Consider the following 55,006-nt stretch of genomic DNA (forward strand, 5'->3'; position numbering starts at 1 on the left):
TCGGGGATGCGGGCGAAGAACTGCGCCCCCTTCAGCGGGTCATAGCCCGCGTCCCAGGTGATGATCGTGCCAAGCCGGTCGGCTTGCAGCTCGTAATCCTTGGAATAGGCCCGGCTGCCGACGGTGGCGCCAATGTCCTGCGCATGCGAGATCTGCGTCGCATCCGCGCCCGAGGCGGCGGCGAGCACCCCGAGGATCATCGCCCCCGCCGCAGCATCCTCGCTTTTCGACTGCAGGTGGCCGAGGATGTGATGCGCCGCCTCGTGCCCCATGACGAAGGCGAGCTCGTCGGCATTGCGGGCCTCGGCGATCAGCGCAAGGTTGAAGGCGACGACCGGATGCCCCGCCTTGTCCACCGTCTGGAAGGCATTGGGCGAGCGGTCGGGCCGGTCGTCGACCATGATGCGATAGTCGCAATCGCGGCTGCCACGGGTGCGGGCGCGGCATTCCGCCTCGATCCGCGGCTCCATCGCCTCGGCCACGGCGATGAAATTCGAGGCCGCCTCGCGCGCGGTCAGCCGCGGCGGCGCCGGCGCCGCGATCGCGGCAACCGGGGCCGGGCGTGTCGCGACCGGCTGCGGCGCCTCGCAGGCCGCCAATGTCAGGATCGCGAGAAGCGCCGCCAGCGGACGGCCAAGGGAATGCAGCATGATCAGGGCCCGACAGGCGCGCCCCGCGGCACGCCAACCGCCTCACATTAGCCATCACCGCGGCCGGCGCAAAGCCCATGCGGCGCCATCACCGAAATGTTTGCCCTTCCCCGCCGCGGTCCGGCGCGCTAGCATGGCGCCATGTTCACCATCGAGCACGAATTCGACGCCACCGTGATCACCCTCGTCGACGAGGGCGACGATCCGCGCGACTACCTGCAGGAAGACATCACCATCCAGTCCTTCGAGGATTGCGTGGTGCTCGAGCAGGTCGACGACCAGACCGAGGCCGTGCATCGCATCGTCTTCTCGCATGCCCAGCTGCGCGAGCTTGCCGCGGCGCTGAACCTGCCCGAAGGCGTCTACCGGCTGCGCGCAACCGAGAAGACCGAGAAAAAGTGAGGGGGCGCTGCCCCCTCTTTCGCTGACGCGAAATTCACCCCCGGGATATTTGCGGCAATTGGAAGCAAGAGGCGCCCTCCCTTCCAATCGCAGCCAAATATCCCGGGGGTGAGGCCGCAGGCCGAGGGGGCAGCGCCCCCTTCGTCTCAGTCGAGCCGGAACACCTTGTCGCGCGCGGTCTGCCCGCGCACGAGGGTGAGCCGGGTCTTGGCGACGCCCAGCGCCTTTGCCAGCAGCTTTGCCACCGCCGCATTCGCCTTGCCGTCCTCGGGCACGACGGTGACATAGGCGCGCAGGCCGTCTTCCGCCACGACGATCGCGTTGCGCGAGGCCTTGGGCGTCACCCGCAGGGCGATTTCGGTGCCGGGCACGGCAAGATGGGCAAGATCGGTCATCCCCCTTCCTAACCGTCCCCGGGCGCATGGAAAAGTCCGTCGCGGCGTTGCAATCGGCATTTTCCGCGCCGATATGGGGAGGCAGCAGAAGGAGATCCGCGATGGACATCGCCCCGGGCACCGTCAATCCCGCCACGCGCAACGAGGAGGCGCTGCGCTTCCTGCTCACCCGCCGCTCGCGGCCGCCGAAGACGCTGGCGGGCCCGGCGCCCGACCGCGCCGCGCTGACCGAGATCCTGACCGCCGGGCTGCGCGTGCCCGATCACGGCAAGCTCGAGCCCTGGCGGCTGATCGTGCTCGAACGCCCTGCGCTCGAGCGGCTCGCCGCCGCCGCCGGCGCCTATGCCGAGGCCCATGCGATCCCCGAACGCGACGCCGCGAAGGGCGTCGGACAATTCGCGCAAAGCCCGCTGTGCATAGCGATCGTCGCCGTGCCCCGCCCGACCGACAAGGTCCCCGCCATCGAGCAGACGCTGTCGGTCGGCGCCCTGGGCGTCAGCCTGGTGAATGCCGCGCTTGCCGCGGGCTGGGGCGCAGGCTGGCTCACCGGCTGGGTCGCGCATGATCCGGGCTTTGCCGGCCCCGCCCTGGACCTTGCGCCCGGCGAATGGGTCGCGGGCTATGTCCATATCGGCACCGAGACGGTGGCCCCGCCCGAGCGCCCGCGCCCCGACCTTGCCACCACCGTCACCTGGGTTTCCGCATGATCGTTTCCGTCTTTCTGCGGGGCTGGGAGGATCTGCTCCGCCCCGGCGCCCTGAAGATCGTGGGCCTGGGCGTGTTGCTCTCGCTCGGCCTCTTCGTCGCGCTCTATTTCGCGCTCCTTTGGGTGATGGGCTGGGTGCTGCCCGACACGCTCGCCCTGCCCTGGATCGGCACCGTCACCTGGCTGCGCACCGCCGCCGACTGGGCGACGCTCGGGCTGATGATGCTGGCCTCGACGTTCCTGATGGTGCCGGTCGCCTCGGCCTTCACCGGCTTCTTCCTCGAGGATGTGGCCGAACTGGTGGAAAAGGAGCATTACCCGAACCTGCCCGAGGTGCGGAAGCTGAGCTTCCTCGAGGGGCTGGGCGATACCGTGCGCTTCTTCGGCGTGATCGTCGTCGCCAACCTGCTGGCGCTGATGATCTATCCCTTCGTCATCCCCTTCGCGCCGCTGCTGTTCTTCGGGATGAACGGCTATCTGCTCGGGCGCGAGTATTTCCAGATGGCCGCGCTGCGGCGGATGGACCGCGGTGCGGCCCGCGCGCTTTACGAGCGCAACCGCGCCACCGTCTGGGCGACCGGCGCGCTGATGGCGCTGCCACTGTCGATCCCGGTCCTGAACCTCGTGGTGCCGGTGGTCGGCGCCGCGGCCTTCACCCACCTCTTCCACCGCCTCGCGCGGCGCTGAGCGCCGCCGCCTCTGACCGCTGCGCCGTGGCATCTGCTGCGACGCGGCGTCAGCCGGCAACACATTCCGAAATTCGCAGATGATTGATGCAAATCAAGGCCGGCCGACCGCGGCCATGGCACCTGCACGCCAGAACGTGAACAGGAGATCCCCATGAGCTACAAGGTGAAAATCGACGACATGCGCGGCGAGCTGCGGGTGATGAGCAAGCTGATCCCGGACGCGATGCAGGGCTTCGGCACGCTGTCGAAGGCGGTGAAGGACAGTGGCGAGCTCGATCTCAAGACCAAGGAATTCGTCGCCCTCGGCATGGCCGTCGTGCTGCGCTGCGAGCCCTGCATCATGTTCCACACCGAGGCGCTGATGAAAGCCGGCGCCACCCGCGAGGAGCTGGGCGACGTGCTGGCGATGGCGATCCAGATGGGCGGCGGCCCGGGTGTGATGTATGCCGGCCATGCGCTTGGTTGCTGGGACGAGCTCGCCGCCAAGGCCTGAGCCCCCCGCCCCGGAAAACTCGATGGGCCCGCGACGGAAGTTGCGGGCCTTCGCGTTTCTCCATCAAGCGATTGATGAAAGGACGCAGATCATGCACCGCCTTCTCTCCCTCTCCGCCGCCCTCGCGCTCCTCGCCGGCGCCGCACAGGCCCAGACCATCCTCCCCGGGGACCAGTTCATGACCCAGTGGGATCTTGACGGGAGCGGCCAGGTCACCCGCGCCGAGGCGCGCGAGCAGCGTGGCAATATCTTCGACATGTTCGACACCGACGGCAACGGCCGCTACTCGGAGGACGAGATCAGGGGCATCGACGAACACAAGCTTGCCCAGCTCGAGGCCGGCATGGGGCCCGGCCATCAGATGCCCGCCGGCATGACCCCGCCCGCCGGCCGTGGCCCCGGCAAGGGGCCCGGCAATGGCCAGGGCATGGGCCCGGGCCTGACCCGCCCGGCCGAGGACGGGTTGCGGATGTTAGACGCGAATCAGGACGGCACCGTCACCCGCGATGAATTCGTCGCCGGCACCGATGGCTGGTTCGCAATGCGCGACCGCAACCGCGACGGCGTGCTGACCACAGCCGACTTCGGCCGCGGCAACTGAGCACCGTCGCGCGAAAATCCGCTGCCCCCGCCCGGCTGCCCCCGTGACAGCCGGGCGTTTTTGCGCGATTCTGTCAAAAAACAACGGAGGCGCAGATGGGGCAGTATCTTGCGTGGATGATGATGGGCGTGTCGGCCGTGGCGCTGACCGCCTGTGGTGGCGGGCGCGACAGCGGCCCGAGCCGGGGCCGGCTGATGGCACCCGACAAGCTGAATGCCGCGGCGTTCAGTGCCTCGGGCCTGCCGTCGCGCTTCGGCGACACGGCGCCGCATGAATGGGACGGGCTGGTGCCGGCGCTTTACTCGGTGCATGGCATCGACGCGGCGCGCTATCAGGGGGTGATCGACTGGTCGACCGCGCGCAATGCCGGCGTCAGCTTCGCCTGGCTGAAGGCGACCGAGGGCGGGGATCACATCGACCCGGGGTTCGTCACGAATGCGCCCGGCGCGCGTTCGGCCGGCGTGCCGGTCGGCGCCTATCACTTCTACTACTTCTGCCGCACTCCGGAAGAGCAGGCGAAGTGGTTCATGCAGAACGTGCCGCATGTGCCGGGCGACCTGCCGCCGGTGCTCGACATCGAGTGGAATCACCAGTCCTCGTGCAAGCGCAAGCCCGACCCGCTGACCGTGCGCAGCGAGATGGCGCGCTTCGTCAACCTCCTGGGCGATCATTACGGCACGCTGCCGGTGATCTATACCACCCCCGACTTCTATGCCGACAACGACCTCGGCCAGATGCACGGCGCCGAGTTCTGGCTGCGCACCGTGGCGGCCCACCCGTCCGAGCGCTATCCGGGCGAGGACTGGTCGTTCTGGCAATACACCGGCACCGGCGTGGTGCCGGGCGTGGGCGGCAATGTCGACATCAACGCTTTCGGTGGCTCGCCCGAAAGCTGGTCGCGCTGGCTGTCCGCCCGCCGGCAGTCCTGAGGGAACGAGAAAGGGGGCGCTGCCCCCTCGGCCTTCGGCCTCACCCCCGGGATATTTGAGGCAATTGGAAGCAGGAAACCTCTCGTCTTCCAATCGCTCCAAATATCCCGGGGGTGAATTTTGCCGTCAGGCAAAAGAGGGGGCAGCGCCCCCTCCCTGTTTCAGCCATCGACGCGGATGCGGCTATTCGACGGGTCGTGCGGGCTGTCCTCGGCCACCACGGCATCCCATTCGGCGAGGCGCATCTTCACCTTCAGCCTCGTGCCCGGTTCAGCCAGATCGGGGCGGACATAGCCCATGCCGATCGACGTGCCGAAGGCCACCGAATAACCGCCCGAGGTCAGGCGCCCGACCTTCTCGCCGTCGAGCAGGATCGCCTCCTTGCCCCAGGGATCGGCATCCTCCGGCCCGTCGATCAGCAGCGTCACGCATTTCGCGCGGATGCCGGTATCGAGCATCGCCGCCTTGCCGTGGAACTCCTTCTCGAGATCGACAAAGCGGTCGAGACCGGCCTCGAGCGGCGTCGCGTCGCGGCCAAGCTCGGTGCCGAAGGCGCGATAGCTCTTTTCCTGGCGCAGCCAGTTCTGAGCCCGCGCGCCGACAAGCTTCAGCCCGTGCTTCTCGCCCGCCTCGAGCAGCAGGTTCCACAGGTAGCGGCTCATCTCGATCGGGTGGTGGAGTTCCCAGCCAAGCTCGCCGGTATAGGCCACGCGCACCGCGCGCACCGGGCACATGCCGAGCTCGATGTTGCGCCAGCTGAGCCAGGGGAAGCGCTTGTTCGACAGCACCGTCTCGGGAACCGCGTCCTTCACCACCTCGTTCAGGATCGCCCGCGCAGTCGGGCCGGCGATCGCGAAGACGCCCCATTGCGTGGTGACGTCGTGGATGTCGAGGTGACCGCCGCCGGCCGCCATGAAGTCTTCGGCCGATTTCATCAGGAAGTCGGCGTCATAGGCGGTCCAGGCCCCGGCCGAGACGAGATAGTATTCGTTCTCCGCGAGCCGCACGATAGTATATTCGGTGCGGGTGGTGCCGGCCTCGGTCAGCGCATAGGTCAGGTTGATGCGGCCAACCTTCGGCAGCTTGTTGCAGGTGAAGGCGTCGAGGAAGGCGGTGGCGCCCGGGCCGCGCACGAGGTGCTTGGTGAAGGCGGTGGCGTCGATCAGGCCGGCAGTCTCGCGCAGCGCCGCGGCCTCGGCCTTGGCATATTGCCACCAGCCGCCGCGACGGAAGCTGCGGCTGTCATGGTCGAAGCTTGCCGGCGCGTCGAGCGGGCCATAGTAGTTCGGCCGCTCCCAGCCGTTCACCTGGCCGAACTGCGCGCCAAGCGCCTTCTGCGCGTCATAGTTCGGCGCGGTGCGCAGCGGCCGGCAGGCCGTGCGTTCCTCGTCGGGGTGGTGCAGGATGAAGACGTGCTCGTAGCATTCCTCGTTCTTGCGCGCCGCATATTCGGTGGTCATCCAGCTGCCGTAGCGCTTCGGATCGAGGCTGGCCATGTCGATCTCGGCCTCGCCCTGGGTCATCAGCTGGGCCAGGTAATGGCCGGTGCCGCCCGCCGCGGTGATGCCGAAGCTGAAGCCCTCGGCCAGCCACATGTTGCGCAGCCCCGGCGCCGGGCCGACCAGCGGGTTGCCGTCGGGGGTGTAGCAGATCGGGCCGTTGAAATCGTCCTTGAGCCCCACCGTCTCGGAGGACGGCAGGCGGTGGATGAAGGACATATATTCGTTCTCGATCCGCTCGAGGTCGAGCTGGAACAGGTCGGCGCGGAAGCTGTCCGGCACGTCATAGAGGAAGCGCGCGGGGGCGTTGCGCTCGTAGGGGCCGAGGATCCAGCCGCCGCGTTCCTCGCGCACATACCACAGCGCGTCGGAATCGCGCAGCACCGGGTGTTCGGGGTTGCCCGCAGCGCGCCAGGCGACCAGCGCCGGGTCGGGCTCGGTCACCACATACTGGTGCTCGACCGGGATCGCCGGGATCTTGATGCCCAGAAGCCGGGCGGTGCGCTGCGCGTGGTTGCCGGTCGCGGTCACCACATGCTCGGCGCGCACCTCGACGAGTTCGCCCGAGCCGACCAGCATGCCGCCCTTCTCGACCATCTTCTCGAGCGTGACGATCCATTCGTCGCCGGTCCAGAAATAGCTGTTCACCTGCAGCTTGCGGTTGATCTCGACGCCGCGCTGGCGCGCGCCCTTGGCCATCGCCTGGGTCACGTCGGCGGGGTTGATGTAGCCGTCCTGCGGGTGGAAGAGCGCGCCCACGAGGTCGTCGCAGCGCATCAGCGGCCAGCGCTCCTTCATCTCCTTCGGGCTGAGGAACTCGTGATAGACGCCCGCGGTCTCGGCGACCGAGGAGTAGAGCATGTATTCGTCCATGCGCTCCTGGGTCTGCGCCATGCGCAGGTTGCCGACGATGGCGAAGCCCGCGTTCAGCCCGGTTTCCGCCTCGAGCGTCTTGTAGAAGTCGACCGAGTACTTGTGGATATGGGTGGTGGCGTAGCTCATGTTGAAGAGCGGCAGCAGGCCCGCAGCGTGCCAGGTCGAGCCCGAGGTGAGCTCGTCGCGTTCGACAAGCATCGTCTCCCAGCCGGCCTTCGCCAGATGATAGGCAATCGACACGCCGACGGCGCCACCGCCGACGACCAAAGCTTTGACATGGGTTTTCATGGGCGATTCCTTAGAGGTCCTGCCCTCAGTTCTGACAGTTTGACGCAGGCTCGGGGCGTTCCACCCGACGCTTGCGGGCGAAAAGCGACATGCACGACGGACGCAGCCGCGCCGTCCCGTCCCGGACGGACGGAATGAAGAAGGCCCGGAACTTCGCCCCGGGCCTTCCTGCGTGTCAGACCATGCCCGGCACCACCAGATCCGGCGGCCGGTGCCCGTCGGCAAAGGTCTTGATGTTGATGATCACCTTCTCGCCCATCTCGGCGCGGCCCTCGACCGTGGCCGAGCCCATATGCGGCAACAGCACCACGTTCGGCAGGTTGCGCAGCTCGGGGTTGAACTCGGCGCCATATTCGAACACGTCGAGCCCGGCGCCGGCAATCTCGCCCGCCCTCAGCCCGCGAACGAGCGCATTCTCGTCGATCACCTCGCCGCGCGAGGTATTCACCACCACCGCCGTCGGTTTCAGCATCTTCAGCCGGCGCGCGTTCAGCAGGTGGAAGGTCGAGGGCGTGTGCGGGCAGTTGACCGAGATCACATCCATCCGCGCCACCATCTGGTCGAGGCTTTCCCACCAGGTCGCCTCGAGCGGCGCCTCGATCTCGGGGCGCAGCCGGCGGCGGTTGTGGTAGTGGATCTGCATGCCGAAGGCGCGGGCGCGCTTCGCCACTGCCTGACCGATCCGCCCCATGCCGAGGATGCCAAGCCGCTTGCCGCCGATCCGGCCGCCAAGGAAGGCATTCGGCGCCCAGCCCTTCCAGCTCGCGGTCTGCATCGCCTGAAAGCCCTCGGGCAGGCGCCGGGTGACCGAGAGGATCAGCGCCATCACCACATCGGCGGTGTCCTCGGTCACCACGCCCGGGGTGTTCGAGACGAGGACGCCGCGCTGGCGCGCCGAGCTCACGTCGATATGATCGACACCGGCGCCGTAATTGGCGATCAGCTTCAGCTTCTGGCCGGCGCTGGCGCGGGCCAGCATGTTGGCGTCGATCGTGTCGCTGAGGGTCGGGACGAGGACATCGGCGCGCATCATCGCCGCGACCAGCTCCTCGCGGGTCATCGGCGCATCGCTCTCGCGCAGCTCGACGTCGAACAACTCCTTCATCCGGGTCTCGACGACCTCGGGCAACCGTCGCGTCACGACAACAGTCAGTCGCGGTGCGGGCATGACTGGACTCTCCTCTCTTCCAAACGCCTCTGCTTGGGTGCAAAGTGGCCTTCAACGGGGCAAGGCACAAGGCCCCGGCAGAGCAGATATGGCATAAAAGTGGATGTTAGCGCAATTTTATTGCGCGGCCGTTGCGTCAGGACCGATGCGGCGGGGCGTCCCGGGTGGGCAGGACGATGCGGGCAGGCAAGAGCACGATGATGGCGCTGGTTCTGGCGCTGGCGCTGACCGGCGCAGCACTGGCACAGGAGGAGGAAGACGATTCTCCCCCGCCCTCGGATCTCGATGTTTCGCTTGCCGTTGCGGCGCAGAATGGGCGCGGGCCGGTGACCAACCTGCCGCTGCCGCGCTATGTCTCGCTGAAGGGCTCGGAGGGCAACGCGCGCCGCGGCCCCTCGCTCAGCCACCGCATCGACTGGGTGTTCAAGCATGCCGGCATGCCGCTGCGCATCACCGCCGAATTCGGCCACTGGCGCCGGGTCGAGGACCGCGACGGGGCCGGGGGCTGGGTGCATTACGCGATGCTGTCGGGGGTGCGCACGGTGATCGTCGAGGAGGACATGACCCAGCTCCATGCCCGCGGCGACGAGAAATCCGCGGTGGTGGCCCTTGCCGAAACCGGCGCCATCGCCAAGCTTGGCGACTGCACGATCGATTGGTGCGAGATCAGTGCCGGCGATGCCGACGGCTGGGTGCCAAAGACCAAGATCTGGGGCGTCGACCCCAAGGAAATCCGTGACTAGCCCGCCCTGACGCGATACGGACGGGGCCCGAAAACGACTCAGGACCGGTGCCATGTCCTATAGTGAAGATCAGCAACGCCTGAACCTCTCGGCCGGGCTTGCCTCGGTCGGTGTCGCGGCCGCACTCGTCGTGCTCAAGCTCTGGGCGCTGTGGGCGACGGGGGCGCTGTCGATCGCCGCCTCGCTTGCCGACAGCGCGATGGACCTGCTGATCTCGCTCGCCGGGCTTGGCGCCATCGTCTATGCCGCCCGCCCTGCCGACGAGGACCACGCCTTCGGCCATACCTCGGTCGAGGATCTGACCTCGCTCGGTCAGGCGATCTTCGTCTTCGGCTCGGGCTGCGCGATCCTGTGGGCGGCCGGCCACCGGCTGGTGACGCCCGAGCCGCACGCGCTCGCCGCCGAGGGCGCGGGCATCGCGGTGATGTCGGTCTCGGCGGTGGTCACGCTCTTCCTCGTCGGCTGGCAGGCGCGCGTCGCGAAACGCACCGGCAACAAGGTCGTCGCCGCCGACATGCTGCATTACGTGGGCGACCTGATGCCGACGCTCGGCGCAATCCTCGCGCTGATCCTGTCGGCGCAGTTCGGCTGGTCGCGCGTCGACAGCGTGGTGGCGATCCTCGCTGCGCTGATCATGCTGCGCGGCGCGGCGAAGATCGGCGTCGAGGGCTGGCACGCGCTGATGGACCGCTCGGCCCCGCACGAGGTGGTCGAGAGCATCGCCGAGATCGCGCAGATCTGGCCCGGCGTGCGCGGCTTCCACGACCTGAAGACCCGCACCGCCGGGGCGAAGCTCTTCGTGCAGCTGCATATCGAGCTTGACCCCGAGCAGTCGCTGATGGCCGCACACGAGATCGCCGCCAGCCTGAAGCGCGCGATCATCGAGGCCTATCCGCAGGCCGACGTGATCATCCACATGGACCCCTGGCTGCGCGACAAGCGGCGCTGAGAGGGGCAGGCCCCGGGGGGCGCGGCCCCCCGAGGTATTTCAGTCAAGATCAAAGGGAACGCGGCGCTCAGGCCACGTCCAGAAGCCCGCGCCCCTTCAGCAATGCCTCGACCCCGGGCATCTTGCCGCGGAAATCAAGCCATTCCTCATCGGCCGGGCGCGAGCCGCCCTTCGACAGGATGCAGGCCTCGAGCCGCTTCGCGGTCTCCGGATCGAAGGGATTGCCGGTCTCTTCGAAGGCGGCGAAGGCATCGGCGTCCATCACCTCGGACCACATGTAGCTGTAATAGCCCGAGGAATAGCCGTCGCCCGAGAACACATGGCTGAAATGCGGCGTCGCGTGGCGCATCCGGATCGCATGCGGCAGGCCGATCGCGGCCAGCACCTCGGCCTGTTTCGCCATCGGATCGGCCGGGGCGGCGCCGTCATGGAACTCGAGATCGACGAGCGCCGAGGCGATGTATTCGACGGTCGAGAAGCCCTGATCGTAGGTGCCCGCCGCCAGCAGCTTGTCGCGCAGCGCCTTCGGCATCGGTGCGCCCGTCTGCCAGTGGCGCGCGTGTTTCTCGAGCACCTCGGGCACGTCGAGCCAATGCTCGTTCAGCTGGCTCGGCAGCTCGACGAAATCGCGCGCCACCGAGGTGCCCGAGACGAACTGATAGGTCACGTCGCTGAGCATCTGGTGCAGCGCATGGCCGAATTCGTGGAACAGCGTGCGGGCGTCGTCATGGCTCAGCAGCGCCGGCGACCCCTTGGTGAAGTTGCACACGTTGACGACGATCGGATGGGTCTCGCCGCCCAGCTTCTTCTGGCTGCGCATCGCCGAGCACCAGGCGCCCGAGCGCTTCGAGCCGCGGGCGAAATAGTCGCCGAGGAAGACCGCCACATGCCGGCCCGCGCGCGTCACCTCCCAGCCCCGCACGTCGGGGTGGTAGAACGGGCCGTCGAGTTCGCGGAACTCGAGCCCGAAGAGGCGGTGCGCACAGTCGAAGACCGCGCCGATCATCGCCTCGAGCGAGAGATAGGGTTTCAGCGCGGCCTCATCGAAGTCATGCTCGGCGACGCGGCGCTTTTCCGAGTAATAGCGCCAGTCCCAAGGCTCGAACGTGCCGTTGAGACCGTCGGCATGCATCATCCGGGTGAGGATCTCGGCATCGGCCTCGGCGCGCGCCTTCGCCGGTGCCCAGACCCGCATCAGCAGGTCGCGGACATGCTCGGGGGTCTTTGCCATCTCGGGCTCGAGCTTGTAGGCGGCAAAGCTCGGATAGCCCAGAAGCTTCGCCCGCTCCTCGCGCAGCGCGAGAATCTCGGCCGCGTTCGCGCGGTTGTCGGTCGGCCCGCCATTCGCGCCGCGCGCGGTCCAGGCCTCATAGGCGAGCTCGCGCAGCTCGCGGCGCGGGCTGAACTGCAGGAAGGGCACGATCAGCGAGCGGTTGAGGGTGAGCACCGGCCCCCCGGCGCCGCGCTCGCGCCCGGCCTCGCGCGCCGCCTCGACGACGAACGCGGGCAGACCCTCGAGGTCTTCCTCGGCGAGCGGGCGGAACCAGTCGCGCTCGTCGGCGAGCAGGTTCTGCGAGAAAGCGGTCGAGAGCACCGCAAGGCGCTCCTTCACCGCACTCATCCGCGCCGCCGCCGCGCCCTCGAGCGCCGCACCCGAGCGGATGAACATCTTGTAATAGAGCTCGAGCACCCGTGCCTGCTCGGCCGTCAGGTCAAGCGCCGCGCGCCCCTGCCACAGCGCCGCGACGCGGGCGAACAGCGGCCGGTTCATCGTCACCTCGGAGGCGAAGGCCGCCATCTTCGGCGCCAGATCGCGCATCAGCGCCTCGCGCGCGGGCGTGCTGTCGGCGCCGGCGAGGTTGTAGAACACCCCCGCCACCCGGTCGAGCAGCCCCTCGGCCAGCTCCATCGCCTCGATCGTGTTGGCAAAGCTCGGCGCCTCGGCGGTCTCGGCGATCGCCGCGATATGCGCGCGCGCCTCGGTCAGCGCCGCCTCGAAGGCTGGGGCGAAATCCGCGTCGCGGATCTCGGCGAAGGGGGGAAGCTCGAACGGGCCGGTCCAGCCGGCCAGAAGCGGATTGGTCATCGCATGTCTCCTTTGCGCTCAAGCTAGGCGTGCGGGGCGCCAAGGAAAAGGGCCGGAGCGGGGCGCTGCCCCGCACCCCGGAGTATTTTTGCCAAGAAAAAGCCTCCGGGCTTTTCCTGGCCCAAATACTCCCGCCGGAGGCGCCTGTCAGCGCGCGGGGCCGCGCCGGCGCAGCCGGGTCTCGAGCCGGCGCAGGGCCAGAGACAGGGTCACCGTCATCGCGAGATAGAGCAGCGCCACCATGTTGTAGGTCTCGAGATAGCGGAAATTCCCCGAGGCCGCGACCTTGCCGAGTTGGGTGATATCGGCCACGCCCAGCACCGAGACGAGCGAGCTGTCCTTGACCATGGCGACGAAGTCATTGCCGAACGGCGGCAGGATGGTGCGCAGGGCCTGCGGCCAGACGATCAGGCGAAAGCGCAGCCAGGGGCCAAGGCCGAGCGCCGAAGCCGCCTCGATCTGGCCCTCGGCGACCGAGAGGATGCCGGCGCGGAAGATCTCGGCGAGAAAGGCGGCATAGGCGAGGATCAGCGCGAAGACCGCACGCGCGATCAGCGGCACGGCCCGGGTCTGCACCTCGGGCAGGCCAAGCGCGTTCCAGCCCGCGAGGACGAGCGGCACCAGCGCGAAGGCGACGTAGAGGAGCAGCACGACGATCGGCACGCCGCGCATCACCTCGACATAAAGCCGCGCCGCCTGCCGCAGCCAGAGGTGGCGCGAGAGCGAGGCGACCGCGAGCGCGAGGCCAAGCGCCATCGCGCCGAGAAAGGCCGTGACGGTGACCGCAATGGTGATGCCGATGCCGCGCGACAGCGTGGCGAGGATGCGCGCATAGACCGGATCGCGCGCCACCATCACCGCGACGGCAAGGCCCGCGGCGGCGAGCACCACGAGCCACCAGGGAAAGTCACGGCCCTCGTCGCGTCTCATTCCCCGAGCTTGGTGTCGACGAACCACTTCTTCGTCAGCTTCGCGAAGGTGCCGTCCGATTTCATCTCCTTGATCGCGGCGTCGACCGGGGCGACCAGCGTGGAGCCCTTCGGGAAGATGAAGCCGAAATCCTCGGACCCGAGCCGGCCGCCGACGATCTTCAGCGCACCGTTCGAGGCAGCGGCATAGGCTTCGCCCGCGGCGCTGTCGGTCAGCACGAGATCGACATCGCCCGCCTTCAGCGCCTCGAGCCCGGCGCCGAAGGTCTCGAACATCTTGATGCGCGGGTTCGCCTCGTTGCCGTCGAGCACCTCGTAGACCCCGACATAGAAGGGCGTGGTGCCGGGCTGCGCCGCCATCAGCAGCTTCGGATCGGCGGCAAAGCCTTTCGCGTCGGAAAAGCGGGTCTCGTCGCCGCGCACCAGCATGATCATCTCGGACCGCATGTAGGGGGTCGAGAAATCGACCGATTCCCTGCGGTCGTCGCGGATGGTGATGCCGTCCATGCCGATGTCGAACTGGCCCGAGGAAATTGCCGGGATCATCGCGTCCCAGCTCGAGTGCTGATAGTCGACCTGCATGTTCAGCCGCCGGGCGATCTCGTTCATCGCGTCATATTCCCAGCCGACGGCGACGCCCTCCTTGTCGAGGAATTGCAGCGGCGGGTAGGTGTTCTCCGTGACCACCGTGACGGACCGGCCGCCAAGGTCGGGCAGCTCGGCGAAGGCCGGTGCCGCAGCAAGCAGGATGGCGAGGAGAAAAGGGACTTTCATTGCGACGATGCTCCGCGGGACAATACTGCGGCCAAGGCTATGCCCGGCCCCCTAAGGTGTCCAGCGGCGCCCCGTGCCCGGCCCCGCAAACCGGACAGTCGTTGCGCCGTTTCACCACGATCTGCCGGCTTTCGCCCCAGAGCGCATCGTGGATGAGCAGCCGCCCGCGCAGGCCCTGCCCGGCACCGGTGATTTCCTTGATCGCCTCGCTGGCCATCATCGCGCCGATCACGCCCGGCAAGGCGCCGACCACCCCCGCCTCGGCGCAGCTGGGGGCAAGCCCCGCAGCCGGGATCACCGGAAAGACGCAGGCGAGGCAGGGCGCGTCATGGGCCGGGTCGAACAGGCTCAGCTGCCCTTCCCATTGCGCGATCGCGCCCGAAAGGAGCGGCTTGCCCGCCGCGACGCAGGCCCGGTTGACGAGATGGCGGGTGTCGAAATTGTCGGAGCCGTCGAGGATCAGGTCATACTCCGCGATCAGCGTGCTGGCCTCGGCCTCGGTCAGGCGCAGGGCATGGGGGCGCACCTCGATGTCGGGGTTCAGCGCCAGCATCGCGTCACGCGCCGAGGCGACCTTGGGCCGGCCGATGTCGGCGGTGCGGTGGATCACCTGGCGCTGCAGGTTCGAGAGCGACACGGTGTCGTCATCGACCACGCCGATCGTGCCCACCCCTGCCGCCGCCAGATACAGAAGCACCGGCGCGCCAAGCCCGCCCGCGCCGATCACCAGCACCTTCGCCGCCTTCAGCCGGCGCTGCCCGGTGCCGCCCACTTCGCGCAGGAAGATGTGGCGGGCATAGCGCTCGAGCTCTTCGGGGCTCAGCGTGCCGGGCTTCGGCTCGGCGGCCTGCGGCGGCGCCGGTGCGGGTTCCGGCAGCGGCTGCGCATGGGCGCGCAACCAGCGCAGCCCGGTGCGATAGCTCAGCACGACCGCGGCCACCGCCCCAAGGCCGAGCCAGCCCGCGAGCGAGCCGCCGACCGCGCCGCGCAGCGGGTGCCCTTCGGCGAAGATCAGATAGGCCAACACGAAGCCTGCCCAGAGTGCCGCCAGCACGGTCAGGATCAGCCGCCCCGGCACCCGCAGCACGAGGCCGAGCGCGATCACGCCCGCAAGCAGCACAAGGCCGGTCATCACTGCCTGCCGGTCGAGCCGAAGCCACCCGCGCCGCGTTCGGTCTCGCTCAGCGCCTCGGCGAACTCGTAGCGCGCCTGCACCACCGGGGCGATCACCGCCTGGGCGATACGCTCGCCGTGGTGGAGCGTATAGGGCTCACGGCCGAGGTTGATCAGCAGCACGCCAAGCGGGCCGCGATAGTCGCTGTCGATGGTGCCGGGCGTGTTCGGCAGGCTGATCCCATGCTTGAGCGCCAGCCCCGAGCGCGGGCGGATCTGCATCTCGAACCCCTCGGGGATCTCGACCAAGAGCCCGGTGGGCACCACGGCGCGCTGCAGCGGATAGAGGGTGAAGCCGTGCATCCGGTCGTCGGGCTTCAGGTTGGCCCGGATATCGGCTCCGGCCGAGCCCGGGGTCTCGTAGCGCGGCAGGGCGATCTCGGGATCGGCCCAGTCCTCGCGCATCACCTTGATGATCGGCGTCACCTGTCGTTCCTTCCCTGTCTCAGCCGGCATTCAGCGCGGCGGCAATGCGGGCGGCCAGACGCCGGGCGACGGCATCCTTGCCCATCCGCTCCCAGCTTTCGGCGCCCGCGGCGTCGATGATCGTCACCGCGTTCTCGCTGCCGCCCATGATCCCGGTGGCGGGGCTGACGTCATTCGCCACGATCCAGTCACAGCCCTTGCGGGCGCGCTTCTCGGTGGCGTGGCGCAGCACGTCATGGGTCTCGGCGGCAAAGCCCACGACCAGGCGCGGCCGCCCCTCGCTGCGGCGCGAGATCGTGGCGAGAATGTCGGGGTTCTCGGCGAAGTCGAGCGCCGGGGCGCGGCCGGTGCCGTCCTTCTTCATCTTCTGCCCGCTTTCGTTCGCCACCCGCCAGTCGGCGACGGCGGCGGCAAAGACCGCTGCCTCGGCGGGCAGCGCGGTCTCGACGGCGGCCAGCATCTCGCGCGCGGTCTCGACCCGCACCACCTCGACGCCCGCGGGCGGCGGCACGGTGGCGGGCCCGGTGACGAAGGTCACCCGCGCGCCAAGGTCGCGCAGCGCCGCGGCGAGCGCCGTGCCCTGCGCCCCCGAGGAGCGGTTGGCGATGTAGCGCACCGGGTCGATCGGCTCGTGCGTCGGGCCCGAGGTGACAAGGATGTGCCGCCCCGAAAGCGGCCCCGTGGTCAGCGCCTGGTCGATCGCCGCGACGATCGTGGCGGGCTCGACCATCCGGCCCGGGCCGAACTCGCCACAGGCCATGTCGCCCTCGGTCGGGCCGGCGAAAAGCACGCCATCGGCCCTGAGCGTCGCGATATTGCGCTGCGTCGCGGGGTGGTCCCACATCCGCACGTTCATCGCCGGCGCGATCAGCACCCGCTTGTCGGTGGCCAGAAGCAGCGTCGAGGCCAGGTCATTCGCAAGGCCTGCCGCCATCTTCGCCATCAGATCCGCCGTCGCCGGCACCACCACGACCAGATCGGCCGCACGGCTGAGCTGGATATGGCCGATCTCGGCCTCGTGCGTCAGATCGAAGAGGTCGGTGTGCGCCGCCTCGCCCGCCAGCGTCGAGACGGTGAGCGGGGTGACGAACTGCGCCCCGGCCGCGGTCAGCACCGGCGTCACCGCCGCCCCCTGCCCGCGCAACAGCCGGATCAGTTCGGGCACCTTGAAGGCCGCGATGCCGCCGCCGATGATCAGAAGTATCCGCTTGCCTGCGAGCATCGTCCCCTCCGCCTTTCGCACAGCTTTAGGCGCGCCGCCGCGGGGGCGCAACTATTGGAAGGCCTTGCACGGGTCTTCGCGGGCGGCGGGCGGGGTGACGATCCAGACATCGAAGGGCTGCGCTCCCTCGGCCGGCGCCTCGATCTGGCCAAGCGCGAGAAGCGTCACCCCGGGCGCGGCCTTGCGGATCAGCGCGGGCACAGCGCGGTCGGTGCGGGCATGCCCCGATCCGGTGATCAGCGCCACCGGCCCGCCGGTCTCGGCCAGCGCGCGCAGCGTCGTCTCGGCAAAGGCGCCATCGCGCAGCCGCTGCGCCGCGACCATGCCGGGCAGGATCTCGGCCGGCAGGGCATTGCAATGATCGGCCTGCGTCTCGGCCTCGAGCTCGGCTTGCAGCGCCGCCGGATAGGGCTGATCGAGGCCGAAGCGCGCCGCCTGCGGGAAGATCGTCGCCAGCGGCTCGGTCATCGCGCGCCGCACCTCCGCGCGCGGCAGCGCCGCGCCATAGATCTTCGCCGCGGGCGCCGCTTCGAAGATCGGCGCATAGAGCGCGAAATCGGGCCAGCCGGCCGCGTCCCAGCCAAGCGCCTTGCCCAGTGCCACAGGATCGGCGCGCAATTCGGGCGTGACCTTCGCCGCCTGTTCGGGGCTCAGCATCTCGAACACCAGCGCGGCGGGTTTCAGCGCCGCCACCGCGGCCGCCTGAGTGCGGTGGTGCAGGGCATTGTCATGCACCTCGCCCAGCACCGCGACCTGCGGCGGATCGGCGGTAATGCGGGCGACGAGCGCGTCGGCGGGAATCTCTTCGGCCGCGGCGGGCGCCGCGAGAAGGGCGAGGCAAAGGGCAAGTGTCTTCATGCGAAGAAACTTGCAACCTCCGGCCCGTGACCTTCAAGGCTTTTCCGCATCTTGCCGAAGGCCTGCGCCTCGAGCTGGCGGATTCTCTCCTTCGAGAGGCCCAGCTCGGCACCCAGACTTTCGAGCGTGCGCGGTTCGTCGATCAGCCGCCGCTCGGTGACGATGTAGCGTTCGCGCGGCGTCAGCCGCCCCATCGCCTCGTCGAGCCAGCCGCGCATCAGCGCGCCGTCGTGGCTTTCGGTCACCGCCTCTTCCGGGCTGGCGCCGTCATCCTCGAGCGTGTCGACCCATTCGCGCCCGTCCTCGTCGCCCGACTGCATCGCGTTGAGCGAAAAGTCCGAGCCCGAAAGCCGGCCCTCCATCATCTCGACATCGGCAAGCGGCACGCCGATCACCGCCGCCACCCGCTCGCGCAGCCGCGCGCCGTCAAGGCTGACGCCCTCGGCATCGGCCTCGCGCTCGATCTGCGCCTGCACACGCTTCATGTTGAAGAACAGCGACTTTTGCGAGCTGGTCGAGCCGGTGCGCACCATCGACCAGTTGCGCATGACGAATTCCTGGATCGAAGCCTTGATCCACCACACCGCATAGGTCGAGAAGCGCACGCCGCGCTCGGGGTCGAACTTGTCGGCCGCCTTCATCAGCCCGAGCGAGGCTTCCTGGATCAGGTCGTTCATCGGCGCGCCATAGCGCCGGAATTTCGACGCCATCGAGATCGCAAGCCGCATATAGGCGGTGACAAGGCGATGCAGCGCCTGCTCGTCGCGCCGGTCACGCCAGGCGCGGGCAAGCTCCGCCTCGGTCTCCGCGTCGAGATACTCCGCGCGCATCGCCCGCCGCGGCAGCGTTTCGTCTGTCATTCCATCGAGTGCCATGGCCAGTCTCCCGGGTCTCCCACCCAACTGTCGGCGTGCTCTGCCCCACCACTATGCCCGATCGGCGGCTTGATGTCTTGCCCGGCGAAAGGGTTCTCACAAAAAAGTTTAGTCTTTCATGCAGGATTTCCGGGCGTCGTTTTCGACACTCCGGCGGCCGGATGCGAAGTGCTGCCGTTATCGTTAACATTTCAGCAACCACGGTGCGCCAGGCTGGGACGATCTGGCGGAGGGGGCGATGGTCGCAAAGACCTACACCGTGGCGTTCGAGGGGGTCGAGGCGCGACTCGTCGAGGTGCAATGTGCGCTGGCCGCGGGCATGCCCGCCTTCTCGATCGTCGGTCTGCCCGACAAGGCGGTGAGCGAGGCCCGCGAGCGGGTGCGCGCGGCGCTCGCGGCATTGTCGATCGCCCTGCCGATGCGGCGGATCACGGTGAACCTGTCGCCCGCCGATCTGCCGAAGGAGGGCTCGCATTTCGACCTGCCGATCGCGCTTGGCCTGCTCGCTGCGATCGGCGTCGTGCCACCCGAGGAGGTCGAGGGGCTGGTCTCGCTGGGCGAGCTGTCGCTCGACGGGCGCGTGGTGGCGGTGAGCGGGGCGCTGCCCGCGGCGATGGCCGCGGCCGAGGAGGACCGCGCCCTCCTCTGCCCCGCCGCCTGCGGCGCCGAGGCCGCCTGGGTCGCCGCAACCCCGGTCTTTGCCGCGGCCACGCTGAATGACGCGATCCGCCACCTGACGACGCAGGCGCCGCTCGCCCCCGCCCGCCCGGGCGAGGTCACCGCCGCCACCACCACGCGCGATCTGCGCGACGTGAAGGGCCAGGAACGGGCAAAGCGCGCGCTCGAGATCGCCGCGGCGGGGCGGCATCACCTGATGATGGTCGGCCCGCCCGGCGCCGGCAAGTCGATGCTCGCCGCGCGCCTGCCCGGCATCCTGCCCGAGCTGACCCCCGTCGAAGCGCTCGAAACCTCGATGATCCACTCGGTCTCGGGGCTGCTCGGCGACGGCGGCATCTCGCGCAGCCGCCCGTTCCGCGAACCGCACCACACCGCCTCGATGGCAGCGATGATCGGCGGCGGCCGCGGCGCCCGGCCGGGCGAGGTCAGCCTTGCCCATAACGGCGTGCTGTTCATGGACGAATTCCCGGAATTCCCGCGCGCCGTGCTCGAAACCCTGCGCCAGCCGGTCGAGACCGGCGAGGTGGTGGTGGCCCGCGCCAACGCCCATGTGCGCTATCCCTGCCGCTTCCTGCTGGTCGCCGCTGCAAACCCCTGCCGCTGCGGCCATCTGGGCGATGCGGCCCGCGCCTGTGCCCGCGCGCCCGGCTGCGGCGCCGACTATCTCGGCCGGATCTCGGGGCCGCTGATGGACCGCTTCGATCTGCGCATCGAGGTGCCGGCGGTCGACTGGCGTGCGCTCGAGCTGCCCGCCGCAGGCGAGGGCTCGGCCGAGGTCGCGGCGCGCGTGGCGGCCGCCCGCGCGGTGCAGACGCGCCGCTTTGCCGAGGTGCCCGGGGTGCGGGTGAATGCCGAGGCCGAGGGCGCTCTGCTCGAAGAGATCGCCGCCCCCGATGCCGAAGGCCGCGCGCTTCTGGGCCGCGTCGCCGAGCGCTTCGGGCTGACCGCCCGCGGCTATCACCGGGTGCTGCGCAGCGCGCGCACGATCGCCGACCTCGACGGGGCAGACCGGGTCCGCCTGCCGCATCTGGCGGAAGCGGTCAGCTATCGCCTCACTGCCGGTCCGGCAGGCTGAGCATCTGCCGCGCCGCCCGCGCCGCATCGCTCAGCGCCGCGCGCGCCTCGGGCACCCAGCCGTCGAAGAAATGCCATACATGCAGCGCATCGGGCCAGCTCTGCACCGTGACCTCGGCGCCGAAGCCACGCAGCCGCTCGGCCATGCGCAGACTGTCGTCCCGCAGGATCTCGCTTTGCGAACAGTGCAGCAGCACCGGCGGACAGCCCGGGAAGGCCGCGAACAGCGGCGAGGCATCGGGGTCGTCGGCAGCATGAGCGCCAAGGTACAGCCGCGCCACCTCGTCGAGCCGCTCGGCCGGCAGCATCGGGTCGGTCGCCGCATTCTCGCGGATCGAGGCCCCCGAACCGGTCAGGTCGGTCCAGGGCGAAAAGGCGATCAGCCCGGCCGGCGGCGTGCCCCGTGCACACAGCCGCGCGAGCAGCGCGAGCGCCAGCCCGCCGCCCGCGCTGTCGCCCGAGAGCACGATCTGCCCCGGCGCATAGCCGCGCGCCATCAGCTCGTCCCAGACCGCAAGCGAATCGGTCAGCGCGGCCGGGTGCGGGTGCTCGGGCGCAAGGCGATGGTCGGGCAGGATCACCTCGAGCCCGGCCAGCCGCGCGAACCGCGCCATCATCGCCAGATGCGTGCGCGGCCCGCCCGCGACATGGGCGCCCCCATGCAGATGCAGCACAAGCGCGCCGCGCGCGGCCGGACCGGAGCGCACCGACAGCGCCGGCCGCCCGCCCAGCACCAGCGGCAGCGCGGCGACGAAGGGCGGCATGCGGAAGGCCAGCACCGCGCCCCGCTCCATCGCGCCGCGCGCCAGATCCGGGTCGATCACCCGCGCCATCTGCGGCTTCGCCAGCAGCCCCGCCAGGCGCCCGAGCAGCCGCAGCCGCAGACTCACCGCGTCGCCCGCTTCGCCTCGATCACCTGCCAGATCTTCTCGGCGATATTCGTGCCCTCGAAGCGCTCCAGCTCCAGGATGCCGGTGGGCGAGGTGACGTTGATCTCGGTCAGCCAGTCGCCGATCACGTCGATGCCGACGAAGACCTGGCCCTTCTCGCGCAGCACCGGGCCGATGCGGGCGCAGATCTCGAGATCGCGTTCGGTCAGGCCGACCTTCTCGGGCCGCCCGCCGACATGCATGTTCGAACGCGTCTCGCCCTCGGCCGGCACGCGGTTGATCGCACCGACGGGCTCGCCGTCGACCAAGATGATGCGCTTGTCGCCCTGCACCACGGCGGGCACGTATTTCTGCACGATCAGCGGCTCGCGGCTGATGCCGGTGAACAGCTCGTGCAGCGAGGCGAGATTGCGGTCGTTCGGATCGAGCCGGAACACGCCGGCGCCGCCGTTGCCGTAAAGCGGCTTCAGGATCACGTCGCCATGGCGCGCCTTGAATTCGCGGATCGTGGCAAGGTCGCGCGCGATCAGCGTCGGCGGCGTCAGATCCGGGAAGTTCAGCACCAGAAGCTTCTCGGGCGAGTTGCGCACCCAGAACGGGTCGTTGACGACCAGCGTCGCCGGGTGAATGCGCTCGAGGATATGGGTCGTGGTGATATAGCCCATGTCGAAGGGCGGATCCTGACGCAGCCAGACCACGTCGAAATCGGCGAGATCGACCTCGGCCTCGGCACCAAGGGTGAAGTAGTTTCCCTTCTCGCGCCGCACGGTCAGCGGCCAGCCGCGGGCAAGCACCCTGCCCTCGCGGTAGATCAGCTTGTCGGGCGTGTAGTAGAACAGCTCATGCCCCCGCGCCTGCGCCTCTTCGGCCAGCCGGAAGGTGCTGTCGGCGTCGATGTTGATCGCGCCGATCGGGTCCATCTGGATCGCAACTTTCAAGGCCATGTCGCCCCCTTTCGTTGCGCCCTTGATGCCCCGGCCTTGGCCGCGATGCAATCGGCTCAGTCGAAGTGATAGGCGTTCTCGAGAATCTCGATCCGCCCCTGCGCATCGACCAGCGCCACATCGAAGCGCCGGTCGAGATTGGCGCAATCGGGAGCGCCTGCGACGAACTCGTCGGCCGAGACGAAGATCCGGCGCATCTGCCGCCGGGTCAGCCGCTCGGCCGCCCAGGCATGGGTCTGCGCCCGCTTCACCTCGATGAAGATCACCGTGCCGCCCTCGCGCGCGATCAGGTCGATCTCGCCGCCATAGTGGCCACGCCAGCGCTGCGCGGCGATGTGCCGCCCCGCCTGCCGGTAATGGTCGGCGACCTGATGCTCGGCCGCAAGGCCGGCATGGTAGGACATCGCTCCGCTCATCTGCCCTTCTCCAGCTCCAGCGCGGCCTGATAGACCTCCCGCCGGGGCAGCCCCAGCAGGCCGGCCACTTCGGCCGCCGCATCCTTGACACTCATGCGCGCGAGACGTTCCCGCAACGCGGCTTCCACCTCCTCCGCGCCGACGACACGCTCGGCGGCGCGATCGACGAGGACAACGATTTCCCCCTTCACCGGCGCCGCGGAAAATTCCTCGGCGAGGGTGGCGAGCGTGCCGCGCCGCACCTCCTCGAATCGCTTGGTGAGTTCGCGGCAGACCACGGCAGCGCGATCTGCTCCGTATTCTGTCACCAGATCCCCTAACATTTCCCCAACGCGTTTCGGCGATTCGTAGAAAACCAGCGTCGCCGGCACGGCGGCGAAGTCGCGCAGCCACTTGCGGCGGGCGGAACCGCCGCTCGGCGGGAAGCCGGCGAAAAGGAACCGGTCGGTCGGCAGCCCGGAGACGGTGAGCGCCGCCAGCACCGCCGAGGGCCCGGGGGCGGCATAGACCGGATATCCCGCCTCGATCGCGGCGCGGCCGAGGTGATAGCCCGGATCCGAGACGAGCGGCGTGCCCGCCTCCGAGGCATAGGCGACCGACAGCCCCTCGCCGAGCGCCCGCAACAGCCGCGCCCGCGCGCCCTCGCCGCTGTGGTCGTGGTAGGCAAGGACCACCCGGCCGGCGAGCGGCACGCCGTGGATCTCCATCAGGTGGCGCAGGGTGCGGGTGTCCTCGGCGGCCAGCACGTCGGCCTCACGCAGGATATCGAGGGCGCGCAGGGTGATGTCGCGCGCCGCCCCGATCGGCGTCGCGATGAAGTGCAGCCCCGGCACAAGCGCCCGTCCGCCGGAAACACGTTCCCGCGCCGGCAGGCTTTCGCCGCCTTCCTCTTCCAGATCCATCGCCGGCACCTTTCGTCGCTGCTGCAAAGTTTACTTCACGGGGCGAAACGCTTAGGGTTCGACCGTGGTCCCCCTGCCGTTGGAACAGAGGTCGTTCATGTTTGCGAAATTGCGTAGCCCCCGCAACCCCGTGCTGAAATTCGGCGCGATGCTCTCGGCGCTCTGGCTTGCCGCCTGCACCCCCGGCACCGAGGGCGGCGCGGGCCCGCGGCTGAGCTCGGGCGAGGCGGTGCCGGTGGCGCTGCTGGTGCCCGGCGGCTCGGGCGCGACGGGCGACGAGACGCTGGCGAAATCGCTGCGTCAGGCCGCCGAGCTCGCGATCTCCGACCTCGACGGGGTGAAGATCGACCTGCGCGTCTACAACACAGGCGGCAGCCCGGCGCAAGCCGCCGAAGCCGCGACCAAGGCCGTCGACGCCGGCGCGAAGATCATCCTCGGCCCGGTCTTCGCCGAGGCGGCGAATGCCGCAGGCCTCGCCGTCGCGAACCGCGGCGTGAGCGTGCTGTCCTTCTCGAACAACACCGACATCGCCGGCGGCAACGTCTTCGTGCTCGGCCCGACCTTCCCGAACACCGCGAACCGGCTGGTCAGCTATGCCGCGGCGCAGGGCAAGCGGCGGATCCTGGTGGTCAATGACCAGACCACCGCGGGCGAGATCGGCGCCCGCGCGATCACCGCCGCGATCGCGCGCAGCGGTGCCAGCAATGCCGGGCAGATCTCCTATCCGTTCTCGCAGCAGGACGTGACCAATGTCGCGCCGCAGATCGCCGCCCAGGTGCGGGGCGGCGGCGTCGACGCGCTGTTCCTGACCGCCGACACCGCCGGCGCGCTGCCGCTGCTCGCCCAGCTTCTGCCGCAGCAGGGCGTCGATCCGGCGCAGACCAAGTTCATCGGCCTCACCCGCTGGGACATTCCGCCCGCCACGCTCGCCCTGCCCGGGCTGCAGGGCGGCTGGTTCGCCCTGCCCGACCCGAACCTGAACAGCCGCTTCAGGGCGCGTTACCAGACCGCCTTCGGCACGGCCCCGCATCCGATCGCCGGGCTCGCCTATGACGGCATCGCGGCGATCGGCGCCCTGGTCAAATCCGGCCGTTCCGATGCGCTCTCGCGCGGTGCGCTGACCCAGCCCGCGGGCTTCGTCGGCGTCAACGGCATCTTCCGGCTGCGCTCCGACGGCAGCAACGAGCGCGGTCTCGCCGTGGCCGAGATCCGCAACAACCAGGTCGTGGTGATCGACCCGGCCCCGAGATCCTTCGGCGGCGCCGGCTTCTGAGCCGGCCCCGTCCCTTCCAGCAGAGGCCCCACCCGGGACATGGCGACCAAGTGACCGACCTTCCGACCTCCGCCCCGGCCTCGACCGGGGCGCCCTTGCTTCTGAGCCCCGACCGCCTGATCCCCGCGCTCGACGCAGCGCTGTCCGAGACGCGCGACGAGCGCACCTTGCGCACCGAGACCGTGGCCTTCCTTGCCGCCGCGCGCGAGGAGGCGACGCCCTGGATCGAGGCCGATTTCGCCGGCCATCCCCGCTCGGCGCGCGAGACCGTGCTGCATTACGCGCAGATGACCGACGGCATCGTCCGCGCGGTGCTGCATGTCGCCACCGACCGGCTGCACCCGCCCCCCCGCGCCTCGGAGACCGAGCGCCTCGCCGTGCTTGCCGTGGGCGGCTATGGCCGCGCCGAGATGGCGCCGTTCTCGGATGTCGACCTGCTGTTCCTGACGCCCTGGAAGATCACCGCCTGGGCGGAGAGCGTGATCGAGTCGATGCTCTACATGCTGTGGGACCTGAAGCTGAAGGTCGGCCATGCCTCGCGCAGCATCGACGAATGCCTGCATCTCGGCCGCGAGGACGTGACGATCCGCACCGCCCTGCTCGAGCTGCGCCATGTCGCCGGCGACGAGCCGCTCACCGTGCAGCTGACCGAGACGCTGCGCAATGACCTGTTCCGCTCGACCGGCCCCGAGTTCATCGAGGCGAAGCTCGCCGAGCGGGCCGAGCGTCACAAGCGTCAGGGCGGGCAGCGCTATGTGCTCGAGCCGAACGTGAAGGAGGGCAAGGGCGGGCTGCGCGACCTGCAGACGCTCTACTGGATCGCGAAATACATCCACGGCGTGCACAAGGCGGCCGAGCTGGTGCCGCTCGGCGTCTTCACCGCCGAGGAATACCAGCATTTCCGCGACGCCGAGGATTTCCTCTGGGCGGTGCGCTGCCATCTGCACCTGATCGCCGGGCGCGCCTCCGACCAGCTCACCTTCGACATGCAGGTCGAGGTGGCGCGGCGGATGCGCTATACCGACACCGCCGGGCGCCGCGGCGTCGAGGTGTTCATGCAGGACTACTTCCGCCACGCCACGATGGTGGGCGAGGTCACCCGCATCTTCCTGACCAAGCTCGAGGCGCAGCACGTGCGCGTGCCGCCGATCTACAAGCGCCTGTTCCGCCGCCGCAAGCCGCTGATCGCGCCCCTCGTCGACGACAACGGCCGGGTCAACATCGGCGACAGGAAGGCGTTCCTGGCCGATCCGCTGAACCTTCTGCGCATCTTCGAGGAGGCGCTGCGCACCGGGATGCTGATCCACCCCGACGCGATGCGGGTGATCGCCGCACATCTCGACCTGTTCGACGACAAGCTGCGCGAGAACCGCGAGGCGGCACGGATCTTCCTCGACCTGCTGCTCAAGCACGGCAACCCGGAACGCTCGCTGCGGCGGATGAACGAGCTCGGCGTGCTCGCGGCCTTCATCCCCGAATTCGAGCCGATCGTGGCGATGATGCAGTTCAACATGTATCACAGCTACACCGTGGACGAACACACGATCCAGGTGATCTCGACCCTCGCGCAGATCGAGCGCGGCGAGCTGGTCGAGGAGCTGCCGCTGTCGTCCCACATCCTGAAGGAGGGGATCAACCGGCGGGTGATGTATGTGGCGCTGCTGCTGCATGACATCGGCAAGGGCCGGCCCGAGGACCATTCGATCCTCGGCGCGCAGATCGCGCGCAAGGTGGCGCCGCGGCTCGGCCTCAACCCCGAGGAATGCGAGACGGTGGAATGGCTGATCCGCCACCACCTGCTGATGTCGGACGTGGCGCAGAAACGTGACCTGTCCGATCCGCGCACGATCCGCGACTTTGCCAAGATGGTGAAGTCGAAGCGCCGGCTCGAGCTGCTCACCGTGCTGACCGTGTGCGACATCCGCGGCGTCGGCCCGGGGGTGTGGAACAACTGGAAGGCCTCGCTGCTGCGCCGGCTGTATTCCGACACCGCACGCGCGCTCGAACACGGGATGGAGGCGCTCAACCGCGAGCAGCGCACGAGCGAGGCGAAGCGCGCCCTGCGCGAGGCGCTTGCGGGCTGGGAGGCGAAGGACCTGCGCACCGAGCTTGGCCGGCATTACGATCCCTACTGGCAGGGGCTGTCGACCGAGACCCATGTGATCTTCGCCGAGCTCTTGCGCGACCTCGGCGATGACGAGATCCGCATCGACCTGCACCCCGACCCCGACCACGACGCGACGCGCGCGGCCTTTGCGCTGGCCGACCACCCGGGGATCTTCTCCCGGCTTGCCGGCGCGCTGGCACTTGTCGGCGCGAACGTGGTCGATGCGCGCACCTATACCTCGAAGGACGGCTACGCGACCGCCGTCTTCTGGGTGCAGGACAGCGAGGGCCATCCCTACGAGGCCTCGCGCCTGCCGCGGCTGCGCAAGATGATCGACCGCACGCTGAAGGGCGAGGTAGTCGCACGCGACGCGCTGAAGGACCGCGACAAGGTGAAGAAGCGCGAGCGCGAGTTCCGCTTCCCGACCCATATCACCTTCGACAACGAGGGCTCGGACATCTACACCATCGTCGAGGTCGACACCCGCGACCGGCCGGGGCTGCTTTACGATCTGACCCGCGCGCTGGCCTCGTCGAACATCTACATCGCCTCGGCGGTGATCGCGACCTATGGCGCGCAGGTGGTCGACAGTTTCTACGTCAAGGACACCTTCGGGCTGAAACTGTCGAAGACGAAGCAGGAGGCGCTCGACAAGAAGCTGCGCGAGGCGATCACCCGCGGCGCGGAAAGGGCTGCCACGGCATGAAACCGGTCCGCCTGGTGCGCGGATTCCTGACGGTGGGGGGCTGGACCTTCGGCTCCCGCCTGCTGGGATTCGTCCGCGACATGATGATCGCCGCCTATCTGGGCTCGGGCCCGGTGGCCGAGGCCTTCCTCGTCTCCTTCTCGCTGCCGAACATGTTCCGCCGCTTCTTCGCCGAAGGCGCGTTCAACATGGCCTTCGTGCCGATGTTCGCGAAGAAGCTCGAGGCGGGCGACGACCCGAAGGGCTTTGCACAGGATGCCTTCTCGGGGCTTTCCGCGGTGCTGATCCTGTTCACCGTGATCGGCACGCTCGCCATGCCCTGGCTCGTCTGGGCGATGGCCTCGGGCTTTCACGGCGACGAGCGCTTCACCCTCGCCGTGCTCTATGGCCGGATCGGCTTCTCCTACATCCTCTTCATCTCGCTGGTGGCGCTTCTGTCCGGCGTGCTGAACGCGTTTGGCCATTTCACCGAGGCGTCCCTCGTGCCGGTGCTGATGAACCTGATGTTCATCGTGGCGATGTGGATGGCCGACAAGGCGGGCTGGGACATGGGGCTGACGCTTGCCTGGACGGTGCCGCTGACGGGGGTGGCGCAGTTTGCTTTCACCTGGGTCTCGGCGCAGCGGCTTGGCTTTGCGCTCTGGCCCGGCCGGCCCCGGATCACGCCGGAACTCAAGCGCCTGCTGATCATCGCCGGCCCCGCGGTGCTGGCGGGCGGCGTGGTGCAGGTGAACCTGCTCGTCGGGCGCCAGGTGGCGTCCTTCACCGAGGGCGCAGTCGCCTGGCTCAGCTATGCCGACCGGCTCTATCAGCTCCCCCTCGGCGTCGTCGGCATCGCGATCGGCACCGTGCTGCTGCCGGTGCTGTCGCGCCACCTGCGGGCAGGCGACATGGCGGCCTCGCGCGACAGCTTCTCGCGCGGGGCGGAATTCGCGCTGTTCCTGACCGTGCCTGCCGCGGTCGCCCTTGTGGTGATCGCGACACCGCTGATCTCGGTGCTTTACGACCGCGGCGCCTGGCGGGCCGAGGACACCACGGCGACGGCGCTGGCGCTCGCCGCCTATGGCCTCGGCCTGCCCGCCTTCGTGCTGCAAAAGGTGCTGCAGCCGCTTTTCTACGCGCGCGAGGACACGCGCAGGCCGTTCTATTACGCGGTTGTCTCGATGATCACCAATGCGGGCTTTGCCGTCGGCATGATGCCGGTGATGGGCTTCATGGCGGCGGCGCTTGCCACCACGGTCTCGGGCTGGGTGATGGTCGCGCAGCTCTGGTGGGGGGCGCGCAACATGGGCGCGGCCGCGCATCCCGACGCCCGCTTCTGGCGCCGGTTCTGGCGCATCGCCCTCGCCTCGGCGGTGATGGGGGTGCAGCTGTGGTTCACCGCCGACGCGCTTGCGCCGATGCTTGCCGCGCATGGCGCCCGCTGGGGGGCGCTAGCGATCCTGTGCGGGTCGGGGATTGCCGTTTACTTCGGCCTTGGCGCGCTGATCGGCACCTATGGCGCGGGCGAGCTCAGGGCGATGCTGCGGCGCAAGCGGGGCTGAACCCCGCCCCGCGCCCCTGCCTCAGCGCCCGGCCTTCACTGCCCCAGCCTCAGCGCTTGCGCAGCCGCGCCAGCGTGTGGCGCCAGCCGCCCGGCGCGACCAGGAAGCTCAGCCCGAAGCCCGCGACAAAGCCCGCGAATTCGGCGATCCAGTCCAGGGAGCCGCCGAAGATCGCGGCAAAGACCAGCTGGATCGCCATCAGCATGCCGATCAGCGAGAACGCCCGCGTGCGGTTCGCATTCGCCGCCCCAAGCCGCACCCACAAGAGCCAGGTGAAGGCGCCGATCAGCCCATAGGCGCCCGGATAGCCGCCATAAAGCGCACCCTGGGTGACGGGCACCGCGGTATAGACGAGCGCGCCGACGATCGAGGCGCCGAGGAACACCGCCGCCACCGCCCAGCCGCGGAAGATCTCGCCCACCATCTTGCCAAGCGCCAGCACGAACACCAGCACCATCGCCGCATGGGTGAGCGAGCCATGCACGAAGGGATAGGTGACGATCCGCGCCACCTGCCGCCAGGGCCAGAGGTTCTGCGCAATCATCTGGCGCAGGATGCCCGGGTCGAAGGCGAAGCGCTGCAGCGCATCGAGCCGCCAGCCGAGCGCCGCATCCCCCGCCACCCCGGCATGGCCGATCCCGAACAGGATCTCGCCCAGGATGATCGGCCCCGCCAGCAGCCAGACCACCGGCGGCAGCGGGTTCAGCGGGTGTTCGTTCGTGCGATGGTCCATCAGGCCTCCCTCGGGCGGGTCCGGTTGACGCCCCGCGCGCTTTAGCGATAAGCCCTCGCACAGCCGATTTCCAGCCCGGCTGAGGAGCATTGCCATGACCGATCAACCTGCCGCCATCAACGCCAAGTTCAAGCCCCGCGTGTTTTCGGGGATCCAGCCGTCGGGGAACCTGACGCTCGGGAACTATCTCGGCGCGCTCAAGCGCTTTGCCGAGAAGCAGGACGAAGGGATCGAGACGATCTATTGCCTCGTCGACCTTCACGCGATCACGGTCTGGCAGGAACCGGAAGCGCTGAAGCGGCAGACCCGCGAGGCGGCGGCGGCCTTCATCGCCTCGGGCGTCGATCCGTCGCGCTCAGTGCTCTTCAACCAGAGCCAGGTCTCGGCCCATGCCGAGATGGGCTGGCTTCTGAACTGTGTCGCGCGGATGGGCTGGATGAACCGCATGACGCAGTGGAAGGACAAGACCCAGGGCAAGAACGCCGAACAGCAGTCGCTGGGCCTGTTCGCCTATCCGGCGCTGATGGCCGCCGACATCCTCGTCTATCACGCGACGATGGTGCCGGTGGGCGAGGACCAGAAGCAGCATGTCGAGCTGACCCGCGACATCGCGGCAAAGTTCAACCACGATTACAAGACCGACTTCTTCCCGATCCCCGAACCGCTGATCGAGGGCACCGCGACGCGGGTGATGAGCCTGCGCGACGGCACCAAGAAGATGTCGAAATCCGACCCCTCGGATGCGAGCCGGATCAACCTGACCGACGATGCAGACACCATCGCGAAGAAGTTCCGCAAGGCGGTGACCGACCCCGCGCCGCTGCCCGAAAGCCTCGAGGGGCTGGCCGAGCGGCCCGAGGCGCGCAACCTCGTGAACATCTACGCGGCGCTGTCGAACCGGAACGCCGAGGCGGTGATCGCGGAATTCGGCGGTCAGGGCTGGGGCATCTTCAAGCCCGCCCTCGCCGATCTGGCCGTCGCCAAGCTCGAGCCGATCTCGTCGGAAATGTCGCGGCTGATGAACGACCCGGCCGAGATCGACCGGATTCTCGGCGCCGGCGCCGAGCAGGCCCGCGCCATCGCGCAGCCGATCCTCGAAGGCGCGCTCGACATCATGGGCATGGTGCGCGCGCGATAAGCACCGCGCGGGGGCTTTGCGCCCCCGCACCCCCGCAGGATATTTGCAGCGATTGGAAGCGCAGGGATCTCCTGCTTCCAATTGCCGGAAATATCCCGGGGGGTGAATGACCGCAGGTCAGAGGGGGGCAGCGCCCCCCTGCCCCGACGCGGCCCGCGCCTCGGCCCGCGGATAGAGGCGCGCCATCGTCACTCCGCGGGCAAGGTTCAGCGCCATCAATGCCGCCCAGAGTCCGTGATTGCCGAAGGCGGGCAGCAGAAGCGCCAGCGCTGCCGCATAGACCAGCACCGAGAGCATCATCGCGTTGCGCATCTCGCGCGTCAGCGTCGCGCCGATGAAGATGCCGTCGAGGATCCAGCTGGCCACCCCGATCAGCGGCGCGAGGCCGAGCCAGGGCAGATAGAGCCGCGCCGACGCGCGCACCTCGGGTGCCGTGGTCATCGTGTCGATGATGACCGGGCCGGCGAGAAAGAAGACCACGCCCAGAAGCAGCGCACCGCCCGCCGCCCATTGCCCGCTGAGCAGGGCCGCGCGGCGCAGCCGCAAGGGCGATCGGGCGCCGACGGCCTGGCCGACAAGGCTTTCGGCGGCGAAGGCGAAACCGTCGAGCGCGTAGGCGGTGATCTCGAGGAACTGCACCAGCACCTGGTTTGCCGCGAGCGTCACGTCTCCCTGCCCGGCACCAAGGAACAGGAAGGTGGCAAAGCTCGCCTGCAGCAGCACCGAGCGGATCATGATGTTGGTATTGACCCGCGCCATCCGCTTCAGCGGCGCCGCGGCCAGCACAAGCGCCCGGGACAGGCCCGCACCGAAGGCACCGCGCGCGAGCCAGAGGGCCAGCGCCAGCCCCGACGCTTCGGCGATCAGCGTCGCCGCCGCGACGCCCCGCACGCCCCAGCCGAGGCCCGGCACGAAGGCGAGGTCGAGCCCGATGTTCAGCCCGTTCATCCACAGCTGCAGCGCCAGCACCGCGCGCGTGCGCTCGAGCGCGATCAGCCAGCCGGTGAGCGCATAGAGCGAGATCGTCGCCGGCGCGCCCCAGATCCGCAGGCCAAGGTATTGCCGGGCGAGCGCCTCGACCTCGGGGCTGGCCGGGGCGAGGCGGAAGGCCGCCCAGAACAGCGGCCATTGCAGCGCGACGAGCCCGAGCCCCGCGGCCCCGGCGACGATCAGCGCCCGCAGTAGCCCCGCCGCGACCTCGGCCTCGTCGCCCTCCCCCTTCGCCTGGGCGACGAGGCCGGTGGTGCCCATGCGCAGAAAGCCGAAGATCCAGTAGAGCGAGGCGAGGATCACCGCGCCAAGCCCCACCGCCCCGATCGGGGCGGCGGTGCCGATCTGCCCGACCACCGCGGTGTCGACCGCGCCGAGGATCGGCACGGTGGCATTCGACAGCACGATCGGCGCGGCGATCTTCAGGACGCGCGCGTGGGTGATCTCAGCCATGCGGCGGCTCGGGCATCAGGAAATGCCCGGTGGCCTGCGCGTAAAGACGGCTGCGGTTATCCTGCCAGGCCTCGACATGCACCGAGGCATAGCGCCGGCCCGAGCGGTTCACCCGCGCCCGCGCATAGGCGTCGCGCGGCAGGCCCGAGCGCAGGTAATCGACGGTGAAGTCGATCGTCTTCGGCAGCCGCGGCAGCACCGGCTCGGGCGCGCTCAGGTCGATCCGCCCGGTCTCGACATCCTCCCACAGCGTCGCCCAGCCGAGCTCGACGATCGCCGTGACCTCGAGGAAGGCCGCGCTCACCCCACCGTGCAGGGCGGGCAGCATCGGGTTGCCGATCAGCTTCTCGTCGAAGGGCAGCGTCGCGGTGATCTCGTCGCCGCGGCGGTCGAACTCGATACCGAGGAAGCGGATATAGGGCACGCCCGACACGAGCGCGCGCAGCGCGGCATCGCGGCGCTGCTTGACCACCTGCATCGGTTCCGGTTTCGCGCGGGTCATTTCGCCTCTCCCTTCGGACGGTCGACGGTGAAGGCGCCGGTCGCGGTGGCGACGGGCAGGCCCGCCTCCTCGTCATGCGCGGTGGCGCGCAGGAAGGCGACGGTGCGGGTGATGTGATAGACCTCGGCCCGCGCGGTGATGCGCTGGCGCGGCGTCGCCGCGCGCATGTAGTCGATGCGCAGGTCGATCGTCGCGGTGCCCGCAGGCGCTTCGGGATGGCTCATCACGGCAGCGCCGCAGCAGGTGTCCATCAGCGCCGAGACCGCGCCGCCATGGATCACCCCGGTGCGCGGGTCACCCACCAGCCGCTCGTCCCAGGGCATCGAGATCACCGCATGCCCGCCGCCGATCGCCTCGAGATGCATCGACAGCGCCCGGCTGTGCGGGATCGCCTCGATGAAGCGTCGCGCCAGCGCGAGCTTTTCCGCGTCTTCCGCCATCTGCGCCATCTCCGTTCCCTCCGTTTGCGCCGACTATCCTTCGCCGCGCGCCGCCGCGCAAGCCGCCCGCCTCTCGCGCCGCAGCGTCACGAAAGGGCGCAATCGCGGTTGAAGCCCGGGAGGCGAGGCGTTAGCTTCCGCGCCAGGGGAGACCACTATGCCCGAACCTGATGTTTTGACCTTCAAGGAAATGTGCGCCCGCTTCGACGTGACGCCCCGCACATTGCGCTATTACGAGTATATCGAATTGCTGTCGCCGCAGAAGGAGGGCCGGGCCCGCTTCTACGGCCCGCGCGAGGTGGCGCGGATGACGCTGATCCTGCGCGGCCGCCGTTTCGGCTTCTCGCTCGAGGAGCTGCGGCAATGGCTCGACATCTACGACAAGAGGGGCACGGAAGAGCAAAGCCGTGTCTGGGTCGAGCTGGCCGACCGCCAGCTGACGGTGCTGCAGGGCCAGTATGACGAACTGACCGGCACCATCGCGGATCTGCGCGAGCTGCGCGACCAGGTCGCGAAATCCCTTGATTCCTGAGCGCCAAAGCGCTTCGATCTGTTCCGTCGGACCGTTCGCCGGGCGACCCATCGTGGCCGCCCGGCGCCGTTTCTGACGGTCGGTTTATTGCTTTTTCCTGTGTGACTTTTTGCTGACATTACGTCAGCGTCACCGTGACGCCACGTTACAGTGACGCAAACGTCAACTTCACTTGTAATGTGGTTGCGGAAATTCGATCTGCCGCGGCGCATTACGCAAGGACAACGCGAGGGGCGGTCGAATGAGTGATGAAGTGATGACGATTCGCGAGATGTGCGATGCGTTCGACGTGACGCCGCGCACCTTGCGCTTCTACGAGGCAAAGGAACTGCTGTTCCCGATCCGCGAAGGCCAGAAGCGGCTGTTCACCCGGCGCGACCGGGCGCGGCTGAAGCTGATCCTGCGCGGCAAGCGTTTCGGGTTCAGCCTGGAGGACATCCGTCAGCTGCTCGACCTCTACAACATGGGGGATCAGCAGAAGACGCAACTGGCCGAGACGCTGAAGCTGGCGCGTCAGAGGCTTGATGAAATGCAACGCCAGCGAGACGAGCTTGGTCAGGCGATTGCCGAGCTGAGCGAACAGATTGCCTGGGGCGACCAGCAGCTTGCCGACGAAGGTCCGGAGGAAGCGGCCGCCGCAGAGTAAGGCAGATTTGGGAGAGAGAGATGCCGAGCTACACCGCCAACACCCGCGACATGCAATTCGTCCTGCACGAGCTCCTCAAGGTCTCGCAGTCGGGCGTCCCCGGCTATGAGGAGATGGAGCCCGACTTCACCGAGGCCGTGCTCGACGCCGCGGCCAAGGTCTCGTCCGAGGTCCTCGCGCCGCTGAACGCCGTGGGCGACACCGAGGGCTGCGTGCTCGAAAACGGCATCGTGCGCACGCCGAAGGGCTTCAAGGCCGCCTTCGAGGCGATGAAGGACGGCGGCTGGACCGCGCTCGACTGCGATCCGGAGTATGGCGGCCAGGGCATGCCCTATGTGCTGAACTGCGCCGTGGGCGAGATGTTCGTCTCGGCCAACATGGCCTTCAACATGTATCAGGGCCTGACGCACGGCGCCTATTCGGCGATCCACGCCCATGGCACCGCCGAGCAGAAGGCGAAATACCTGCCGAAGATGGTGTCCTGCGAGTGGACCGGCACGATGAACCTGACCGAGCCGCATTGCGGCACCGATCTGGGCATGATGCGCACCAAGGCCGAGCCGCAGGAAGATGGCTCCTACAAGATCACCGGCCAGAAGATCTTCATCTCGGCGGGCGATCACGACATGGCCGAGAACATCATCCACCTGGTGCTGGCCAAGGCGCCCGGCGGCGGCGAGGGCACCAAGGGGATCTCGCTCTTCATCGTGCCGAAGTTCCTGGTCAACGACGACGGCTCGCTCGGCGCGCGCAACCCGGTCTCGGTCGGCAAGATCGAGGAAAAGATGGGCATCCACGGCAACTCGACCTGCGTGATGAACTATGACGGCGCGACCGGCTGGCTCTTGGGCGACCTGCACAAGGGCATGCGCGCGATGTTCACGATGATGAACGAAGCCCGTCTCGGCGTCGGCCTGCAGGGCTATGCCGTGGCCGAGGCCGCCTATCAGAACGCGGTGCTCTACGCCAAGGACCGGCTGCAGGGCCGCGCCGTGACCGGCGTCGCGAACCCGACGGGCCCGGCCGATCCGCTGATCGTGCACCCCGACATCCGCCGCTCGCTGATGGACCAGAAGTCCTTCCTCGAGGGCGCCCGCGCCTTCACCTTCTGGGGCGCGCACCTGATCGACCGCGCCCACAAGGCGGGCGACGCCGATGCCGAGGGGCTGATCTCGCTGATGACGCCGGTGATCAAGGGCTTCCTCACCGACAAGGGCTTCGAGACCGCGGTGCTGGCGCAGCAGGTCTATGGCGGCCACGGCTACATCGAGGAACAGGGGATGTCGCAATTCGCCCGCGACGCCCGGATCACGATGATCTACGAGGGCGCGAACGGCGTTCAGGCGCTCGACCTCGTCGGCCGCAAGCTGGCGCAGGACGGCGGCAAGCACGTCATGGCCTTCTTCGAGATGATCAAGGCCGAGTGCAAGGCGCATGACGGCGACGAGCGGATGAAGCCCTTCACCGACGCGCTCAAGGCCGCCTCGAAGCAGCTGCAGGCGGCGGGGATGTTCTTCATGCAAAACGGCATGAAGAACCCGAACGCGGCGCTGTCGGGCAGCTATGACTTCATGCACCTGATGGGGCACGTCTGCCTTGGCCTGATGTGGACGCGGATGGCGCAGGCCGCCCATGCCGCGCTCGACGGCGGCGCCACGGACAAGGACTTCTACGAGGGCAAGATCGCCACCGGCCGCTACTACATGGCCCGCCAGCTGCCCGCCTGCGCGATGCATCTGGCCCGTATCGAGAGCGGCGCCGACCCGGTGATGAGCCTCGCGGCCGAGCAGTTCTGAGACCGGACAGACTGAAAAGCGGCGCCCTTCGGGGCGCCGTTTGCGTTTTGGGGAGCTGCCGCCGGCCCGAGGCCGATCATGCGCGGCGCCGGATCGAGGCGGGCCTTCTTCCGACCACCCCTCTCCCGGCCCCGCTCCTGTCTCAATCCGGTGAACCGGCTTGCCTTTCTATCGGGCGAGCTAACTGAGAGTCTTACCGTTCACAGCAGGATTCATTTCATCGGGGAGGATGAGAGGATGATGCGGAATCTCATAATCGGTGCGACCCTTGCACTCGTCGCGCCTGGTGCTGTCCTGGCACAACCGACAACCGTTGCAGACAGCGCCAAGGGGAAGATCCTGACAACCGCTCAGGGGATGGCGCTCTACACCTTTTCCAAGGATTCGACGGATCATTCCGCCTGCGACGGAGGCTGCGCGTCCTTGTGGCCGCCACTGAAGGCGACACCGACGGACCAGGCGTCGGGCACATTCTCGATCTTCAAGCGCGCCGACGGCACCCTGCAATGGGCCCATCAGGGAAGCCCGCTTTATACCTTTTCAAAGGACACCAAGCCAAACCAGGTCACCGGGGACGGGTTCAACAATGTCTGGCATGTCGCAAGACCGGCTGGCGACAACTGACGGGCGCGGGGCGGCGGCGCCCTCCCTTTGCTGACGGGCGCCGGAAGGTGTGGAGAGTTGCGGCACCGAGCGGAGATACCCCGGGTCTGGAGGGGCAGTTCGACATACTGGCCGCCCGTCGCGAGTCGTTGCCCCCCGCATGCCGGCCCCCGGCCCCGAGCAGATCGCCGGAGGGGCCAGTTCGGCCCTCTGCGCTTCGCCCGCAGCGCCCCCTCAGAAATGCGCCTTCGGCTCGTCCGGCTTGCCTGCGGCGAGCGCCAGCAGTCCGCCCACCAGACAGAAGCCGATCGGAAACATCGTGAAGACGCCGAAGCCGAAGGCGTAATACATCAGCCCGCCGCCCAAGAGCATCAGCGCCCCGCCCCAGAGCGCGCGGATCTTCGCCATCGCACCGCCGGCGATCGCCAGAAGCGGCGACAGGAAGCTCGCCAGCCGGATCAGCCCGGGGTTCTGCACCTCGCCGAACATCTCGCCGACCTCGGCATGGCTGCGCACCACCTCGGTATAGCCATAGCCGAAAAAACCCACGATCAGGGCGATCAGCCCGCCGATGATGCCCAGCACCAGGGCCGCGTTGCGCATTGCCTGTCTCCCCGGGCCGGCGCGGCCCTTGGGGCAGACATAGGACCTTGCCCCCCGGCCCCGCAAGGGGCTGGTCTCGGCGCGCGGCGCGCTCTAGGCTCGGGCCGACCCGCGACAGGAGGCGCCGATGCACCCGACCCCACGCGACTACCCCGAGGCCCGTGGCGGCTGCCAGTGCGGCGCGGTGCGCTTCACCATCTCGGCTGGTCCCGCAGATTATGGCCTGTGCCATTGCCGGATGTGCCAGCGCGCCACCGGCAATGCCTTCGCCCCGCTCTTCGGCGTGGCCGCGGACCGGATCACCTGGCAGGGCGCGCCGCGGGAATGGGCCTCCTCCTCGGTGGCGGCGCGCGGCTTCTGTCCGACCTGCGGCACGCCGCTGTATTACCGAGACGCCGAGGAGATCGAGATCATGGCGGGCTGCTTCAGCCCCGATTTCCGCCCCGAACCGCAGTTCGAGGCCGGCATCGAATCGCGCCTTGGCTGGCTCGATGACATGATCCACCGCTTCCGCTTCGCCACCGAGCCCGAGCTCGTCGCCCGCGTGATCTCCTACCAGGCCAAGGAAGACTGATGCCGAAGCGCCTGCGCCTGACCCGCCGCTTTCCGGTGTCGCTGACGAATGACGCCTATCGCGTGCTGCACCGCTTCGCCGCCGAAGCGGGGCTGACCCCCGACGAGGCGCTGGTCTTCCTGTTCGAGCATTTCGGCTCGGTCACCCATCACGAGAACCTGACCGCCCGGCTGCGCCTGTTCAAGGCCGAGCTCGAGGATCGGAAGGCCTGAGCGCGCGCCGGCGGCCCGGTCGGAAGGTGAGTATTTGGGCCAAGAAAAAGCACAGGGAGTTCCTGTGCGCCCCGGCCACGGGAATCGGTCCAATTCCACGGTGAGAGCTTCACGCGCGACCGGGGCGGCTTTTCCTTGGGCGGTCATCGGCTCTCCAGCCTGTACCGCAGGGCCAGCGTGGCAGGTGCTGTTGAAGAAAGTCTTACCGGCGCTTTTTCTTGGCCTAAATACTCACTGCGACGTCCCCGACGCAGCGTCCCGGCCTGGTGACGTTGCGCCACATCCGGGCCCGGGGGCTTACGCGCACGTCAATTCGTTGCCAATATGGCCAGGATCTTGGGAGGGATCGCATGACCGCCACGCTTTACTGTTTCGGGGAATCGGGCAACGCCTACAAGGCCGCGCTGACCATGGCCCTTGCGGGCTATGACTGGACCCCGGTCTGGGTCGACTTCTTCCATGGCGGCGCCCGCCGCCCCGAGTTCCTGGCGCTGAACGAGATGGGCGAGGTGCCGGTCTTCGTCGAGGATGGCCTCACCCTGACGCAATCGGCGGTGATCCAGCTCCATGTCGCCGAGCGCAGCGGCAAGCTGATGGCGGGCGACCGCGACGAGATCCTGCGCTGGCTCTTCTGGGACAACCACAAGGGCAGCGCGCAATTCGGCACGCTGCGCTTCCTGATGAACTTCCTGCCCGAGGAGAAGCGCCCCGCCGAGGCGATCCGCTGGCTCTCGGGCCGGGTGCAGGCGGCGCTTGCGACGCTCGAGCATCACCTCGAGGGCCGCGACTGGATGGCGGGCAATGCCCCCAGCCTCGCCGACACCGCCTGCTGCGGCTACCTCTACTACCCCGAGCCCTTCGGGTTCGAGCGCGACCGTTTCCCCGCGATTTCCGCCTGGCTCGACCGCATCGCGGCCCTGCCCGGCTGGAAACACCCTTACGAGATGATGCCCGGCAACCCTGCCGACCGGGCCTGAGGAGGAACCATGACCGAAGCCTATATCTATGACGCCTGCCGCACGCCGCGCGGCAAGGGCCGCCCGGACGGCAGCCTGCACGAGGTGACCTCGGTCGCGCTGTCGGCGCGGCTCCTGAATGCGGTGAAGGCGCGCAACGGGCTCGAGGGCCACGTCGTCGAGGACGTGATCTGGGGCAACGTCACCCAGGTCGGCGAGCAGGGCGGCTGCCTCGCGCGGTCCGCGGTGCTGCTCTCGGATCTCGACGAGCGGATCCCGGGCCTTGCGATCAACCGCTTCTGCGCCTCCGGCATGGAGGCGGTGAACCTCGCCGCGAACCAGGTGAAGGCCGGCGCAGGCCAGGCCTATATCGCCGGCGGCGTCGAGATGATGGGCCGCGTCGCCATGGGCTCGGACGGCGCCGCGATCGCGGTCGATCCGTCGCTCGCGATGAAGACCTATTTCGTGCCGCAGGGCATTTCGGCCGACATCATTGCCACCGAATACGGCTTCACCCGCGAACAGGCCGATGCGCTTGCCGTCGAAAGCCAGCGCCGCGCCGCCGAGGCCTGGGCCGAGAACCGCTTTGCCAAATCCATCGTGCCGGTGCGGGACCAGAACGGCCTCGTGATCCTCGATCATGACGAGTTCATGCGGCCGCAGACCACGATGGAAAGCCTTGGCGCGCTGAAACCCTCGTTCAAGGACATGGGCGAGGTGATGCCGGGCTTCGACAAGGTGGCGATGCTGAAATATCCGCATCTCGACCACATCAACCACATCCACCACGCCGGCAACTCCTCGGGCATCGTCGATGGCGCGGCCGCCGTGCTGATCGGCAACAAGGAATTCGGCATCGCCCACGGGCTGAAGCCGCGCGCCCGCATCCGCGCCACGGCGAAGATCGGCACCGATCCGACGATCATGCTGACCGGCCCCGTCCCGGTGACCGAGAAGATCCTGCGTGACAGCGGCATGTCGATCAGGGACATCGACCTTTTCGAGGTGAACGAGGCCTTCGCCGCGGTGGTGCTGCGCTTCATGCAGGCCTTCGACGTCTCGCCCGACAAGGTGAACGTCAACGGCGGTGCGATGGCCTTCGGCCACCCGCTCGGCGCCACCGGCGCGATGATCATCGGCACGGTGCTCGACGAGCTTGAACGGCGCGACCTGTCGACCGGCCTTGCGACGCTGTGCATCGCCTCGGGCATGGGCGCCGCCACGATCATCGAGAGGGTCTGATGCCGAAGCTCGACCTTGCCAATGCGCCGGTGAAGACCGGCTCACTCTACCCGGCGCCTTACGCCGGGCAGATGGCGGGGCGTTCCTCGATCCGGCTCGGCGATCTCGCCGGGCTCACCCAGTTCGGCGTGAACATCGTCACGCTCGAACCCGGTGCCGTGGCCTCGCTGCGGCACTGGCACCGGAACGAGGACGAGTTCGGCATGGTGCTCGCGGGCGAGCTGATCCTCGTCGAGGACGCGGGTGAGACCGTGATGCGCCCGGGCGAGTGCGCGGCGTGGAAGGCGGGGGTGGCGAATGGCCACCGCTTCGTCAACCGCTCCGACGCGCCCGCGCGCTTCCTGATCGTCGGATCGAAGGCCACCGAAGAGATCGCCACCTATACCGACGTCGACATGCAACTGCACATTGCGGGCGGCAAGGCCCGCTTCACCTATCAGGACGGCAGCGATTGGGCGGGTCCCCGCGACCTCGCGCCGAAGGGAGAGAGAAATGGCTGATTTCACCTACGAACTCGGTGCCGATGGCGTCGCCGTCATCACCTGGGACGTGCCCGGCAAGTCGATGAACGTGATGAGCCTCGAGGGCTTTGCGCTGCTTGACAGCTTCATCGACACGGCGCTGGCCGACGCGGCCGTGAAGGGCGTCGTCATCACCTCGGGCAAGAAGGACTTTGCCGGCGGCATGGACCTGAACGTCATCGCGCAGATGCGCGAGGGCGGCGCGCAGGCGATCTTCGAGGGCGTGATGCAGATGCACAAGGTCCTGCGCAAGATCGAGCGCGCGGGCATGGACCCGAAGACGCTGAAGGGCGGCAAGCCGATCGCCGCGGCGCTGCCGGGCACCGCGCTTGGCATCGGGCTCGAGCTGCCGCTTTCGACCCACCGCATCTTCGCCGCCGACAATCCGAAGGCGAAGATCGGCCTGCCCGAGATCATGGTCGGCATCTTCCCGGGCGCGGGCGGCACCACCCGCCTCGTGCGCAAGATGGGCGCGATGGTCGCGGCGCCGTTCCTGCTCGAGGGCAAGCTGAGCGATCCGAAGAAGGCCCGCGCGGCGGGCCTCATCGACGAGGTGGTCGAGGACCCGGTCGCCGCGGCGAAGGAATGGGTGCTGAACGCCAAGGACGCCGATCTGGTGAAGCCCTGGGACGCGAAGGGCTACAAGATGCCCGGCGGCGCGCCCTATCACCCGGCGGGCTTCATGACCTTCGTCGGCGCCTCGGCGATGGTGCATGGCAAGACCATGGGCGTCTATCCGGCGGCCAAGGCGCTGCTCAGCGCGGTCTATGAAGGCGCGCTGGTGCCCTTCGACCAGGCGCTGAAGATCGAGGCGCGCTGGTTCACCAACGTGCTGATGAACCCGTCCTCGACGGCGATGATCCGCTCGCTCTTCATCAACAAGGAAGCGCTGGAGAAAGGCGCGAACCGGCCGAAGGTCGCCGACCAGACGGTGAAGAAGGTGGGCATCCTCGGCGCCGGGATGATGGGCGCGGGCATCGCCTATGTCTCGGCGAACGCCGGCATCGAGGTGGTGCTGATCGACAGCACGATCGAGGCGGCCGAGCGCGGCAAGGCCTATTCGACGGGGCTGCTCGACAAGGGCATCTCGCGCAAGAAGGTGACCGAGGAGAAGAAGGCCGAGGTGCTCGCCCGCATCACCGCCACCACCGATTACGCGGCGCTCGCCGGCTGTGACCTGGTGGTCGAGGCGGTGTTCGAGGACCCGACCGTGAAGGCCGGCGTCACCGCGCAGGCCGAGGCGGTGATCCCCGAGGACGCGATCTTCGCCACCAACACCTCGACCCTGCCGATCTCGATGCTGGCGAAGGCCAGCAAACGGCCCGAGCAGTTCATCGGCATCCACTTCTTCTCGCCGGTCGACAAGATGCTTCTGGTCGAGATCATCAAGGGCGAGAAGACCGGCCCGGTCGCGGTGGCAAAGGCGCTCGATTTCGTGCGCCAGATCCGCAAGACGCCGATCGTCGTCAACGACGCGCGCTTCTTCTACGCCAACCGCTGCATCATCCCCTATATCAACGAGGGGATCCGGATGCTGGCCGAGGGTGTCAGCCCCACGCTGATCGAGAATGCGGCGAAGCTTGTCGGCATGCCGCTCGGGCCGCTGCAGCTGGTGGACGAGACCTCGATCGATCTGGGGGTCAAGATCGCCAAGGCGACCAAGGCCGCCATGGGCGACGCCTATCCGGACGCGGCCGTGGACGAGGTGATCTTCTGGATGGCCGATCAGGGCCGTCTTGGCCGCAAGAACAAGGCGGGCTTCTACACCTATGACGAGGCCGGCAAGCGCGGCGGGTTCTGGGACGGGCTGGCGCCCAAGTATCCCGAGGCCGCCGAACAGCCCGACCTCGCCGAGGTGCAGCACCGTCTGCTGATGGCGCAGGTGCTGGAAGCGGTGCGCGCCTTCGAGCAGGGCGTGCTCGAGGACATCCGCGAGGGCGACGTCGGCGCGATCCTCGGCTGGGGCTTCGCGCCGTGGTCGGGCGGCCCGTTCAGCTGGCTCGACATCCTCGGTGCGCCGCGCGCGGCCGAGATCTGCGACGATCTCACCGCCCGCTTCGGCGCCCGCTTCGAGACGCCGGCGCTGCTGCGCGATCTCGCCGCGACCGGCGAGAGCTTCTATGGCCGCTACGGCTCGGGCATCGCGGCGAAGGCCGCCTGAGCCGACGCGCACCGCAATGACAGACGCCGGGGGCCTGACGGTCCCCGGCGTTTTCCGTTTCTCAGAAGCTGTAGCCGAAACGCGCGATATCCTCGGCGCAGATCTGCGCCACGAGCTCGGCCTCGCGGTCACCGTAATAGGGCCGCCAGTCGCGCCCCCGCTCCGAGGCATTCGCCCGTTCAAGCGGCGTGAGGCGAAAGCCCAGATGCGCCTCGAGCGGCGCCGCATCCTCGTCGAAATGCTCGAGCCGCAGGAAGGCACGGGCGCAGTCGCTGCCGTCCGCCAGCCGCAGATAGCTGCCATAGGGCGCGCCCCCGATCGAGGCGCGGGTGAAGGGATGGGCAAGGAAGGCCGCGAAATCGAGCCTCTGCGCCAGGCCGACCGCCGGATGCGCGAAGCGCTGCGCCCGCAGCCAGGCGTAATAGCTGACCATCCGGTCCCAGGGGTTGCGCACCAGCGTGAAGGTGAACCAGTCGCGTGCCTCGGCCTCGGTGTAAAGCCCGACGCCATCGGCCAGCGTCGCGTGTTTCCACAGCCGCCCCGCCGTCTGCACGCCCGCAAGCCGCCCGCGCCGGCGCCGCGCCTTGGGCGTGTCGCCGACCAGGATATCGTCCGCCCGCGCCCGCGCCTCGAGCGCCAGCGCAAGCGCCGTGCCCCCGGTTTTCGGGATATGGACGAAGATGAAACGGCGGCCGGGCGAAACGATCATGGCACCAGCCTAGCGCCTTGGCGCGGGCGGCAGAAGGGGGTGAGCGCTGCGCCCGGGCTGCTAGCGCAACCAGAAAATGACGTAACGTAAACTTTCGCGTGACGTGCACCGCGCCCCCTTCCCTTTCGCGCAACAGTTGCCAATGATCGCGGAAATTTTGCGGAATATTTCACAATCTGACGACCGGGGAGGAGAACCGATGGGTTGGCTTGCAGACGAAACAGGGCTCGACAAATGCGCGGCGAACTTCGTGCCGCTGACGCCGCTGTCGCATCTGAACCGCGCGCTCGAGGTCTTTCCGGAACGCACCGCGCTCGTCTACGGCACGATCCGGCGCACCTATGTCGAGTTCCACGCCCGGGTGAGCCAGCTCGCCTCGGCGCTGAAGGAGCGCGGCATCGTTCCGGGTGACGTGGTGGCGGCGATCCTGCCCAACAGCGCCCCCCAGGTCGAGGCGCATTTCGGTGTGCCCGCCTGCGGCGCGATCCTGAACGCGATCAACACCCGGCTCGATGTCGACACCGTCACCTACATCTTCGAGCATTCGGGCGCGAAGATGGTGCTGGTCGACACGCAGTTCCTGAAGCTTGCCGAAGATGCGGTGAAGCAGATGCACGGCACGCCGCCGCAGATCATCGAGGTCGCCGACCCCGAGCATGGCTTCGCGCCGGGCGGCCATTACCTCGAATATGAAGAGCTGGTCGCCATGGGCGATCCGATGTTCGACTGGATCATGCCCGAGGACGAATGGGAGAGCATCGCGCTCAACTACACCTCGGGCACCACCGGCAAGCCGAAGGGCGTGGTCTATCACCACCGCGGCGCCTATCTCGCCACCATGGGCAACGCGATCTCGTGGCAGATGCAGCTCTACCCGGTGCTGCTGACGATCGTGCCGCTGTTCCACTGCAACAGCTGGACCCACCCGTGGATGATGCCGATGCTGGGCGGCACCACGGTGTGCTGCCGCGACGTCACCGCGAAGGCGATCTATGACGCAATCGCCGACGAGGGCGTGACCCATTTCGCCGGCGCGCCGATCGTGCTGAACACGCTCATCAACTGCAAGGACAGCGACCGCCGCCCCTTCGACCATGTGGTCGAGGTGTTCACCGCCGGCGCGCCGCCGCCCGCCGCGACCCTCGCCGCGATCGAGCCCTTGGGCTTCAACGTGACGCAGGTCTATGGCCTGACCGAGGTCTACGGCCCCGCCACCGTCTGCACCTGGAAGCCCGAATGGAAGGGCATCGAGGGCGAGGAGCGCGCCGAGATCAAGGCCCGCACCGGCGTGCTGATGCCGATGATGGAAACCATCACCGTGCATGACCACGGCCACGAGGTCGCCCGCGACGGCGTGCATCTGGGCGAGATCGTGATGCGCGGCAACTCGGTGATGAAGGGCTATTTCAAGAACCCGCAGGCGACGCAGGAGGCCTTCGAGGGCGGCTGGTTCCGCTCGGGCGACATCGCCTTCATGCACCCCGATGGCTATATCAAGATCACCGACCGCGCGAAGGACATCATCATCTCGGGCGGCGAGAACGTCTCCTCGGTCGAGGTCGAGGGCGTGATCGCGGCGCATCCCGCCGTGTCGCTCGCCTCGGTCGTCGCCAAGCCCGACGAGAAATGGGGCGAGGTGCCCTGCGCCTTCGTCGAGCTCAAGGACGGCGCCACCGCGACCGACAAGGAGATCATCGCCTTCTGTCGCGAGCGTCTGGCCGGCTTCAAGACGCCGAAGCGCGTGGTCTTCGCCGACCTGCCCAAGACCTCGACCGGCAAGATCCAGAAATTCGAGCTGCGCGCCGTCGCGAAGCTGCTCGATTGACCGGATCGCATCCGCGATGCGCAGGACGGGGGGCTTCGGCCCCCCGCTCTTCTTTCGGCCCTGCGATTGACCCCGGACCCCGATTCGCTATCCTGCCCGAAACAAGGCAGACCCGGACCGGATGACCGCACTCAAGCAATTTCTGAGGCTCGAAGCCCCCGGCATCTGGCGCGAGGGGGCCGAGGCACAGCGACGCGCGGTGATCGTCTCCTTCGGCGACGCGACGCTGGTGATCGCCGACGACCGCTCGGCGCGCGCGCTCGCGCATTGGTCGCTCGCGGCACTCGTCCGGCTCAACCCCGGCAAGCGGCCTGCGCTTTATGCCCCTTCCGAGGAACCGGGCGAGGAGCTCGAGATCGAGGACACGACCCTGATCGACGCGATCGAGAAGGTGCAGCGCGCGATCGAGGCGCGCCGCCCGCATCCGGGCCGGCTGCGCGGGATGCTGACCGCGGGGGCCGTCGGTCTGGTGGCGCTTGGCGTGCTGCTGTGGCTGCCCGGTGCGCTGACCGCACAGGCCGCCCGCGTCGCGCCGATGGCGAAGCGCACCGAGATCGGCCGCGCCGTGCTGGTCGATCTCGAACGCGCGACGGGGGCCGCGGCCTGTCACTCGAAGGCGGGTGATGCCGCGCTCGCCGCGCTGGCCGGGCGCCTGCCCGACACCGCGCAGATCGCCGTGCTGCCGCGCGGGCTGACCGGCGGGCGGCGCCTGCCGGGCAAGATCGTCGCGCTTGGCCGCGACACCATTGCCGGCCCCGACACACCCGAGGTTGCCGCCGGCGCGGTGATCGAGGCGAACCTTGCCGCCGCCGGGCACGACCCGTTGCTTGATTTCCTCCGCTGGGCGGGGGTGCGTTCGGCCTTCAGCCTGCTGGTCACCGGCGAGCTGCCCCGCGATGCGGTCTCGGGCTATGGCGCGCATCTGCTCGACACCGCGCCGCCGCTGCCGCCCGAAGCGGCGCTGCTGGCGGCCTTTGGCGCGGCGGGGGTGTCCTCGACGCCCTGGGCCTATGCCCGCGACGCCTCGGGCGAAAGCGTGCTTAGCCTGATCGAGGCCGATCCGTTCAAGGGCCGGCCCGCGCCCGACCCGGTGCTCGCCGACGAGCAATGGGTGGCGCTGCAGGGGATCTGCGACTGACGCAAAAGGCGGCCCGATGGCCGCCTTTTCATCCCGGATGGACGGTCTCGCTCAGCGCAGGATCGCGTCGCCGAAGCCCGCCGCGCGCACGCTGCCAAGCGCGCGGCCGGCATCGGCGCCCGGCATCGGCCCGGCATAGACGATCGTCATCGGCTTGCCCGAGCGGGTGATCCGCGCACTCGACACCGGCAGGCCAAGGGCGCGCAGCCGCGCCTTCGCGGCCTCGGCATTGCCGGCCACGCCAAAGGTGCCGACCTGCACATAGCGCGCGGCCGCGGCAGCCCCGGGCGCCGCCACCGGCGCCACCGATTTCGTCGAGGGCCGGGCCGAGACCGGCAGCACCTGCGCCGCCTCGCGATACTGCACCATCGGCGTCGACACGATCACCCGCGCGCTGGCAGGGGTGGTGGCGGTCAGCGGCCGCGCCGGCACCTGGTTGGTCCAGACCTGCGCCTGCTGCACATCGCCCGTGCTCGCGCGCGGGCCGCGATAGGGGTTGAGCCGGCCGTCGTCGAAGGCAGGCTTGTAGCCCGAGGGACCGACCTTCGTCGCCACGATCACCGGCGCAAGGGTCGTCGGCCCGGCCGGATGGCGCAGATAGACCGCGTCGGGGGCCGGCGCCAGCGTGCCCTGATAGGGGCTCGAGGCGGCATAGCCCTGCTGCGCCGTCATCGGCACCGGCGCGATCGGCTGGGCCACCGGCGCGCGCGAGACCCGCGGCGCGGCGACGGCACGGCTCGCCCCGGCAACCGGCGCGGTCGAGGCAACGACCAGCCCCGGCACCGCGGCCCGGTTGATGAAGCCCACCGGGTCCTCGGTCTGCGGACCGCAGCGCACCACGCGGCGCCCGTCCGACAGCGTGTAGCGCTGCGCCACCGGCGACAGGTTCGGGCAGGTCGTGGCGGTGCCCTGCACCGTCTCGGCCGCAACGATGGTCACCGGCGCGCCATAGGGGGCGGGCGTCACGGCAGGCGACGACGCGGCCGCGCCGCTCCAGTCGCCGCCAAGCGCATAGGGCGAGACATACCGGCCGGGCGCGGGCGCCGCGGCGGTCCGGACCGGGCCGGGTGCCGGCGCCGCAACCGGCGGCGCGGGCCTCGCCGCCGGCGCCGGGGCAACCGAACGGCCGATCCGCGGCGGCGTTGTGGTGAGCGCGATCGTCGGCATCGGCGTGCCGACACCGGGCGTCGGCGCGAAGGGCGAGGCCGCGCGCATCGGCCGCGCCGGAACCGCCGGAGCGGGCGCCGGCGTCGGGGCCGCGGCCACCCTGGCCGGGGCCTTTGCGGGCGTGGTCACGGGGGCGGCAGGGGCGGGCGCAGGCACCGGCGTGGGCGCGGGCGCGGCCTTCGCCACGTCGAGCACCTTGGCGCCGGCGGGCAGTGTCGGCTTGTAGCCGCACAGCTGCTTGCGGTCGCGCCCGATCCGCGGCACCCAGTTTACGCTGCCGCCGTATCCCGCGCGGACAAAGACGCAGCCGGCACTGTCGACATATTGTCGCCCCTGATAGGAGGGCGGCGGCACTTCCGCCGGCCCGTTGGTCTCGAGCCCCGCCCATGCGGCCGGGGCCCCAAGCACCGCCATCAGCAGCGTCGTCGTCAGAACCCCGCCAAACCGCATCATTACCCCCAAATCACCTCTTAGGGAAAATGACGCAGGATTGCCCGCGAGTAAAGGAAAAAGGCCTTATTTTGTGCCAAACATGCGGTCGCCCGCATCCCCTAGACCCGGCACGATATAGCCGTGATCGTTCAGGCATTCGTCGATCGACGCCGTGACGATCGGCACATCCGGATGCGCCTCGCGCATCCGCGCGATGCCCTCGGGGGCGGCGAGCAGGCACAGGAAGCGGATGTTCTTCGCGCCCTGCGCCTTGATCAGATCGACCGCCGCGACCGAGCTGTTGCCGGTGGCCAGCATCGGATCGACGACGATCACCATCCGGTCCTCGAGCATGTTCGGCACCTTGCAGTAATACTGCACCGGCTGCAGCGTCTCGGGGTCGCGGTAGAGGCCGACAAAGCCCACCCGCGCCGCCGGGATCAGCTCGAGGATGCCGTCGAGAAGGCCATTGCCCGCCCGCAGGATCGAGATCAGCGCAAGTTTCTTGCCCTCGAGGATCGGCGCCTCCATCTTGCACAGCGGCGTGTCGATCGTCTTCGTCGTCAGCTCGAGCCCGCGGGTGACCTCATAGGCCAGAAGCAGGCTGATCTCGCGCAAAAGCTGGCGGAAGCCCGCAGTCGACGTGTCCTTCTCGCGCATCAGCGTGAGCTTGTGCTGCACCAGCGGGTGGTCGACCACCGTCACGAATTCGTCCATGGCATCCCTCAGTCTTGTTCTTGCAAAAAGCTGTGCCCGGGTCCCGAGGCGCGCAAACCGAGATGCGCCGCGACCGAGGCTCCGACGTCCGAATAGGCCACCTGCCCCACCGACCGCAAGCCGGCACCGTGTCCCAGCACCGGCACCCGCTCGCGGGTGTGGTCGGTGCCGTGCCAGCTCGGGTCGTTGCCGTGGTCGGCGGTAAAGATCGCAAGGTCGCCCGGCCGCAGCCGGCCAAGGAAGCGGCCGGCCATGGCATCGAACCATTCAAGCGCCCGGGCATAGCCCGAAACGTCGCGGCGATGACCATAGAGGCTGTCGAACTCGACGAAATTCGCGAAGGTCAGGCTGCCCTCCTCGGCCTCATCCGCCAGCCGCAGCAGGTGGTCCATCAGGTCGGCGTCATTCTTGCCCTTGTGCAGCGCGCTGATGCCGCGATGGCTGAAGATGTCGCCGATCTTACCGATCGCATGGGTGGTGCGGCCGGCGTCATAGGCCCAGTCGAGCAGCGTCGGCGCCGGCGGCTCGATGGCGAAATCGCGCCGGTTCGGGGTGCGCACGAAATTGCCCGGACGGCCGATGAAGGGGCGCGCGATCACCCGGCCGACCTTCATCGCATGCAGCCGCGGCGCGATATCGCGGCACAACTGCAGCAGGCGGGCAAGGCCGAATGTCTCTTCATGCGCGGCGATCTGGAACACGCTGTCGGCCGAGGTGTAGCAGATCGGCCAGCCGCTGCGCATGTGTTCCGCGCCCAGCCGCTCGATGATCGCGGTGCCGGGGGCGTGGCAATTGCCCAGGATCCCCGCGGTGCCGGCCTGCGCGGCAACGAAGTCGACCAGATCGGGCGGGAAGCTGTTCTCGACCGCGGGGAAATAGTGCCAGTCCCAGGGCACCGGCACACCGGCCAGCTCCCAATGCCCGGAAGGCGTGTCCTTGCCCTTCGAGACCTCGCTTGCCGCGCCCCACAGACCGCGGGGCGGCGCGCCAAGCCCGGGCGGACACAGCCCCGAGGCCAGTTCCACGGCGGCGCCGAGCCCGAGCGCGTCGAGATGCGGCACCTTCAGCGGGCCCGAGCGCCCCGCCTCGGCCCGGCCTGCGGCGCATTCCGTGGCGATATGGCCCACGGTGTTCGCGCCGGTGTCGGGGGCGCCGTCGTTGAAGAAACGCGCGGCATCGGGCGCGCCGCCGATGCCGACGCTGTCCATCACGATCAGGAAGGCACGGGTCATGCCACGTCCTCCGGGCCGATGCGGCCATGGATCAGCGGCGGCTCCTCGGGCATCTCGGCGCTCAGCCCATAGGCCGCGCGCACCGCCGCCACCGCCGCCTCGGCCCTGTCGGCCGTCGTCGCATGGACAAGGGCAAGCGGCTCGCCCGCGTCCATCTCCTCGCCGATCACCGCAAGGCCCGACAGCCCGACCGAGGGGATGATCCGGTCGGTGCCGACCAGCCGCCCGCCGCCCAGCCGCACCACCGCCTCGCCAAGCGCGCGCGCATCGACCCGGGTCACGAAGCCCGCGCGCGGCGCCGTCACCGGCACCAGCACCGGGGCCGAGGGCAGCCGGTCGGGATAGCGCTCGACGAAATCGAGCGGTCCGCCGAGGGCCGCGACCATCTTGCCGAAGACCTCGGCCGCGCGCCCGGTCTCGAGCGCATGGTCGATCATCGCCGCGCCGTCATCCATCGTCTCGGCCTTGCCCGCAAGCACCAGCGCCTCGCCGCCCAAGGCCGCGGTCACGTCCCACAGCGCCTCGTTCACCGCCGATCCGGTCAGCGTCTCCATCACCTCGAGCACCTCGAGCGCATTGCCCGCGGAATGGCCAAGGCTCTGGCTCATGTCGGTGATCAGTGCCGAACAGCGGCAGCCCGCGCCATTCGCGGTGGCGACAAGGCTGCGCGCCAGCGCCTCGGCATCCTCCATCCGCGCCATGAAGGCGCCCGAGCCGACCTTGACGTCGAGAACCAGACCGTCGAGCCCGGCGGCGAGCTTCTTCGACAGGATCGAGGCGGTGATCAGGTCGATCGACTCGACCGTGCCCGAGATGTCGCGGATGCCGTAAAGCCGCTTGTCGGCCGGCGCGATCTCGTCGGTGGCGCCGACGATGGCACAGCCGACCTCGGCCACCACCTTGCGCAGCGCCTCGACACCCGGCAGCGCGCGATAGCCCGGGATCGTCTCCATCTTGTCGAGCGTGCCGCCGGTATGGCCCAGCCCGCGCCCCGAGATCATCGGCACATAGACGCCGCAGGCCGCCAGCGCCGGCGCCAGCAGCAGCGAGACCGAGTCGCCGATGCCGCCGGTCGAATGCTTGTCGATCACCGGCCCGGGCAGATCCCAGTCGAGCACCTGCCCCGAGTCGCGCATCGCCCGCGTCAGCGCCACCCGTCCGCCGGCACCGATGCCCTTCAGGAACACCGCCATCGCGAAGGCGCCCGCCTGCGCATCCGACACCGCCCCCGAGGCAAGTCCCGCCGCGAACCAGGCCGCGGCCTCGGCCGGCAGGCCCTGCCCGTCGCGCACGCCGGCGATGATCGAGCGCGCATCCATCAGCACTTGTCCATGTGGCTGGCGTCGAAGCGGCCGGGCAGCAATGCGCCGATCGAGGTGTCAAGCCGCGCCCCCGAGGTGGTGGCCAGCGTCACCGGCGTCTCGCCCCGGCCGAATTCGGCCAGTTTCTGCCGGCAGCCGCCGCAAGGCGGCACCGGGGTCGGGCTGTCGGCGATCACCGCCACCTCGATAAGTTCGGTCTCGCCCGCCGCGACCATCGCCGCGATCGCGCCGGCCTCGGCGCAGGTGCCCTCGGGATAGGCGACATTCTCGACATTCACGCCGCGATAGACCGCCCCCGACTTGCCCCGCACCGCCGCGCCCACCTTGAAATGCGAATAGGGCGCGTAGGCATTCTCGCGCACCTCGCGCGCCAGCTCGACAAGGGACATCGGGGCCTCCGGGATGATTTGTCCAAACGGTTCAACTCGCGCGAAGCTTGCGCCGCCTCCCGAAGCGATGCAAGCCGCCATGCAGTGCGCGGGATGCCCCCTTGCGGCCTTGCGCCGACGGGCCTATTTGCAGCGACAGGCCGAATAGTTTAAAGCTAAACCAGTTTCAGGGAGGCCCTCATGGACGAGTCACGGCACGAACCCGCGCGTCATCCCGCGCTCGACTACCACGAATTTCCGAAGCCCGGGAAGCTCGAGATCCGCGCGACGAAGCCACTCGCCAATGGCCGCGACCTGAGCCGCGCCTATTCCCCGGGCGTCGCCGAGGCCAGCCTCGAGATCAAGGCGGACCCGACCACCGCGGCGCGCTACACCGCGCGCGGCAACCTTGTCGCGGTGGTGACGAACGGCACCGCGGTGCTGGGCCTTGGCAACATCGGCCCGCTCGCCGCGAAGCCGGTGATGGAGGGCAAGGCGGTTCTGTTCAAGAAATTCGCCAATATCGACGCCTTCGACATCGAACTGAACCAGCCCGACCCGGAAAAGCTGGCCGAGATCGTCTGCGCGATGGAACCCGCCTTCGGCGCGATCAACCTCGAGGACATCAAGGCCCCCGACTGTTTCATCGTCGAGAAGATCTGCCGCGAGCGGATGAACATCCCGGTGTTCCACGATGACCAGCACGGCACCGCGATCGTGGTCGGCGCCGCGGTGACGAACGCGCTGCGGATCTCGGGCAAGACATTCGACCAGATCAAGATCGTCTCGACCGGCGGCGGCGCCGCCGGCATCGCTTGCCTGAACATGCTGCTGAAGCTCGGCGTGAAGCGCGAGAACGTCTGGCTGTGCGACATCCACGGCCTCGTCTACGAAGGCCGCGCCGAGGACATGAACCCGCAAAAGGCGGCCTATGCGCAGAAATCCGACCTGCGCACGCTCGATGACGTGATCGGGGGCGCCGACATGTTCCTCGGCCTTTCAGGCCCCGGCGTGCTGAAGCCCGAACATGTGGCAAAGATGACGGCGCGCCCGATCATCTTCGCACTCGCGAACCCCACCCCGGAGATCCTGCCCGACGAGGTGCGCTCGGTCGCCCCCGATGCGATCATCGCCACCGGCCGCTCGGATTTTCCGAACCAGGTCAACAACGTCCTGTGCTTCCCCTTCATCTTCCGCGGCGCGCTCGACGTCGGCGCGACGACGATCAACGACGAGATGCAGATCGCCTGCATCGAGGGCATCGCGGCGCTCGCCCGCGTCACCACCTCGGCCGAGGCGGCAGCGGCCTATCGCGGCGAGAAGATGACCTTCGGCCCCGATTACCTGATCCCGAAACCCTTCGATCTGCGACTGATCGGCGTCGTCTCCTCGGCGGTGGCGAAGGCCGCGATGGAGACCGGCGTCGCCACCCGCCCGATCGAGGACCTCGCCGCCTACAAGCGCGCCCTCGAGGGCTCGGTGTTCAAGTCGGCGCTGCTGATGCGCCCGGTGTTCGAAGCCGCCGCCACCGCCTCGCGCCGGATCATCTTCGCCGAGGGCGAGGACGAGCGCGTGCTGCGCGCCGCGCAGGCGATGATCGAGGAAACCACCGACCGGCCGATCCTGATCGGCCGCCCCGAGGTGATCGAGGCGCGGCTTGAGCGGATCGGTCTGCCGCTGCGCCCGGGCACCGATTTCGAGGTCGTCGACCCGAACAACGACCCGCGCTACCGCGACTATTGGGAGACCTATTACCGGCTGATGGCGCGGCGCGGCGTCACCCCCGACCTCGCCCGGGCGATCTTGCGCACCAACACCACCGCGATCGCGGCGATCGCCGTCCATCGCGGCGACGCCGACAGCATGATCTGCGGCACCTTCGGGCAATATCTGTGGCACCTGAACTATATCCGTCAGGTGCTGGCGCGCGACGGGCTGCACCCGGTCGGCGCGCTGAGCCTGATGATCCTCGAGGACGGGCCGCTGTTCATCGCCGACACCCATGTCCATCACGAACCGACGCCCGAGGAGATCACCGCCGCGGTGATCGGCGCGGCACGGCACGTGCGCCGCTTCGGGCTGGCACCGAAGGTGGCGCTGTGCTCGCACAGCCAGTTCGGCAACCTCGACATCGACTCGGGGCGGCGGATGCGGGCGGCGATGGCGCTGCTTGACGCGCGCGAGCCCGATTTCGCCTATGAAGGCGAGATGCACATCGACGCCGCCCTCTCGCCCGAGATCCGGCACCGGCTGATGCCCGAAAGCCGGCTTGAAGGCGCGGCGAACGTGCTGATCTTCGGCAATACCGACGCCGCCTCGGGGGTGCGCAACATCCTCAAGGCAAAGGCCGGGGGGCTCGAGGTCGGGCCGATCCTGATGGGGATGGGCAACAAGGCGCATATCGTGACGCCCTCGATCACCACCCGCGGGCTGCTGAACATCTCGGCCCTCGCCGGCACGCCGGTCGCGCATTACGGCTGAACCGGGCCGGCGCGGGGCATCAGCGCCCCGCGCCGGATGCAAAGCGAAGAAACTTTGCAAATTGCGTTATGCTGCTCGCGCGGCATCAACAAAACCCACTGCTTTGCAAAAGTTTGCGCAAGCATTGACCGAGGAACTGCAAAATTTTCCGGTCGGAATGTCGCATTCCCCGGTAACAATCTTGCAGGAATCTCTTAGCCTCCGTAACAAGAAAACCAGCTTGGAGGAGGCATACAATGGCATACAAG

The 55,006-nt window shown here is 68.7% G+C and carries 54 protein-coding genes (2 of these 54 only partly in view); 27 read left to right on the forward strand and 27 right to left on the reverse strand.

Going from position 1 to position 55,006, the window contains the following annotated elements; genetic code table 11:
- Nucleotides 1-650, reverse strand: the 5' portion of a protein-coding gene (locus EOW66_RS11525; protein WP_128156498.1) for a M48 family metallopeptidase. 97 nt of this gene lie to the left of the window's left edge; 650 of the gene's 747 nt are visible here — the first part of the coding sequence; the start codon lies at nt 648-650; the stop codon falls past the left edge of the window.
- 141 nt (nt 651-791) lie between these two features.
- Here EOW66_RS11525 and EOW66_RS11530 point away from each other — a divergent pair, with 141 nt between their 5' ends.
- Nucleotides 792-1,052 carry a hypothetical protein gene (locus EOW66_RS11530; RefSeq protein WP_113899756.1) on the forward strand — a complete coding sequence of 87 codons (261 nt, stop codon included), beginning with the start codon at nt 792-794 and terminating at the stop codon, nt 1,050-1,052.
- Between the two features lie 146 nt (nt 1,053-1,198).
- On the opposite strand, the gene EOW66_RS11535 is transcribed toward EOW66_RS11530, so the two are convergent.
- A complete protein-coding gene (locus tag EOW66_RS11535) occupies nt 1,199-1,447 on the reverse strand; it encodes a DUF167 domain-containing protein (protein WP_128156499.1) in 249 nt (82 codons plus the stop codon).
- Nucleotides 1,448-1,548: 101 nt separating this feature from the next.
- On the opposite strand from EOW66_RS11535, the gene EOW66_RS11540 reads away from it, so the two are divergent.
- The 5 genes from EOW66_RS11540 to EOW66_RS11560 all read left to right on the forward strand — a co-directional run bounded on the left by EOW66_RS11540 (nt 1,549) and on the right by EOW66_RS11560 (nt 4,865).
- Complete coding sequence (locus EOW66_RS11540; protein WP_128156500.1) at nt 1,549-2,154, forward strand: nitroreductase family protein; 606 nt, start codon at nt 1,549-1,551, stop codon at nt 2,152-2,154.
- Nucleotides 2,151-2,840 carry an EI24 domain-containing protein gene (locus tag EOW66_RS11545; RefSeq protein ID WP_128156501.1) on the forward strand — a complete coding sequence of 230 codons (690 nt, stop codon included), beginning with the start codon at nt 2,151-2,153 and terminating at the stop codon, nt 2,838-2,840. The genes EOW66_RS11540 and EOW66_RS11545 overlap by 4 nt, the downstream gene beginning before the upstream one ends.
- Before the next feature lie 153 nt (nt 2,841-2,993).
- A complete protein-coding gene (locus tag EOW66_RS11550) occupies nt 2,994-3,335 on the forward strand; it encodes a carboxymuconolactone decarboxylase family protein (protein ID WP_128156502.1) in 342 nt (113 codons plus the stop codon).
- A 91-nt stretch (nt 3,336-3,426) separates the two neighbouring features.
- Entirely contained in the window at nt 3,427-3,936 is a 510-nt protein-coding gene (locus tag EOW66_RS11555) for a hypothetical protein (RefSeq protein WP_128156503.1), read from the forward strand.
- A 95-nt stretch (nt 3,937-4,031) separates the two neighbouring features.
- Nucleotides 4,032-4,865, forward strand: a complete 834-nt coding sequence (locus EOW66_RS11560) for a GH25 family lysozyme (protein WP_128156504.1) — start codon at nt 4,032-4,034, stop codon at nt 4,863-4,865.
- A gap of 161 nt (nt 4,866-5,026) precedes the next feature.
- Here EOW66_RS11560 and EOW66_RS11565 read toward each other — a convergent pair whose 3' ends face one another.
- Entirely contained in the window at nt 5,027-7,528 is a 2,502-nt protein-coding gene (locus EOW66_RS11565; RefSeq protein WP_128156505.1) for a GcvT family protein, read from the reverse strand.
- A 175-nt stretch (nt 7,529-7,703) separates the two neighbouring features.
- Entirely contained in the window at nt 7,704-8,696 is a 993-nt protein-coding gene (locus tag EOW66_RS11570) for a 2-hydroxyacid dehydrogenase (RefSeq protein ID WP_113899764.1), read from the reverse strand.
- 176 nt (nt 8,697-8,872) lie between these two features.
- On the opposite strand from EOW66_RS11570, the gene EOW66_RS11575 reads away from it, so the two are divergent.
- Together EOW66_RS11575 and EOW66_RS11580 are read left to right on the forward strand one after the other, a co-directional pair.
- Nucleotides 8,873-9,439, forward strand: coding sequence for an SH3 domain-containing protein (locus EOW66_RS11575; protein ID WP_164881103.1), 567 nt, complete (start codon nt 8,873-8,875; stop codon nt 9,437-9,439).
- A 52-nt stretch (nt 9,440-9,491) separates the two neighbouring features.
- A complete protein-coding gene (locus tag EOW66_RS11580) occupies nt 9,492-10,388 on the forward strand; it encodes a cation diffusion facilitator family transporter (protein ID WP_113899766.1) in 897 nt (298 codons plus the stop codon).
- 67 nt (nt 10,389-10,455) lie between these two features.
- On the opposite strand, the gene EOW66_RS11585 is transcribed toward EOW66_RS11580, so the two are convergent.
- The 8 genes from EOW66_RS11585 to EOW66_RS11620 form a co-directional block, all read right to left on the reverse strand.
- A complete protein-coding gene (locus EOW66_RS11585) occupies nt 10,456-12,474 on the reverse strand; it encodes a M3 family metallopeptidase (protein WP_128156506.1) in 2,019 nt (672 codons plus the stop codon).
- A gap of 147 nt (nt 12,475-12,621) precedes the next feature.
- The gene (locus tag EOW66_RS11590) at nt 12,622-13,404 is read right to left on the reverse strand and encodes an amino acid ABC transporter permease (RefSeq protein WP_128156507.1); all 783 of its coding nucleotides are present in this window, start codon (nt 13,402-13,404) and stop codon (nt 12,622-12,624) included.
- Nucleotides 13,401-14,177, reverse strand: coding sequence for a transporter substrate-binding domain-containing protein (locus EOW66_RS11595; RefSeq protein WP_113899769.1), 777 nt, complete (start codon nt 14,175-14,177; stop codon nt 13,401-13,403). The genes EOW66_RS11590 and EOW66_RS11595 overlap by 4 nt, the downstream gene beginning before the upstream one ends.
- Before the next feature lie 37 nt (nt 14,178-14,214).
- Entirely contained in the window at nt 14,215-15,309 is a 1,095-nt protein-coding gene (locus EOW66_RS11600) for a HesA/MoeB/ThiF family protein (RefSeq protein ID WP_128156508.1), read from the reverse strand.
- Nucleotides 15,309-15,776 (reverse strand): dUTP diphosphatase, encoded by a 468-nt coding sequence (dut, locus tag EOW66_RS11605; RefSeq protein WP_206363696.1) that lies wholly within the window; start codon nt 15,774-15,776, stop codon nt 15,309-15,311. Before dut ends, EOW66_RS11600 begins: the two co-directional genes overlap by 1 nt.
- A gap of 19 nt (nt 15,777-15,795) precedes the next feature.
- Entirely contained in the window at nt 15,796-16,998 is a 1,203-nt protein-coding gene (gene coaBC / locus EOW66_RS11610; protein WP_128156510.1) for a bifunctional phosphopantothenoylcysteine decarboxylase/phosphopantothenate--cysteine ligase CoaBC, read from the reverse strand.
- A 51-nt stretch (nt 16,999-17,049) separates the two neighbouring features.
- A complete protein-coding gene (locus EOW66_RS11615; protein WP_128156511.1) occupies nt 17,050-17,856 on the reverse strand; it encodes a ChaN family lipoprotein in 807 nt (268 codons plus the stop codon).
- Nucleotides 17,853-18,731, reverse strand: a complete 879-nt coding sequence (locus tag EOW66_RS11620; RefSeq protein WP_128156512.1) for an RNA polymerase factor sigma-32 — start codon at nt 18,729-18,731, stop codon at nt 17,853-17,855. Before EOW66_RS11620 ends, EOW66_RS11615 begins: the two co-directional genes overlap by 4 nt.
- Nucleotides 18,732-18,969: 238 nt before the next feature.
- Between EOW66_RS11620 and EOW66_RS11625 the strand changes: the two genes are divergently transcribed.
- Complete coding sequence (locus EOW66_RS11625) at nt 18,970-20,484, forward strand: YifB family Mg chelatase-like AAA ATPase (protein ID WP_128156513.1); 1,515 nt, start codon at nt 18,970-18,972, stop codon at nt 20,482-20,484.
- Here EOW66_RS11625 and EOW66_RS11630 read toward each other — a convergent pair.
- The 4 genes from EOW66_RS11630 to rsmI are packed head-to-tail and all read right to left on the reverse strand — an operon-like array spanning nt 20,462 to nt 23,635.
- On the reverse strand, nt 20,462-21,373 hold the full coding sequence (locus EOW66_RS11630) for an alpha/beta hydrolase fold domain-containing protein (protein WP_128156514.1): 912 nt from the start codon (nt 21,371-21,373) through the stop codon (nt 20,462-20,464). The genes EOW66_RS11625 and EOW66_RS11630 overlap by 23 nt on opposite strands.
- Nucleotides 21,370-22,317 (reverse strand): glutathione synthase, encoded by a 948-nt coding sequence (gene gshB / locus EOW66_RS11635; RefSeq protein WP_128156515.1) that lies wholly within the window; start codon nt 22,315-22,317, stop codon nt 21,370-21,372. The genes EOW66_RS11630 and gshB overlap by 4 nt, the downstream gene beginning before the upstream one ends.
- A 56-nt stretch (nt 22,318-22,373) precedes the next feature.
- A complete protein-coding gene (locus EOW66_RS11640; RefSeq protein ID WP_128156516.1) occupies nt 22,374-22,733 on the reverse strand; it encodes a YraN family protein in 360 nt (119 codons plus the stop codon).
- Nucleotides 22,730-23,635 (reverse strand): 16S rRNA (cytidine(1402)-2'-O)-methyltransferase, encoded by a 906-nt coding sequence (gene rsmI / locus EOW66_RS11645; protein WP_128156517.1) that lies wholly within the window; start codon nt 23,633-23,635, stop codon nt 22,730-22,732. Before rsmI ends, EOW66_RS11640 begins: the two co-directional genes overlap by 4 nt.
- A gap of 97 nt (nt 23,636-23,732) precedes the next feature.
- Between rsmI and EOW66_RS11650 the strand changes: the two genes are divergently transcribed.
- Genes EOW66_RS11650 through murJ form a run of 3 tightly spaced genes read left to right on the forward strand, consistent with a single transcriptional unit; the run spans nt 23,733 to nt 29,265 of the window.
- Complete coding sequence (locus EOW66_RS11650; protein WP_128156518.1) at nt 23,733-24,908, forward strand: penicillin-binding protein activator; 1,176 nt, start codon at nt 23,733-23,735, stop codon at nt 24,906-24,908.
- Between the two features lie 50 nt (nt 24,909-24,958).
- Nucleotides 24,959-27,721, forward strand: a complete 2,763-nt coding sequence (locus EOW66_RS11655) for a [protein-PII] uridylyltransferase (protein WP_128156519.1) — start codon at nt 24,959-24,961, stop codon at nt 27,719-27,721.
- Nucleotides 27,718-29,265: a murein biosynthesis integral membrane protein MurJ gene (murJ, locus tag EOW66_RS11660; protein ID WP_128156520.1), complete on the forward strand. Its 1,548-nt coding sequence runs from the start codon at nt 27,718-27,720 to the stop codon at nt 29,263-29,265. The genes EOW66_RS11655 and murJ overlap by 4 nt, the downstream gene beginning before the upstream one ends.
- A 49-nt stretch (nt 29,266-29,314) precedes the next feature.
- Here murJ and EOW66_RS11665 read toward each other — a convergent pair whose 3' ends face one another.
- Complete coding sequence (locus EOW66_RS11665; protein WP_128156521.1) at nt 29,315-29,998, reverse strand: rhomboid family intramembrane serine protease; 684 nt, start codon at nt 29,996-29,998, stop codon at nt 29,315-29,317.
- A gap of 94 nt (nt 29,999-30,092) precedes the next feature.
- On the opposite strand from EOW66_RS11665, the gene trpS reads away from it, so the two are divergent.
- Nucleotides 30,093-31,136: a tryptophan--tRNA ligase gene (trpS, locus tag EOW66_RS11670; RefSeq protein ID WP_128156522.1), complete on the forward strand. Its 1,044-nt coding sequence runs from the start codon at nt 30,093-30,095 to the stop codon at nt 31,134-31,136.
- A 117-nt stretch (nt 31,137-31,253) separates the two neighbouring features.
- Here trpS and EOW66_RS11675 read toward each other — a convergent pair whose 3' ends face one another.
- From EOW66_RS11675 to EOW66_RS11685, 3 genes are read right to left on the reverse strand one after another with little or no spacing between them, the layout of a single operon-like run.
- Nucleotides 31,254-32,579 (reverse strand): MATE family efflux transporter, encoded by a 1,326-nt coding sequence (locus EOW66_RS11675; RefSeq protein ID WP_128156523.1) that lies wholly within the window; start codon nt 32,577-32,579, stop codon nt 31,254-31,256.
- Nucleotides 32,572-33,081 carry a PaaI family thioesterase gene (locus tag EOW66_RS11680; protein WP_128156524.1) on the reverse strand — a complete coding sequence of 170 codons (510 nt, stop codon included), beginning with the start codon at nt 33,079-33,081 and terminating at the stop codon, nt 32,572-32,574. Before EOW66_RS11680 ends, EOW66_RS11675 begins: the two co-directional genes overlap by 8 nt.
- The gene (locus EOW66_RS11685) at nt 33,078-33,521 is read right to left on the reverse strand and encodes a PaaI family thioesterase (protein WP_128156525.1); all 444 of its coding nucleotides are present in this window, start codon (nt 33,519-33,521) and stop codon (nt 33,078-33,080) included. Before EOW66_RS11685 ends, EOW66_RS11680 begins: the two co-directional genes overlap by 4 nt.
- A 157-nt stretch (nt 33,522-33,678) precedes the next feature.
- Between EOW66_RS11685 and EOW66_RS11690 the strand changes: the two genes are divergently transcribed.
- The 4 genes from EOW66_RS11690 (at nt 33,679) to EOW66_RS11705 (ending at nt 37,119) form a co-directional block, all read left to right on the forward strand.
- A complete protein-coding gene (locus tag EOW66_RS11690; RefSeq protein ID WP_128156526.1) occupies nt 33,679-34,053 on the forward strand; it encodes a MerR family transcriptional regulator in 375 nt (124 codons plus the stop codon).
- A 241-nt stretch (nt 34,054-34,294) separates the two neighbouring features.
- A complete protein-coding gene (locus tag EOW66_RS11695; protein ID WP_113899786.1) occupies nt 34,295-34,699 on the forward strand; it encodes a MerR family transcriptional regulator in 405 nt (134 codons plus the stop codon).
- A 20-nt stretch (nt 34,700-34,719) separates the two neighbouring features.
- The gene (locus EOW66_RS11700; RefSeq protein WP_128156527.1) at nt 34,720-36,495 is read left to right on the forward strand and encodes an acyl-CoA dehydrogenase C-terminal domain-containing protein; all 1,776 of its coding nucleotides are present in this window, start codon (nt 34,720-34,722) and stop codon (nt 36,493-36,495) included.
- A gap of 237 nt (nt 36,496-36,732) precedes the next feature.
- Entirely contained in the window at nt 36,733-37,119 is a 387-nt protein-coding gene (locus EOW66_RS11705) for a COG4315 family predicted lipoprotein (protein ID WP_206363697.1), read from the forward strand.
- Nucleotides 37,120-37,332: 213 nt separating this feature from the next.
- Here the strand turns inward: EOW66_RS11705 and EOW66_RS11710 are convergent, their stop codons facing one another.
- The gene (locus EOW66_RS11710; protein WP_128156528.1) at nt 37,333-37,701 is read right to left on the reverse strand and encodes a hypothetical protein; all 369 of its coding nucleotides are present in this window, start codon (nt 37,699-37,701) and stop codon (nt 37,333-37,335) included.
- Nucleotides 37,702-37,828: 127 nt separating this feature from the next.
- Here EOW66_RS11710 and EOW66_RS11715 point away from each other — a divergent pair, with 127 nt between their 5' ends.
- The 6 genes from EOW66_RS11715 (at nt 37,829) to EOW66_RS11740 (ending at nt 43,367) form a co-directional block, all read left to right on the forward strand.
- On the forward strand, nt 37,829-38,275 hold the full coding sequence (locus tag EOW66_RS11715; protein WP_128156529.1) for a GFA family protein: 447 nt from the start codon (nt 37,829-37,831) through the stop codon (nt 38,273-38,275).
- Nucleotides 38,275-38,487 carry a hypothetical protein gene (locus EOW66_RS11720; RefSeq protein ID WP_113899791.1) on the forward strand — a complete coding sequence of 71 codons (213 nt, stop codon included), beginning with the start codon at nt 38,275-38,277 and terminating at the stop codon, nt 38,485-38,487. Before EOW66_RS11715 ends, EOW66_RS11720 begins: the two co-directional genes overlap by 1 nt.
- A 350-nt stretch (nt 38,488-38,837) precedes the next feature.
- The gene (locus tag EOW66_RS11725) at nt 38,838-39,464 is read left to right on the forward strand and encodes a glutathione S-transferase family protein (RefSeq protein ID WP_128156530.1); all 627 of its coding nucleotides are present in this window, start codon (nt 38,838-38,840) and stop codon (nt 39,462-39,464) included.
- A gap of 9 nt (nt 39,465-39,473) precedes the next feature.
- A complete protein-coding gene (locus EOW66_RS11730; protein ID WP_128156531.1) occupies nt 39,474-40,685 on the forward strand; it encodes an acetyl-CoA C-acetyltransferase in 1,212 nt (403 codons plus the stop codon).
- Complete coding sequence (locus tag EOW66_RS11735; protein ID WP_128156532.1) at nt 40,685-41,185, forward strand: cupin domain-containing protein; 501 nt, start codon at nt 40,685-40,687, stop codon at nt 41,183-41,185. The genes EOW66_RS11730 and EOW66_RS11735 overlap by 1 nt, the downstream gene beginning before the upstream one ends.
- Nucleotides 41,178-43,367 (forward strand): 3-hydroxyacyl-CoA dehydrogenase NAD-binding domain-containing protein, encoded by a 2,190-nt coding sequence (locus EOW66_RS11740; protein ID WP_128156533.1) that lies wholly within the window; start codon nt 41,178-41,180, stop codon nt 43,365-43,367. The genes EOW66_RS11735 and EOW66_RS11740 overlap by 8 nt, the downstream gene beginning before the upstream one ends.
- Nucleotides 43,368-43,428: 61 nt before the next feature.
- Here EOW66_RS11740 and EOW66_RS11745 read toward each other — a convergent pair whose 3' ends face one another.
- Nucleotides 43,429-44,076: a sulfotransferase family 2 domain-containing protein gene (locus EOW66_RS11745; protein WP_128156534.1), complete on the reverse strand. Its 648-nt coding sequence runs from the start codon at nt 44,074-44,076 to the stop codon at nt 43,429-43,431.
- A gap of 199 nt (nt 44,077-44,275) precedes the next feature.
- Here EOW66_RS11745 and EOW66_RS11750 point away from each other — a divergent pair, with 199 nt between their 5' ends.
- Nucleotides 44,276-45,901 carry an AMP-binding protein gene (locus EOW66_RS11750; RefSeq protein ID WP_128156535.1) on the forward strand — a complete coding sequence of 542 codons (1,626 nt, stop codon included), beginning with the start codon at nt 44,276-44,278 and terminating at the stop codon, nt 45,899-45,901.
- Nucleotides 45,902-46,022: 121 nt separating this feature from the next.
- Complete coding sequence (locus EOW66_RS11755) at nt 46,023-47,039, forward strand: hypothetical protein (protein ID WP_128156536.1); 1,017 nt, start codon at nt 46,023-46,025, stop codon at nt 47,037-47,039.
- Between the two features lie 51 nt (nt 47,040-47,090).
- Here EOW66_RS11755 and EOW66_RS11760 read toward each other — a convergent pair whose 3' ends face one another.
- The 5 genes from EOW66_RS11760 to EOW66_RS11780 all read right to left on the reverse strand — a co-directional run bounded on the left by EOW66_RS11760 (nt 47,091) and on the right by EOW66_RS11780 (nt 52,298).
- Entirely contained in the window at nt 47,091-48,659 is a 1,569-nt protein-coding gene (locus tag EOW66_RS11760) for an SPOR domain-containing protein (RefSeq protein WP_128156537.1), read from the reverse strand.
- Between the two features lie 63 nt (nt 48,660-48,722).
- Complete coding sequence (upp, locus tag EOW66_RS11765) at nt 48,723-49,355, reverse strand: uracil phosphoribosyltransferase (protein WP_121531829.1); 633 nt, start codon at nt 49,353-49,355, stop codon at nt 48,723-48,725.
- 8 nt (nt 49,356-49,363) lie between these two features.
- Nucleotides 49,364-50,587, reverse strand: coding sequence for a phosphopentomutase (locus tag EOW66_RS11770; protein ID WP_128156538.1), 1,224 nt, complete (start codon nt 50,585-50,587; stop codon nt 49,364-49,366).
- A complete protein-coding gene (locus EOW66_RS11775) occupies nt 50,584-51,906 on the reverse strand; it encodes a thymidine phosphorylase (protein WP_128156648.1) in 1,323 nt (440 codons plus the stop codon). The genes EOW66_RS11770 and EOW66_RS11775 overlap by 4 nt, the downstream gene beginning before the upstream one ends.
- Nucleotides 51,906-52,298: a cytidine deaminase gene (locus tag EOW66_RS11780; protein WP_128156539.1), complete on the reverse strand. Its 393-nt coding sequence runs from the start codon at nt 52,296-52,298 to the stop codon at nt 51,906-51,908. The genes EOW66_RS11775 and EOW66_RS11780 overlap by 1 nt, the downstream gene beginning before the upstream one ends.
- A 180-nt stretch (nt 52,299-52,478) precedes the next feature.
- Here EOW66_RS11780 and EOW66_RS11785 point away from each other — a divergent pair, with 180 nt between their 5' ends.
- Together EOW66_RS11785 and EOW66_RS11790 are read left to right on the forward strand one after the other, a co-directional pair.
- A complete protein-coding gene (locus EOW66_RS11785) occupies nt 52,479-54,758 on the forward strand; it encodes an NADP-dependent malic enzyme (RefSeq protein ID WP_128156540.1) in 2,280 nt (759 codons plus the stop codon).
- A gap of 236 nt (nt 54,759-54,994) precedes the next feature.
- A protein-coding gene (locus EOW66_RS11790) for a propionyl-CoA synthetase (protein WP_128156541.1) crosses the window boundary here: on the forward strand, nt 54,995-55,006 show its start. The gene runs 1,881 nt beyond the window's last position; 12 of the gene's 1,893 nt are visible here — the first part of the coding sequence; the start codon lies at nt 54,995-54,997; the stop codon falls past the right edge of the window.

This window comes from Paenirhodobacter huangdaonensis (genome assembly GCF_004022465.1).
GTDB classification, from domain to species: domain Bacteria; phylum Pseudomonadota; class Alphaproteobacteria; order Rhodobacterales; family Rhodobacteraceae; genus Rhodobacter; species Rhodobacter huangdaonensis.

Excerpts from the sequence above, each read along its gene's own strand:
- EOW66_RS11530 (WP_113899756.1), top strand. The coding sequence starts at position 792 with ATGTTCACCATCGAGCACGAATTCGACGCCACCGTGATCACCCTCGTC.
- EOW66_RS11535 (WP_128156499.1), bottom strand. The coding sequence starts at position 1,447 with ATGACCGATCTTGCCCATCTTGCCGTGCCCGGCACCGAAATCGCCCTG.
- EOW66_RS11540 (WP_128156500.1), top strand. The coding sequence starts at position 1,549 with ATGGACATCGCCCCGGGCACCGTCAATCCCGCCACGCGCAACGAGGAG.
- EOW66_RS11545 (WP_128156501.1), top strand. The coding sequence starts at position 2,151 with ATGATCGTTTCCGTCTTTCTGCGGGGCTGGGAGGATCTGCTCCGCCCC.
- EOW66_RS11550 (WP_128156502.1), top strand. The coding sequence starts at position 2,994 with ATGAGCTACAAGGTGAAAATCGACGACATGCGCGGCGAGCTGCGGGTG.
- EOW66_RS11555 (WP_128156503.1), top strand. The coding sequence starts at position 3,427 with ATGCACCGCCTTCTCTCCCTCTCCGCCGCCCTCGCGCTCCTCGCCGGC.
- EOW66_RS11560 (WP_128156504.1), top strand. The coding sequence starts at position 4,032 with ATGGGGCAGTATCTTGCGTGGATGATGATGGGCGTGTCGGCCGTGGCG.
- EOW66_RS11565 (WP_128156505.1), bottom strand. The coding sequence starts at position 7,528 with ATGAAAACCCATGTCAAAGCTTTGGTCGTCGGCGGTGGCGCCGTCGGC.
- EOW66_RS11570 (WP_113899764.1), bottom strand. The coding sequence starts at position 8,696 with ATGCCCGCACCGCGACTGACTGTTGTCGTGACGCGACGGTTGCCCGAG.
- EOW66_RS11575 (WP_164881103.1), top strand. The coding sequence starts at position 8,873 with ATGCGGGCAGGCAAGAGCACGATGATGGCGCTGGTTCTGGCGCTGGCG.
- EOW66_RS11580 (WP_113899766.1), top strand. The coding sequence starts at position 9,492 with ATGTCCTATAGTGAAGATCAGCAACGCCTGAACCTCTCGGCCGGGCTT.
- EOW66_RS11585 (WP_128156506.1), bottom strand. The coding sequence starts at position 12,474 with ATGACCAATCCGCTTCTGGCCGGCTGGACCGGCCCGTTCGAGCTTCCC.
- EOW66_RS11590 (WP_128156507.1), bottom strand. The coding sequence starts at position 13,404 with ATGAGACGCGACGAGGGCCGTGACTTTCCCTGGTGGCTCGTGGTGCTC.
- EOW66_RS11595 (WP_113899769.1), bottom strand. The coding sequence starts at position 14,177 with ATGAAAGTCCCTTTTCTCCTCGCCATCCTGCTTGCTGCGGCACCGGCC.
- EOW66_RS11600 (WP_128156508.1), bottom strand. The coding sequence starts at position 15,309 with ATGACCGGCCTTGTGCTGCTTGCGGGCGTGATCGCGCTCGGCCTCGTG.
- coaBC (WP_128156510.1), bottom strand. The coding sequence starts at position 16,998 with ATGCTCGCAGGCAAGCGGATACTTCTGATCATCGGCGGCGGCATCGCG.
- EOW66_RS11615 (WP_128156511.1), bottom strand. The coding sequence starts at position 17,856 with ATGAAGACACTTGCCCTTTGCCTCGCCCTTCTCGCGGCGCCCGCCGCG.
- EOW66_RS11620 (WP_128156512.1), bottom strand. The coding sequence starts at position 18,731 with ATGGCACTCGATGGAATGACAGACGAAACGCTGCCGCGGCGGGCGATG.
- EOW66_RS11625 (WP_128156513.1), top strand. The coding sequence starts at position 18,970 with ATGGTCGCAAAGACCTACACCGTGGCGTTCGAGGGGGTCGAGGCGCGA.
- gshB (WP_128156515.1), bottom strand. The coding sequence starts at position 22,317 with ATGGCCTTGAAAGTTGCGATCCAGATGGACCCGATCGGCGCGATCAAC.
- EOW66_RS11640 (WP_128156516.1), bottom strand. The coding sequence starts at position 22,733 with ATGAGCGGAGCGATGTCCTACCATGCCGGCCTTGCGGCCGAGCATCAG.
- rsmI (WP_128156517.1), bottom strand. The coding sequence starts at position 23,635 with ATGGATCTGGAAGAGGAAGGCGGCGAAAGCCTGCCGGCGCGGGAACGT.
- EOW66_RS11650 (WP_128156518.1), top strand. The coding sequence starts at position 23,733 with ATGTTTGCGAAATTGCGTAGCCCCCGCAACCCCGTGCTGAAATTCGGC.
- murJ (WP_128156520.1), top strand. The coding sequence starts at position 27,718 with ATGAAACCGGTCCGCCTGGTGCGCGGATTCCTGACGGTGGGGGGCTGG.
- EOW66_RS11665 (WP_128156521.1), bottom strand. The coding sequence starts at position 29,998 with ATGGACCATCGCACGAACGAACACCCGCTGAACCCGCTGCCGCCGGTG.
- trpS (WP_128156522.1), top strand. The coding sequence starts at position 30,093 with ATGACCGATCAACCTGCCGCCATCAACGCCAAGTTCAAGCCCCGCGTG.
- EOW66_RS11675 (WP_128156523.1), bottom strand. The coding sequence starts at position 32,579 with ATGGCTGAGATCACCCACGCGCGCGTCCTGAAGATCGCCGCGCCGATC.
- EOW66_RS11680 (WP_128156524.1), bottom strand. The coding sequence starts at position 33,081 with ATGACCCGCGCGAAACCGGAACCGATGCAGGTGGTCAAGCAGCGCCGC.
- EOW66_RS11685 (WP_128156525.1), bottom strand. The coding sequence starts at position 33,521 with ATGGCGGAAGACGCGGAAAAGCTCGCGCTGGCGCGACGCTTCATCGAG.
- EOW66_RS11690 (WP_128156526.1), top strand. The coding sequence starts at position 33,679 with ATGCCCGAACCTGATGTTTTGACCTTCAAGGAAATGTGCGCCCGCTTC.
- EOW66_RS11695 (WP_113899786.1), top strand. The coding sequence starts at position 34,295 with ATGAGTGATGAAGTGATGACGATTCGCGAGATGTGCGATGCGTTCGAC.
- EOW66_RS11700 (WP_128156527.1), top strand. The coding sequence starts at position 34,720 with ATGCCGAGCTACACCGCCAACACCCGCGACATGCAATTCGTCCTGCAC.
- EOW66_RS11705 (WP_206363697.1), top strand. The coding sequence starts at position 36,733 with ATGATGCGGAATCTCATAATCGGTGCGACCCTTGCACTCGTCGCGCCT.
- EOW66_RS11710 (WP_128156528.1), bottom strand. The coding sequence starts at position 37,701 with ATGCGCAACGCGGCCCTGGTGCTGGGCATCATCGGCGGGCTGATCGCC.
- EOW66_RS11715 (WP_128156529.1), top strand. The coding sequence starts at position 37,829 with ATGCACCCGACCCCACGCGACTACCCCGAGGCCCGTGGCGGCTGCCAG.
- EOW66_RS11720 (WP_113899791.1), top strand. The coding sequence starts at position 38,275 with ATGCCGAAGCGCCTGCGCCTGACCCGCCGCTTTCCGGTGTCGCTGACG.
- EOW66_RS11725 (WP_128156530.1), top strand. The coding sequence starts at position 38,838 with ATGACCGCCACGCTTTACTGTTTCGGGGAATCGGGCAACGCCTACAAG.
- EOW66_RS11730 (WP_128156531.1), top strand. The coding sequence starts at position 39,474 with ATGACCGAAGCCTATATCTATGACGCCTGCCGCACGCCGCGCGGCAAG.
- EOW66_RS11735 (WP_128156532.1), top strand. The coding sequence starts at position 40,685 with ATGCCGAAGCTCGACCTTGCCAATGCGCCGGTGAAGACCGGCTCACTC.
- EOW66_RS11740 (WP_128156533.1), top strand. The coding sequence starts at position 41,178 with ATGGCTGATTTCACCTACGAACTCGGTGCCGATGGCGTCGCCGTCATC.
- EOW66_RS11745 (WP_128156534.1), bottom strand. The coding sequence starts at position 44,076 with ATGATCGTTTCGCCCGGCCGCCGTTTCATCTTCGTCCATATCCCGAAA.
- EOW66_RS11750 (WP_128156535.1), top strand. The coding sequence starts at position 44,276 with ATGGGTTGGCTTGCAGACGAAACAGGGCTCGACAAATGCGCGGCGAAC.
- EOW66_RS11755 (WP_128156536.1), top strand. The coding sequence starts at position 46,023 with ATGACCGCACTCAAGCAATTTCTGAGGCTCGAAGCCCCCGGCATCTGG.
- EOW66_RS11760 (WP_128156537.1), bottom strand. The coding sequence starts at position 48,659 with ATGATGCGGTTTGGCGGGGTTCTGACGACGACGCTGCTGATGGCGGTG.
- upp (WP_121531829.1), bottom strand. The coding sequence starts at position 49,355 with ATGGACGAATTCGTGACGGTGGTCGACCACCCGCTGGTGCAGCACAAG.
- EOW66_RS11770 (WP_128156538.1), bottom strand. The coding sequence starts at position 50,587 with ATGACCCGTGCCTTCCTGATCGTGATGGACAGCGTCGGCATCGGCGGC.
- EOW66_RS11775 (WP_128156648.1), bottom strand. The coding sequence starts at position 51,906 with ATGGATGCGCGCTCGATCATCGCCGGCGTGCGCGACGGGCAGGGCCTG.
- EOW66_RS11780 (WP_128156539.1), bottom strand. The coding sequence starts at position 52,298 with ATGTCCCTTGTCGAGCTGGCGCGCGAGGTGCGCGAGAATGCCTACGCG.
- EOW66_RS11785 (WP_128156540.1), top strand. The coding sequence starts at position 52,479 with ATGGACGAGTCACGGCACGAACCCGCGCGTCATCCCGCGCTCGACTAC.